Below are 57,671 nucleotides of genomic sequence, written 5' to 3' on the forward strand. Positions count from 1 at the left end.
AGGTACCAAAGCGGGTGATCCAATGGACGACAGCTCAGATATCGGTCCATTAGCACGTGCAGATTTGCGTGAGCAGCTACACGAGCAAGTAGAACAGAGTGTGGCTAAAGGTGCAACGATTGCTGTTGGCGGTAAGGTACCTGAAGGTAAAGGTAGCTTCTATCCAGCAACTATCCTAGAGAACGTTGAAAAAGGTCAGCCTGCATACGATGACGAACTATTTGGCCCCGTCGCTTCACTAATTCGTGCAAAAGATGAAGACGACGCAATGCGCATCGCTAACGACAGTCGTTATGGTCTAGGTGGCGCGATTTTCTCAAAAGATGAAGAGAAAGCTGTTCGTTTAGCACGTGAGCAATTCGATACAGGTATGGTCTATATCAATGGTTATGGTCTTGCCAATCCTGCACTACCATTTGGTGGCGTGAAAAACTCAGGCTATGGCCGTGAGCATGGCGGCTTCGGTATCAAAGAGTTTGTCAACATTAAAGCAGTTCATGTATTTTAAGAATGAATTGATTAGACGAATTAGCTAAATAGATAACTATTTACGATTTTAAATGATAGTAAATAATAAATAGTTATCAAATAAAAAAGCCCAGTTACTCATTACGAGTAGCTGGGCTTTTTATTGAGCTATATAAAGCATTATTAAAAGCAGCTTAATAGGCCAGAATTCTTATCCGTCTATAAGCAATTGCAAAGGCAACTTAGGTAAATAAGTTTGTGTTTGCGATGATGTATTATTTGCTTCAAGTGACAATACATTTTTTGCTAGTAGTAAAATAGTCCAAGGTAGTAGCTGATGTTCAAGTTTCTGTACCCGTGACTGTAAGCTCTCTGCGGTGTCGTTGATATCGACATCTAATACAGCTTGAGTCAATACCTGACCCGCATCGAGCTCCGCGGTCACTTTATGAATACTACAACCGTGACGACGTTCACCCGCTTGTATGACTCGTTTATGAGTATCTAAACCCTTATAAACTGGAAGTAGAGAAGGGTGAAGATTAATCATGGGCACTGGTGCATTATCGATAAATGAGCCACTTAGTACACGCATAAACCCAGCCAAGACGATCAAATCAGGTTGCCACGCTATTAGCTGCTCGTTGGCATGGGTTTCAAATGTTTTGATGCCCATACGTTTACCACTAGCAACGTGTGACAATACTGCAACTGGAATATTGGCATCTTTAGCACGTGTCAATGCATAAGCATCTTCACGGTTACTAATGACACCAACGATTTCAATCGGTAGCGCACCTGCTTGCATTGCATTAATTAATACTTGCAGGTTGCTACCACTTCCTGAGACTAGAATAGCAATACGTAATGGTTTGATAGGCTGACTTGCGTTATCAATTGACATTAACGGTACACCACTGCATCCGCCTGATCATCAGTGCTGCGTTTGACCATTTCACCTAGTTGCCAAGCTGTCTCGCCTGCATCAGTTAAAGTCTGAATAGCAGCTTCTGCTTTGTCTTTTGGCATAACGATGACAAAACCAACGCCGCAGTTAAAGGTACGGTACATCTCGCTCTGCGCGATATTACCTTGGGTCTGTAGCCAAGTGAATAGCTCTGAGAACTGCCAGCTATTGGTATCGATGCTAGCCGCTAGATTGTCAGGTAGTACACGTGGCAAGTTATCCGTTAGACCACCACCTGTGATATGTGACATCGCATGTAAAGCTGAGCTACCAAGCGTGTCTTGTAATGCTTTGATGGCTTTTACATAGATACGGGTAGGAGCCATTAGAGCGTCTTGAATAGGCTGACCGTCTAGTTGCTCATCGCTACTCGTAACATCCACACCGCTAACTTCGATGACTTTACGAACCAATGAGTAGCCGTTTGAGTGCGCGCCACTTGAGGCAAGGGCAATCAATACATCGCCTTCTGCGACATTTTCACCAGTGACGACTTCTGCTTCTTCAACCACGCCTACACAGAATCCAGCTAGATCGTAATCGTCGTCTTGATACATGCCTGGCATTTCAGCAGTTTCACCACCGATAAGTGCACAGTTAGCAAGTTTACAACCATCACCAATACCAGTCACGACAGTCGCCGCAACATCAACATCTAGCTTACCAGTTGCATAATAATCTAAGAAAAATAATGGCTCTGCACCGCAAACCAATAGATCATTGACGCACATCGCGACCAAATCAATACCAATCGTGTCATGACGGTTCAGCTGTAGAGCTAATTTTAGTTTGGTGCCGACGCCATCAGTTCCAGAAACCAATAGTGGCGAAGTATAACCTGTTGGGATGCGGCATAACGCACCAAAACCGCCAAGTCCACCCACGACTTCAGGACGAGTAGTGGCTTTTGCAACGGACTTGATTCGCTGAACCAAAGCATCGCCTGCATCGATATCAACACCGGCATCTTTGTAGCTTAAAGAAGGCTTGTCACTCATAGTCATCTCACAGTTGGGGATAGATAATTGGGGTTAGAAGGTAAAGTAATTGAGCACGCAAAAATCAGCGTTATAAAGTTCAAAAGCAAAGTTTAAAGACAGTGCGCGCATTATACCCAAAAACAGACCGTACTCGCAAAGCAACTTGCCAATATTTGACTAAGATTTGCATTAAGTGGCAAATAAGCGGTTAAGAAACAAAAAATGACTGATTTTTTGTTGTACTCTGCGATAATAGAACGCTAAATTTATTGTCAATAATGGTCTTAATACAAGTCCAAATGTGATTGACAGAATAAAAACTAATAAACATAAATTTATCAAAAATTAGATTTTTTAGGAACTTTGATACGTCTCAGTTTAGCTAGCTAAAACTAATGAGAAAAGAAAGTAATTTGCCTAGTGACACATCGTGATGACTATAGTTATATCATTTAGAAATCGCTATCACTGACTTCCTGTCACTTTTTCAAACCTGTCACTTTTTTAACCTCGTCCAACTATAGGATTACTTGCCATGATGAACCAACCAATAGATCCTTTTTTTCGGCGTTTATTTATTGTCGTGGCGTTAGTGGTGGCTGTATTTCTCTTGTATTTGATGATGCCCGTCATCGTACCTTTCGTTTTTGCCTTTATGTTGGCTTACCTATTTAATCCTCTAGTCAAGCGCCTATCAAAATATATCAAGCGCTGGGTCGCGATTATTATTGTTTACTCGACAATTACTTTGGGGATGGCATTATTATTGTGGTGGTTGGTACCGACATTGTGGCATCAGCTGCAAGCGGCTTGGGATTATTTACCTAAGATATTTAATTGGTACAACCAAGTAGTACGAGAGTGGTTCAATAGTAATACTCGTATCAAACTGCCCCAGTTAGAGTCGAAAGAGTTTTCCGATACTCTCGTCGATTATATGCAAACGAACTATAAGTTCGCTGATGCTAGCACCATGATGAGCCAAATACTGACCTCAAGTATGAACTTCATCAATAACGCAGGTCTTATTGTATTAGTGCCTATTTTGACCTTTTACTTCCTATTTAATTGGGATCAGCGTTTGCATAACTGGAAGATGGCGATACCAGGTGCTTACTGTCAAAAAGTGACTGAAATAGCTAAAGAGTGTGATCTGGCATTGATGGCATTTATCAAAGGTCAATTGCTGGTGATGGTGTTGCTAGGCGCTATTTATGCTGTACAGTTACAGCTCATTGGGCTGGAACTTGGGCTTATCATTGGTATGGTAGCAGGCATTGCCAGTTTTGTGCCGTACTTAGGATTCGGCATTGGTTTTATCGCAGCTATTATCGCATGCTTATTTCAGTTCGGATTGGACTGGACGTATTTGTCATTGGTCGTAGGTGCGTTCTTGATTGGACAAGCTGCAGAAGGCTATATCCTACAACCATTGCTGTTAGGTGATAAGATTGGCCTATCGCCATTGTGGGTCATATTTGCCGTATTGGCAGGTGCCAGTTTACTAGGCTTTGTCGGTATGTTAATCGCCTTACCAGTGTCCGCTGTCTTAAACGTCCTGTTCCGCCATTTATACAACTATTATCGGACCACTGACTTTTATAAAGGTCGTAAACAACTGGCATTGTTTGAAAAAAGATAATTATCTTATTATTGAACATACTAGATAAAGATTGCTATGTAATATCAAGATATGAACGCAATGATTGATAAGGCTTAATGGGTAAAAGACTTGTCAGTCATTTTGTAAATATGTTATATATAGGCGCAGTGTTGATAGTATCAACCGTTTTGGTACCAATTTTGCTAACGTTGTTTTCAACAAAGTGACTGACCTATTTTTGCAAATACTATAGGGCCATTACTTACAGTTGTAGCGGCTAGTATTGATAGTAATGAATACAGCTCAAAGTAACCTATCTTTTCTATTATATTTTTCCATTGCACTACGCAACACGAGTTGATGATTCATGGCAGAAGCACAGCTAAGTCTCAATCTGGACATTAAGCATGATGCAAGTCTCAGCGACTTTGCCGGTCCCGGTTGGATGTCGATTATTGATGCAGTACGGCAGTTACATGTCGGCCTGATCGGTCAACTATATCTGTTTGGTAGCCCTGCCACAGGTAAGTCTCATTTGCTGTCCGCTATTTGTGAGTCATTTATCGAGATGGACAAATCGGCTATCTGTTTGTCCCTTAATGAGCTGATTCATACAGATGTCCACGTACTATCATCGTTAGAAAACTTTGATCTGATTGCCATCGATGATTTGGAAGTGCTTGAGCAGAGCAGTCAGTGGCAAGAAGCTTTATTTCACCTGATCAATCGTAGCCGAGAAGGGCAACGCCAGTTATTATTTGCCGCTAATAAACCAGCCGACGACTTACCATTTCAGTTAAGAGATTTAATGACGCGTTTGGCACAAGCGCCTACCTTTAAAGTGCCTACTGGTCATGATTTGGCAGACAGACAAGCATTACTACAGTCTATTTTGCGTCGGCGTGGGTGGCAGTTTGACGATCGAATTATTGATCACTTACTGACTGATGGACCGCATCGTATCGGTGCGATGATGGAAGTACTTAATTATATTCAACCAATGTTTTCCAACCTTGGTCGCAGTAATATCTCAAAAGCGGTCATAAGTGACGCTCTGCGTACCATCGATGAGCAAACGCTTGCCGCGGAGTTGGCGGATATCGCTCAAGAGACGCAAGTAGATAACGACACTCCTGATCAAGACCAACATACGATGCCACTTGATTTTTAGCAGCAAAACTCTTAGTAGTAAGACCTTTAGCAGCAAAAAATGAATAACCGTTAGAATACAAATACTTTGTCCAACTCGCTTTTACTATTAATGGAATAACTTATGAAATCGAATACTTTTTTGCTAAAGAAATTAACGATAGGCACGTTGTTGGTGGGGGCTGCCTCGGTTTCTATGTTGTCACAGGCAGCGGTTACTCTACAGGTTGATGACCATATCAAAGTAACTGCTATTAATGGGCAGGAAATTCAGCAGAGCGCTTTTCAGCCGCTACAAAAAACATTTACGTTACAGCCTGGACAACATGCTATTACTGCTAAGTATGACCGTTTATATAACTTGCGTCGTGATGAGCATGATTATTTGCGTTCAGGTAATGTCAGTGTGACGGCACAATTAGCCGACAATCAAACATATCGTTTGACTATGCCTAATCAACCAGAAGATTATGAAGCTGCTAGAGAATATGCCAAGCAGCCTACGCTCGCTGTGCAACAGAACAATACTGTCATTGCTAGCCAGCAAAGTATGGCCGGTAACCAAGGCGGTCTATTTTCAGGCCTTGGTAAAGCGCTAGGCGGCGTGTTCGGCGGTGCAGGTGATGCAGAGCTACAGAATCAACGTGCTATTGCCTCTTTAGATCAACCAGTAGTAAATTCTACTAGCAACGTCAACACTAGCACGACTACTGTTAAGCAAACTACTAGCGTAAATACTTCTACCAGTACGCTAGATACGTTTATGCAAGTATGGCTACAAGCCACGCCTGCTGAACGTGAAAAAATGCGTCAATGGATCGAAAAATAAAACAGTCTTTTCTAAAAGATAGACAATAAAAAAGCACCTAATTAGGTGCTTTTTTATTATTTAGAACTTGATGATCATTATGCTTATTAAAATTTATCCTAGTAAAATCTAATGATTCTTAACCCAAGAATGCGTTGTACATCCATACGAGTTTTTCTTGCTCTTGTACGTAAGCATCGACTAAGTCAGCTGAACCTTGGTCTTCGCTCTCTTCTGCTAGGGCTGATACTTGACGTTGTTCTGCAATTAACGCTTGTAAGCCAGTGACCACACCTTTGACACAGCTTGTGCCATCTTTGACGTTTTTGTCTTCACTGATGCTAGTATGCTGCGCAAAATCGCTATAAGCGTGAAGTGGTGTACCACCCAAAGTTAAGATACGCTCAGCAATTTCATCGATTTGAAGTTGTAGTGATGTATACAGCTCTTCAAATTGCGGATGCAAAGTAAAGAAATGCTCACCTTTTACATTCCAGTGATAGCCACGTACGTTTAAATAAAACACGTGATATGTTGATAGTAGATTGTTTAACTTGGCGATGACTTCGCTCATGTCTGCTTTTTCTAGACCGATCTGGTTAGTAGCATTATTAGAATTACTCATAGTATTGTCCTTATAGTGTGAGTGTAGTTATACGATAATAAGTAAAGAAGGATAAAGGCTCTAATAAATTAACATACAGCGAAAAATACTTTAGTTTTCATCTGTAACTATTAATATAGATCTTATCTTTTCCTTTGATGCTTATAATAATAACAAACTATTATTAATAAGTTAAATTTAATAAATACAATTTTACGATTGGTTTTATAAAACTGAAACCAAGTCTCTCTACTGTTTTTCTAAACGATAGAGAGACCTTTTTACATTTACGCTGGTGGCTGCAAGTTTTCAGGATTTAAGCCTTTCACGGGCACCACTTCTTGTAAATGTTGACGTATCGTATCAATAGGAAACTTCTGTGCTTGCAAGCGTTTTGGTACGATTTGGCTACCTTGTTGACCTTTTAGCTCAAACATCATAAAGATATAGTCATCAGTCTCATCCCAGCTCTTGATAGAGGTCCAAGGAATAACTGCTTGCTGAGTCGCACCTGCACGCATTTGCATACCGCGCATTTGCGAGTTTTTCATCATATCAGGCTGGTTGCTTGGCATCGCCATGACTAGACCATGCTTTTGCACACCTAACTTCATCTGGCGCATTTCATCTGGCATCTCTTGGTCGGCAACTTGTTTGTCAAATTCTCTTTTCACGTACCATTTAAAACCTAAAGTACGTGCCAATAAATAAATCACCACACCAACCAGCATTAACCAAAATATAATGGTTGAATAGCCTGTCACAAAGATAAGTCCTGCAATAGCGAGTACCACAACCACTGCCATGATGATCCACTCTTTGGTCTTAAAGCTTGATAAACCAAAAGACGGGCTGGCACTGGCAAACAGTTCATACTGTGCTTGGTGAAATTCAGCCTCAGTTAGGTTTAAGGCGACAGGTTGGAGCGTGTAGGGGTACAGGGCCATAAAGGTTTCTCAAATACTTATATTAAAAGCGTTGGATTAAAACTGCCAAAGCGAAGCAGCGATGCTGTACTTGGCTAGAAGTGAATAAAGGTATGCACTTATCTTACCGAAAAGTACTCCTAAATGAAACATATAAGCAAGACTGTTCACGGATAGATGTCATATTAATGACGTAGTTCACGCTCTATACTCAGCTTATTAAGACTAGACGAAAGCGAAAGTCAGAAATTAAAAACAGAATAACTTGCTATAAGCGATTAGCATAATGAACAAAACCTAGAGAAAGTCAGCCAAAAACAGCGAAAAGCAGCCAAAGATATCCAAAACATGGTCAAATCTGCCGTGTCTTGGTATTATAGCGACTACAAGATATGTTGATATAAAACATAACGTCATAGCCAGTTATCACAAAGACCGTGATAGCGATACGCTAGGCAATTACCCTATTAATAATACTTTTAAACCTTTTACTCACCTTTAGTGTTACAGGCAACTACTATGATTGATCCGAAACTCTTACGCGGCGATTTAAGCGACCTACAGCAGCAACTAGCCACCCGTGGTTATGAGCTTGATATGGAGTTCTGGCAGACGATTGAAAACGAGCGTAAGTCTCTACAAATCAAAACCGAAGAGTTGCAATCGCGCCGTAATGCTGGTGCTAAGCAAGTAGGTGCCCTAAAAAAATCAGGTGAAGATGCCAGTGAGCTATTGGCTGAGATGCAGAGCGTTAGCGGTGAGATTAAAGCTGCGGAAGACGAGCTACGTACGCTACAAGAGCGCATCACTCAAGCGGCTTTGCAAATTCCGAATATTCCGGCGGCGGATGTAACAGTCGGTACGTCAGAAGACGATAACGTAGAAGTGCGTAAATGGGGCACGCCGCGTACGTTTGACTTTGAAATTCAAGATCATACTCATATCGGTGAGACACTTGGTATGCTGGACTTTGAAGCAGCGACTAAGTTGACTGGTAGCCGTTTTAACGTGCTTAAAGGACAATTGGCGCAATTGCATCGTGCACTAATTCAATTTATGTTGAACACGCACACGATGAAGTACGGCTATCTTGAGACTTATGTGCCTTATATCGTTAATAGCGATAGCTTAAAAGGTACGGGTCAGCTGCCTAAGTTTGAAGATGATTTGTTTAAGCTAAGCAATCACACCAATAACGATGAGATGGATTTTTACCTTATTCCAACCGCTGAAGTGCCAATGACCAATTTGGTACGCGGCGAGCGTTTGGATATTAAAGAGCTTCCATTAAAATTCACGGCGCATACACCATGTTTCCGTAGTGAAGCTGGTTCGCACGGGCGTGATACTCGCGGCTTGATTCGTCAGCATCAGTTTGAAAAAGTTGAAATGGTCAATGTTGGCACTAGCGATCAGTCCGATGACTTGCTAGAGGCGATGACAGGGCAGGCTGAATATATCTTGCAGCAGCTTGAGTTGCCATACCGCACGGTACAGCTATGTACTGGCGACATGGGTTTTGCCGCACAAAAAACCTATGACATCGAAGTATGGCTACCGAGCCAAGATACCTACCGCGAAATTTCTAGCTGCTCTAACTGTGGTGATTTCCAAGCGCGCCGCATGGGTACACGTGTCAAAGATGGCAAGCAAACCAGCTTAGCTCATACCTTAAACGGTTCAGGTTTGGCGGTTGGTCGTACGCTACTCGCCGTTATGGAAAATCATCAAAACGCCGATGGTAGCATCACGATTCCAGAAGTGCTGCGTCCGTTTATGGGTGGTGCTGAGACTATTTTAGTTTAACAAATTGACTATCAGTAATGAGCTGCTTGACACTTATGTCACTCGCAGCTTGTTACTGATAACTTAAATTAAAACCTATAACTACTTATCGTTTAACAAAACTGATGTGAGTCATTGCTAAATATAAACGGTCTTGTTACCGCATTTTTGGCTAGGCTCATAGCAAATATGTTAATATTGCATCTTTATTTTATAGCCTATCCATTGAAGACGCCTGCCGCGTTTTTGATGGATTATCCTCTGAGTAAACTCTCCTCTTATCTTTATACGACTCATTCGAATATTAGGACACTCTATGCCAGCTCCAATTAGCGAACGTAAACTAGCCAATGCCATCCGTGTACTGTCGTTTGACGCGGTTCAAAAAGCCAACTCTGGACATCCGGGTGCGCCAATGGGTATGGCTGATATTGCCGAAGTTTTGTGGCGCAAATTTTTGAAGCACAATCCAGCAGATCCTAATTGGCACAACCGTGATCGCTTTGTACTGTCAAACGGTCATGGCTCGATGCTTATTTATTCATTGCTACATTTATCAGGTTACGATGTGAGCGTTGATGACCTTAAAGGTTTCCGTCAGCTGCATTCAAAAACCCCAGGGCATCCTGAACTTGGTTACACACCTGGTGTAGAAACGACGACTGGTCCACTAGGACAAGGTATTGCTAATGCCGTTGGTTTTGCAATTGCAGAAAAAACCCTAGCCGCACAGTTCAACCGCGACGGTCATAACGTCGTCGATCATCATACTTATGCGTTCTTGGGCGATGGCTGCTTGATGGAAGGTATCAGTCATGAAGTTTGCTCATTGGCTGGCACACTAGCTCTTGGCAAATTGGTATTCTTCTACGATGATAATGGTATCTCAATCGACGGTAATGTCGAAGGCTGGTTCACTGATGATACTGAAGCGCGTTTTGAGTCTTACGGCTGGCAAGTTATCAAAGTCGATGGTCATGATACTGATGCAATCACGCAAGCAACTGAGCAAGCGATTGCAGAGACTACTAAGCCAAGTCTAATTATTTGTAAAACCACGATCGGTGCTGGTAGCCCGAACAAACAAGGTCTAGCCGCCAGTCATGGTGCACCACTTGGTGATGATGAAATTGCCTTGACTCGTGATGCGCTGTCTTGGAAACATGCCCCATTTGAATTAGATGACGAAATCTATGAAGCGTGGGATGCTAAAGCAAAAGGTGATGTCCAGCAAAAGAACTGGGATGCAGACTTTGAAGCGTATAAGAAAGCCTATCCAGAGCTTGCAGCAGAACTATCACGCCGTCTAAATGGCGAGTTGCCTGCTGACTTTGCTAGCCAAGCACAGGCCTATATTCAGCAAACGCAAGAAGCGGGCGGCGATGTTGCTAGTCGTAAAGCCAGTCAAAATGCTATCAACAGCTTGCAGCCACTATTGCCAGAACTATTGGGCGGTTCAGCCGACCTAGCTGGCTCAAACCTCACGCTATTTAAAGGCGCTAAAGGCATCGAGAAAGACGCTGACGGCAACTATATCTATTATGGCGTACGTGAGTTTGGTATGACCGCGATTGCCAATGGTATCGCATTGCACGGCGGCTTTATCCCTTATGTTGCGACCTTTCTGATGTTTATGGAATACGCACGTAACGCAGTACGTATGGGCGCACTCATGAAGCAGCGCGTCATCCATGTCTATACGCATGACTCTATCGGTCTGGGTGAAGATGGCCCAACGCATCAGCCAGTTGAGCAATTGACTAGCCTACGTACTACGCCAAACCTACGTACATGGCGTCCGTGTGATGCGACTGAATCTGCAAGCGCTTGGGTAGAAGCGATCAAATCAGAAAACAACCCATCAGCATTGATCTTTAGCCGTCAGAGCTTGCCACATCAAGCACGTGATAGCGAGCAAGTAGCGAATATCACTAAAGGTGGTTATGTACTGGCAAAAGAGCAAGGCGAGCTACAAGCGATCATCATCGCTACTGGTTCAGAAGTTGGCCTAGCGATGGAAGCGTATGAAGCGTTAAGTGCAAATGGTGTTGGCGTTCGTGTGGTCTCTATGCCATGTGCTGAGATTTTCGTTGAGCAAGATGCTAGCTATCGTGAAGCGGTATTGCCTGCCAATATTCGTGCTCGCGTCGCAGTAGAAGCCGCGCATGTAGATTACTGGTATAAGTTCGTTGGTCTAGATGGCAAAGTCATCGGTATGACCACTTATGGCGAATCTGCTCCTGCTAGCGACTTGTATAAAGAGTTTGGTATCACGACTGATGCTGTGATTGAAGCGGTAAATAGTTTGGTGTAATAAACCTAACTTAGTTAGTATTTAAAAAAAGAGCTACTAGAGAAATCTAGTGGCTTTTTTTATGGCTTAATCTTTGGCTTTTCTTTTGGTCTGCTTTCATCAATATGGCTATCGATGAAATAACTGCTGCAATCAGTACTAAATTCTGTACCTCAACATAATGATTTAGTGGTAAATTAGAATAGATTGATTGCTCACAAAGCTATATTTTACTTCTTGTGCAGCTCTCATATAAAAATAAATTATACGACTATAGAACTGGAAAAATTAGATGGATAGTATCGAACTGGCAAATGCTATTACATGGCTAAAACAGATTGAACTAAGTGAAGGCTTGATAGCAGCCTGCATAATCGGAATATTTGGACTGTGCGGTATTCTCATTACTCAGAGAGCTGAACGCAAAAAGGAGTATGAAGCCTTTTTGAGAATAAAGTTTGAGGAAGTGGTTTTTAGACTGGTTGATTTTGCAGCCATTATTCAGGAAGTTCAATCCAAAAGTTTTTCAAGCAATTGCGATGAAACTTTGGACGTTGATGAATTTTATAGAGAAGGTGGCAAGATAGAAATATTAATAGCTTTATATTTTCCAGAGCTTGAGAAAAAATATGAGTTGTTTTTAAATGCAGGGGGAAACCTGATAAATGCACAGCATGAACATGAAGTTAATCCTAGCGATAGTACTTTAGATGTACTTAAACAGCTTGATGAAGAGTATGATCGGGTTTATAAAAGCTTTTATAAACATATCAAATCATGTTCTTCTGCTTATGCCAAGCCTTTAAAGCATCGTAAGAGAGTGCTGATTAATTAAATGTAAAGAGTTTTGTTATTACGCCTAGTACATTCTATAACCATTCTAAAGATCGCTACCATGTCCCTAAAATCCTCCTTCAAAGGTTTCCTAGGTGAGACCGTCATCAACGTCGCCATGTGGCTCAAGCTTGAAAAAGACGTCTATCACCGATTAAACAGTATTACCTTACCACGAGCCAATGGTGGCAGTACTCAAATAGATCATATTATCGTCTCTGTATACGGCATCTTTGTGATCGAAACCAAAAATTATAAAGGCTGGATATATGGTAGCGAGAACCAAAAGCAGTGGACGCAATCATTCCCAAATGGAAGTAAATTCAAATTCCAAAACCCACTGCGCCAAAATTATCTGCATATCAAGACGCTCGCAAATTTATTAGGCTTGGAGCTGAGCTACTTTCATTCGATGATTGCTTTCATCGGTGAGTGCGAACTGAAAACCCGTGATGAGTTACCCGAGCACGTATTGACGAGTGGTATGGTCTCGTATGTGAAGAAAAAGCAAGATAAGATACTCACTGAAGATGAGGTTGTATCTATCGTTGAGCAGATTAATAGCAATAGATTTAGTAAGTCTTGGCATACCAATAGAGAGCATAAAGCCTATCTAAAAGACAAGCATAGCAATCCAAGCCAGAATACAAACAAACAGCCTAGCGGTAACGCTAATGATAAACCAGTTGCTGCTGCTAAAGTGGCTAATAAGCCTACACCAGAGCTGATAATAAAAGAAACCGCTAAACGAGCTATTCTAAAAAGTAGGGAAGTGCATCGATGGTCTGGACAGACTGAAGTTGAATCTAGCGAGTTACCAATTGATAGTATGGACACTCAGCAGGCAGTCCCTCAGCATACCATTACATCGCACGATATTGCTGATAAGGTTTTTCTTACGCCGTTTGAGGTTGTAGAGCCTGAATTAGCAGCGAGTTCCTCTGCGACAGTTGAGGTGATAGACCATACAGCTGATTTAATTCAAACACCAACCTGCCCGAGATGTAACGGTGAGATGATAAAGCGTGTGGCAAAAAAAGGCCTGAATCAAGGGCAGACCTTTTTTGGTTGTAGCCAATTTCCCAAATGTCGCGGTGTGGTGAATATTGATTAATCGTTAATCATCTTAACCTTAATCATTTTAACCTTAGTCACCTTAACCATATATTTCTTCTAAACGTAAACAAGCAACCAATCGACCGTCCCATTCTCGCAGTTGCGGCTCTATTTCGCTGCATTGCTGCTTGGCATATGGGCAGCGTTTGTGTAGGGCACAGCCACTTGGTGGGTTGAGCGGACTTGGTAGCTCACCTTGTAGCGTCAAATCATTTTTATGGCCATTTACCGTTGGTGCAGCAGCCAATAGGGCGATGGTATATGGATGTTTTGGCGCATTATAAATCGCTTCTTTCGGCCCGTGCTCGACAGCCTGACCTAAATACATGACCATCACATCATCAGCGACGTGGCGTACGACCGACAAGTTATGCGAGATAAAAACGTAAGCGGTACGATATTCATCCTGCAAATCCATAAATAGATTTAGTACTTGCGCCTGAATGGATACATCGAGTGCGGAAGTCGGCTCATCAGCGACGACGATTTTAGGATTGAGCATCATCGCACGGGCGAGGGCAATCCGTTGGCGCTGACCACCCGAAAACATATGCGGATAACGACCAGCATGTTCGGGACGTAGACCAACATTTCTCATCATTTCGTTGATTTTGTCACGCTTTTCTTCTTTGGACAGTTTGGTATGGATATCCAATGGTTCAGTCAACTGATAGCCAATAGTATGGCGCGGATTTAAGCTGCCATAAGGGTTTTGGAAGACCATTTGAATTTCGGTACGCAGCTCTTTGAGCGCTTTTCTACTATAGCCAGTGGTGCCTTCATCATTGATAAATAGTTCACCATGTGTAGGCGCTTCAATCAGCGTCAGCTGGCGGGCAAGGGTTGATTTACCGCAGCCTGACTCACCAACGACTGCCAATGTCTTGCCAGCTTCAAGCTCGAACGAGATACCATTGAGGGCTTTCACGTACGCTTTTGCTTTGCCCAGACCTTGTGATACTGGGTAGTGCTTGTGTAGGTTGTCTGCTTTTAAGACCACTTTGTTACTCATACTTGGGACTCCAAAGTAGCAGCGTGAGAGGGGCGAGAAGTAATATTAGAATCAATACAACGCACCTTGCCAGTAGGCGTATCTAAAATAGGTGGTGGTACTTCACAAGTGGGCTCCTTGTATGTACAACGAGGAGACAGTAAGCAACCACTTGGACGATCGTATTGACTTGGAACGACCCCTGGTAAACTGTTCAATCTATCTTGACCGATAGCCAACTCAGGGATAGCTTGCAGTAATGCTTCAGTATAAGGGTGAGCAGGATGTTGAAAAATCTCTGGCACAGTACTGGTTTCAACCACTTGTCCGGCATACATGACCGCGACATCACGTGAGTTCTGTGCGACCAGTCCCAAGTCATGAGTGATCAATACCATCGCCATTTGCTTTTCGCGTTGCAATCGGCTCAGCAAGTCCATGATTTGCGCTTGGACGGTGACATCCAGAGCCGTAGTCGGTTCATCGGCGATCAGTAGTTTTGGCTCACAAGCAATCGCCATCGCAATCATAACCCGTTGGCTCATACCACCTGATAGCTGATGCGGATAGACCTTGAGACGATTCTTGGCATCGGGCATTTCGACCAATTCTAGCAGCTCTAGGATGCGCGTCTGTACGGCTGCGCCTCGCAAACCAAGATGTTTGCGTAGCACTTCGCCCAACTGCATCTCAACGGTGAAACTTGGATTTAGGCAAGACATGGCATTTTGAAAAATCATAGAGATGTCTTTGCCAATGATGCCGCGCTTCTCTTTGGCTGGCATGCTAAGCATGTCTTTGTTATCAAAGACCACTCGCTGTGCGCGGACTGTCGCAGAGGGTGGCAACAGTCCCATTAGCGCCATCATAGTGACGGACTTGCCTGAGCCAGATTCACCCACGACAGCGATGACTTCACCTTGTGTAATCTTTAACGACACATCATCGACTGCGCGAAATGCACGTATCCCTTGACCGAAAGTAACCGATAGGTTCTCGATATCTAATAACAAGGGTGATTCTTTTTTTGATGCGCCATTCATAGAGGTATGGTTGATAGGCGTTTTAATTAATGGATCAGTCATGTTAGGTCACCTGCTTTAATTTGGGATCTAGTGCATCGCGTAAGCCATCACCAGTCAAGTTAATCGACAGGGCAGCCAAGAAAATAGCGACACCCGGCCAAATAGCGAGCCAAACATTACTTTGAATGTATTGACGTGCCGTACCTAACATGGCGCCCCATTCGGCATCTGGTGGCTGTACGCCAAAGCCTAAGAAACCAATCGCGCCTGCTTCCAAAATAGCAGAAGAAAAAATCATCGTCGCCTGTACAATAAGCGGTGCCATGCAGTTGGGTAAAATGGTGATAAACAATAAGCGCAGCACGCCAGCGCCCATTACCTGCGAGGCAATAAAATACTCACGTTGTAGCTCTACCATCGCAGTGGCACGAGTCAGCCGAATAAAAGGTGGTGTACAGACCAGTGCGATCGTAATAATCGTATTGGTCATAGAAGGCCCTAAGATAGCGGCAATGATGATGGCCAATAGTAAGCTCGGGTAAGACATCAAAATGTCATTGACTAGCATGACGGCCTTGCCCCAGACCTTTGGCCAAAACGCAGCACTTAGCCCAAGTGAAATACCAACCAACATCGCAAGAGTCGTGGCGCTCAGACCAATAAACAGTGAATAACGCGCACCATACATCACCCGAGATAGCGTATCTCGACCCGCATCATCAGTGCCGAGCCAAAACATCGTATTGCCGCCATCCAGAAAGGCAGGTGGCAATTGTTCTTGACCGGTGAATAATTCATAAGGATCATGAGGCGCAATAGTAGGGGCGAGTATGGCAACTAGGACCATCAATGCCAGTACAATAAAACCAATCACGGCACCTTTGTTTCGGCAGAACGTCGATAAAAATAGTTGCCAAGATGACGGCGGTGTGGCTGCCATCAGATTGACATCAGAGGGGAGAACAGAAGGCTTCATGAGCATTTCCTATAGTGGCTAGCGCATTGGATTCGTTTGGGCTTCCTTTCCTGACAATCATTAGAAATTTGCCAAAACCTTTGTAACCATGTAAGCGCTAATCATCACTATTTATAATGTGAGTATTTATCAATGTTGAATTAAGAAGTATGGCGAATACGTGGATTGATCAGACCATACAAAATATCAATAAATAAACTAACCAAAATCAAAGCGGTGGCGACCAATAAGATACCATTTTGTACAATAGGGTAGTCACGAGTGAAAAACCCATCGAGTAGCCAATTACCAACGCCTGGCCAACTAAAGATAGTCTCGGTAATAATGGCGCCTGCGAGCAATGTCGCCATCTGTAGGCCAACGACGGTAACCACCGTAATCAAGGCATTACGCATTACGTGGACTAGTATCACTCGGCGTGGAGATAAGCCTTTGGCCCGTGCTGTACGCACATAATCCTCATCTAACACCTCTAGCATCGCAGAGCGTGTCATTCGCGCAATCATTGCTAACGGAATGGTCGACAAGGCAATAGAGGGCAATATAAAGTGTTTGACCACGTTCCAAAACGCGTCAGGCTCTCCTGAGCTTAGTGAGCCGAGTAACCATGACCCATACAGTGGTTGCACATCTAAAAACTGTGCGACAGATATCACCCCAGCGACGGGCAGGAGACCTAAATAATGAGCGAAGATACCAGTCAGGATGGGGCCTAATAAATAGATGGGCATAGAGTAGCCTGCCAACGCGCCTGACATTAGGGTGTAATCAATCCATGTACCACGGCGCAGGGCAGCAAAGATGCCTAAGCTGACACCAATGACACTAGCGATAACAATAGCGCATAACGCCAATTCTAGAGTAGGAACAAAGTGGGCAAAAAAGTCTTGCAATACGGGCGTACGAGTACGAAAGGACTGACCAAAATCACCCGTTAGGATGCCAGTCAAATAATCCCAATACTGGGCAACGAGTGGTTTGTCTAATCCTAGCCTTTCTAGGGCACGGGCATGTAGCTCGGGATCGACCATACGCTCGCCCATCATAATCTCGACCGCATCTCCAGGGACGAGACGAATTAGAGTAAAGGTCGATAGCGTTAGGCCAAGATAGACGGGTATTAAAATGGCAATACGACGCAGAATATAAAGTAGCATGGGCTGCTCAATAGTTGTGGTTCAATGATTAGAGTATTAGCGATGATGAAGAGATCCGTGACAAAGCGCTTAGTTCATATTGTTCATATCATTCATATCAATTCGGCTGGAGCAGAGTATCTGACCCAGCCGCACTTATATGAATGAATAAAATGAATAAATTGCTTATGTTGTAATGGATTAATCAGTCAAGGTTATTCAACTTTTACACCATCGAAGCGTATTGAGCCGAGTGGGCTGATTTTATAATCGACCACGTTCGGTGCGGTGAATACGGTTACTACCGAATGCGCCATCGTCGTCCAAGGAAGCTGCTCTTTGAATATCTGCTGAGCTTGCTCATATTCACTGACACGCTCATCTTGATTGTTAATCTGACGGGCATTGGTCACCAAATTATCGAAGTCTTTGTTACACCAGCGCGAGTAGTTGTTACCACCGACCGCGTCACAAGACAATAACGAACCAAGCCAGTTGTCTGGATCACCATTATCGCCAGTCCAACCTGCTAGAATGACATCAGGCTCGCCTTTAGCAGCGCGTTTTAGGTACTCGCCCCACTCATAAGTCACAAGCTTGGTATCGACGCCAATCTTCGCCCAATCTGCTTGTAGCATTTCAGCCATTAGCTTGGCATTTGGGTTGTACGGACGCTGAACTGGCATATACCATAGATTGATAGAAAGGTTATCCGCGCCAGCTTCTTTGATCAGCGCTTTTGCTTTCTCAACATCGTAAGGCGCATCTTTAAGTGACTCATCATAGCCCCACTGCGTTGGCGGCATTGGGTTGGTTGCTTTGAGGCCTTCGCTTTGATAAACCGCATTGATAATAGCGTCTTTGTTGATCGCCATATCTAATGCTTGACGCACTTTAAGATCGCTTAATTGAGGTTTTTCTACGTTGTAACCGACATAGCCAACGTTGAAGCCAGGCTGATCCAGAACGGTGGCTTTACCTGATTTTTTAACAGATTCGATTTCGGCAGGTTTTGGATAAGCGGACACGTGACATTCGCCAGCTTGCACTTTTTGAGCACGAACAGCTGAGTCTTTAGTGATGACAAACACTAAGTTGTCGATATAGATGTCGTCTTTATTCCAATAGTCTGGATTTTTGGTATAACGAATTTGCGCGTCTTTCTGGTATGAGGTAAAGACAAAAGGTCCAGTACCGACGGGCTTAGTATTGATATCAGCAGCATTGCCAGAGGCTAGTAATTGATCTGCGTACTCAGCAGAACCAATATAAGCAAAAGGCATCGCTAGGTTCTGTAGGAACGGCGCATTGGTTTCGCTAAGGGTGATTTTTACCGTATAGTCGTCGACCTTTTCGATATTAGAGATAATATCAGGTAGTCCCATGCCGACTGAATATGGGAATTCAGCAGGATAAGCTTTGTTAAATTCAAAGTCGGGGTCAGTGATACGTTCTAGCGTAAAGACAATGTCATCCGCGTTGAAATCGCGTGTCGGAGTAAAGTAGTCGGTTGTACCGAACTTAACCCCTTTACGTAGATTAAAGGTATAAGTCTTGCCGTCTTCGCTAATATCCCAGCTTTCAGCAAGTCCTGGTTGAATCTCAGTCTCCGCTCTTTTGAATTCTACCAAGCCATTGTAAATAGGGAAGGCACTCGCATCAAAATCCGTACCTGAAGTATATTGCGCTGGATCAAATCCGGCAGGGCTACCTTCTGAGCAATAGAGCAATGTTTTGGCGGCTTTGGCATCTGAACTAGCAGCAGAGTCATCCGTAGTTTTGTTGTCTCCACTACAGGCGCTGATACCTAAGACAAACGTCGCCAACATCGTAAGTTTGAAGAGTGATTTTTGCATTATTACATCCTATGTAATGGTAGGTAGGTACTCATGTATCCATATGTTCGTACTCGATCATGAATACGGTGAGAAAGCGTTTAGTGACCTCTAAAGTATCTATCTATGCAGTATTTTATATATACAAAATAAAACATATTAAAGGTTGTTATAACTTTAAATTATATGGATAGAAACTAAAAATATAAACAAGTCGTTCGAATATACTCTCTTAATCTGTGGTAATGCAAGTGATAAATAGACTAATTTTGATAAAAAATGCACGGTTTTACCGTATTTAGCATCAAGAAGATATTAAATACTAAATTCTATGGCTTTATGTTTATTCGCTCTAAGTAGCAAAGAGACACACTTTTAAATTTCTAACTAGTTACAATTTTACTAAGTGTAAACAATTAGAAATAATAAAGTTATGTCTCTTTAAAGCAATTAGCTATAAGCAGTTTGCCCAATACAGCATCAAATAGGGCCATGATTTGCCTTAATGAGATCGGCTATTTTTTCGGCAATCATAATAGTTGGCGCATTGGTATTGGCGCTAATAAGCGTTGGCATCACTGATGCATCGATGACTCGTAATCCACTCACACCTCGTACCTTTAATTCCAAATCAACTACAGAGCTGTCATCTGAGCCCATGCGGCAAGTACCTACCGGATGATAGATGGTATCTGACTTATTTCGGATATAGCCGAGCATGCCGTCTTTTTCGAGGTAAGGGGCGGGGTAGTCTTCAGTGATGTACTTAGCAAGTGCAGACTCTTGCATGATGGCGCGAGTACGCTCGGCACCGGCTACCATATACTCTACGTCTTTTGGATGCGACAGATAGTTTGGATCGATCAAGACAGCATCGGATGGGTCGGCTGAGCCCAATCTGACAGTACCTCGACTTTCAGGTCGTAAGTAGCAACTGTGACAGGAGACAGCGAAGCCGCGTCTGAGATCGCGACCGTGCTCGATCACGCGTGAGATGACAAAGTGCAGCTGTGTATTTGGCCACTCTTTTGGGTCATCACCGACGCTAAAGAACGCACCTGCTTCTGCATAGTTGGTAGACAGTAACCCTGTACCGTCTTTTCTCCACTGCCGAATGCTTTTGGTCAATGTCGAAATCGATGCCATGCCAATACCGATGACATCAGTCGTATTGACCTCGTAATCAAAGACGACGTCTAAATGATCCTGCAAATTACCACCGACTTCAGGTGCATCTACCACCACATCGATACCATGAGACTGCAAATGCTCTGCAGGACCAATACCTGAGAGCATTAGGACTTTGGGTGAACCAAATGCGCCACCTGATAGAAGGACTTCATGACGCGCCGTGACAGTATGTTCGACACCGTCTTTTTCGTAGACGACACCTGTCGCTTGATTGTCTTTGATAATGACGCGGTTAGCCTGCGCATGAGTGATAACAGTTAGGTTGGTACGGTTTTGTACAGGATGTAGATAGGCGGCCGCGGCAGAGCAGCGTTGGCCTTGTTTTTCACCATGGAAATGAGTGACTTGATACAACCCTGTACCGTCTTGCCTTTCGCTATTAAAGTCGGTGTTATGATCTAGGCCATTGGCAATCGCAGCTTCTACGAATGCCTTAGAGATGTCTCGTGGACTGAGTAGGTCGCTAACATGCAGCGGCCCGCTATCGCCATGTAGGTCATCGCTACCACGAACGTTGTTTTCAGCTTTGATAAAGTAAGGCAATACATCGTCAAATCCCCAGCCAGTACAACCTTGCTCTACCCAGCGCTCATAATCTAGCTTACTACCGCGCGTATAGATCATGGCATTGATAGCTGATGAGCCGCCCAAACATTGTCCACGCGGCTGAAAACCTTTACGGTTATTAAGGTGCTCTTGCGGAGTGGTGTGAAAGCACCAATTGTTCAATTTCAGCGGTTTACCAGGAACCATCAGAATCAGTCCAGCAGGCACGCGTACTGCTAGATCTTTGCCATCACCGCCGTACTCTAATAAACAGACACTGATATCTGGGTTTTCAGTGAGACGGCTGGCGAGCACGCAACCTGCTGATCCACCACCGACGATGACATAGTCAAATGTTGTGTCAAATTCCATTTCATATTCCTTATAGCATCCATGCTAATTAAAATAGGGTACGCTTTACAGTAACTATTATTTTGCTGAAATAATAAAATAAAAATGACTCTGCGGTATCTGTTTGCGCCAATATCATAGGACAAGCTAAGACTGTTATATTCGGTACATTATTTAAGATTAATGCTACCTAGTTTTGCACCAAACGACCTTATATCGCACAGATTTCTGAGCGTACGATAAAGCGTTTGCCTTCAGGGATTTCTAATGAAAAGCTCGCACCGCGCCCATTGACGACATCAATGGTGAGATCGGTATGCTGCCATAAATTGTACTGTGCCTTGCCCATATAAAATGGGCAGCCAGCAAGTTCACCAACCAGCACATCCTGACCACCTACTTTGAACTCTCCTAATGGATAGCACATGGGCGAGCTACCATCGCAGCAGCCACCTGATTGGTGAAACATCAGCTCACCGTGCTTGGATTTCAATAGCTCAATTAACGCTTTACAAGATTCTGTTGCTGCAATTTTCATACTCAACTCCTATGTTATCAGTGTCGAAAAACCATATCGTTATGAAAAGCTATTATTCAAAACATGGCTTTTTACGACTTCTTAAAGTGAAAATGCAACCTATCTTGCGACAGATTGCATTTGTTTTCTAAGTACTGTCATGCGTTCACAGATTAGATTAGAAGAAACCCATTTTTTTAGGACTGTACGAGACCAGCATGTTTTTGGTTTGTTGATAATGATCGAGCATCATCAGATGGTTTTCGCGGCCGATACCTGATTGCTTATAGCCACCGAATGCCGCGTGTGATGGATATAGATGATAGCAGTTGGTCCATACGCGGCCCGCTTGAATACCACGTCCGAAACGATAGGCCTTATGTACGCTACGTGTCCAAACGCCAGCGCCTAGACCATATAGGGTGTCGTTGGCAATTTGCATAGCTTCTTCGTCGTCTTTAAAGGTAGTGACAGCGAGCACAGGTCCAAAAATTTCTTCTTGGAACACGCGCATGTCGTTGGTACCTTCAAAGATAGTTGGCTTAACATAATAGCCGTCTGCTAGGTCGCCATCGTGTTTGGCTTGATCGCCACCGACTAGGACTTTTGCGCCTTCTTTTTTACCGATATCAAGATAAGATAGAATCTTTTCTAACTGATCTGAGCTGGCTTGCGCACCAATCATAGTCTCAGTATCTAGAGGATTGCCCATTTTGATGGCTTCGACACGAGCGATACAGCGTTTGATAAATTCGTCATAGATGCTTTCGTGTACGAGCGCACGTGATGGGCACGTACAAACCTCACCTTGGTTTAGGGCAAACATGACTAAGCCTTCAACCGCTTTGTCCAAGAAGTCATCGTCTTCGTCCATGACATCAGCAAAGAAGATATTTGGGCTTTTGCCGCCAAGCTCTAGCGTCACTGGAATGATGTTTTCGCTGGCGTACTGCATGATGAGGCGACCCGTTGTGGTCTCACCAGTGAAGGCAACTTTGTTGATACGTGGGTTTGAGGCAAGTGGTTTACCAGCTTCGACACCAAAGCCATTGACGATGTTTAACACGCCTTTAGGTAAGATATCAGCGATACCGATCGCTTCTAACATATATAGTATAGAGGCAGGCGTTTGCTCAGCAGGCTTCATGACGATACAGTTACCAGCGGCTAGAGCCGGGGCGATTTTCCATACTGCCATTAGAATAGGGAAGTTCCATGGGATAATCTGCCCGACAACGCCTAGCGGCTCATGGAAATGATAAGCAACGGTGTCTTCATCAATTTGACTGATACCGCCTTCTTGGGCGCGGATGGCACTGGCGAAATAACGGAATTGATCGATGGCTAGTGGAATATCTGCCATCAAGGTCTCGCGTACAGGCTTGCCGTTTTCGTAGCATTCAGCAATAGCGATCGCTTCTATATTGGCTTCCATGCTATCTGCGATTTTTAATAATAAATTGGCACGTTCAGCGACGCTGGTTTTGCCCCAAGCGTCTTTGGCAGCATGCGCGGCATCTAGGGCTTTTTCGATATCTGCTTCTTTTGAACGGGCGACTTGGCAAATGGTTTTACCATCGATAGGACTTGGGTTGTCAAAGTACTCTCCATCGACAGGAGGGGTCCACTCACCATTAATAAAGTTATCGTATTTTTCGCGGAATTGGACGGGACTGTTTTCAGTATTGGGATAAGCGTATAACATTAACCACTCCTTGTTGTGTATTATGGTTATTTAAAATATGGTTACTTAGGTGTGACCATTTAAAAATACATTCTTGGTCTTCCTAACCAAGTTATCATCCTATCGTACTGAGCTTTTTAGCAGAACGATAATGACTTTTTATAATGATATATTTTGTATCGCATAACTTTAAGTTATGTGATATGAGTCGGTTAAAATGGTTCGCAAACGGTATGCAGCTGTTATAATTGTGAGCATCTACTTTGGCTAGCTATGGTTATGGAGTTAATCATGGCGGCTTTCTTTTTGTACTATTTCTTCTTAATAATATTGGTTGGTTTGGATCTATGCGTCAATCTTCTGCTCTTGATATCCTAAAAACAGGTCAAAACGTCTTTTTGACTGGCTCAGCAGGTTCAGGTAAGACCTATACTCTCAATCAATACATCGATTATCTACGCGCCCGCCGTGTCCCTGTTGCGGTGACAGCCAGTACGGGTATTGCCGCCACGCATATGAATGGCACGACGATTCATAGTTGGTCAGGCATCGGTATCAAAGATGAGCTCACTGATCGAGATTTATCTACTTTGTCACGCAAGCAGTTTTTAGCAGACAGATTGAAAGATACTGCGGTATTGGTCATTGACGAGATATCAATGCTACATGCCAAGCAGCTTAACTTGGTCAGCCAAGTGCTCAAGCACATTCGCAAAAATGACAAAGCGTTTGGCGGTATTCAGGTCGTAGTCGCAGGAGACTTTTTCCAGTTACCGCCGATTGGCAGTAAAGGTGAGACGAATCGTGAAAAGTTTGCCTTTATGTCCGAAGCGTGGCTCGATGCCAAGTTCCATATTTGCTACTTGTCTGAGCAGCATCGTCAAGTCAGCGATGCAGCCAATGGCGGTCTGGATTTGGATGACATTCTTAACCAAATCCGCCGTCAGGAAGTAACCTTTGAGGCGATTGCTGCTTTAGAAGCGACGTATGACCAAAGTGTCGATATCAAGCGTACTCGGCTGTATACCCATAACCTCAACGTCAATAAAATCAATGACAAAGAACTGGCGTCTCTAGATGGCGAGATGATGCGTTTTGAGGCGACGGCGACAGGCGATAGTAAGCTGGTTGAGACGCTAAAAAAGACCGTGCGTACCCAAGACGAGCTGATTCTCAAAGTCGGCGCCAAGGTCATGTTTATCAAAAACAATGCTGAGCTTGGTGTCTCTAACGGAACGATGGGCGAGTTGATAGGGTTTGCTGCTGTCAAAATAGACGATAAAGACAGTAATGATGCGTTAATTGAAGACGATAGCAGTGATGACGCTGATGAGGATGCTGCTGGCGAAAAAACGACAAAAGGTAAAAAGCCCGCTGCTAAAAAAGACAAAGAAAAACCGAAGTCAAAGAAACCAACGACCCAGAAAATGCCTGTCGTGCGGCTTAATTCAGGACGAGAAGTCATCGCTGAGCCTGAAGAATGGATTATCGAAGACGAAACGGGTGATGTGCTGGCAAGTTACTTACAAGTGCCGCTCTGTCTGGCATGGGCGATTACCATCCATAAATCGCAGGGCATGACCCTCGATGCGGCTGAAATTGATTTGTCGCGTACCTTTGAGTTGGGACAAGGCTATGTAGCATTATCACGCCTCAAATCGCTATCAGGTCTACAGCTGCTGGGTATGAACGACATGAGCTTGCAACTTGATCCATTGGCTCGCGGCGCAGACAAGCGGTTTCTAGTACTGTCTGAAGAAGCGGATGCCAACTATGCGATGCTAGATGAAGAAAGCATGCAGCAAGCACATGAAAAATTCGTGCTGAAGTCAGGTGGGACATTGAGCAAGTCGGTAATCGATGCTTACGCCACCCTACAAAAGAAGCGCCGCGAACAACAGCAAGCGAAAATCGATAAAAAACAGAAGTTAGGCAATCAGGTCTCTGACAAATCAGACAGTACTCTACTTGCGACCAGAGTGTTGTTAGAAGAGAGTTTGACCATTGCGGAGATATCACAAGCGCGTCAGTTGTCACAGTCGACCATCATGCGTCACATTGCTGACCTAAAATCGCAAGACCCAAGCCTTGCCTGCGATCATTTGCGTCCAGATGATGAGGTAATGACAGCCGTTGGTAACGCCTATGTCGCTATTAAAGTCGCCAATAATCCAAATGACTTCAATGATGATGGTAGCATCAAACTCCGTCCGATATATGATCATCTTAAGCAGAGCATTGACTACAATACCATTCGCCTCGCATTGATTTTTATCACTCCATAGTTTTGCTGCTTATAATTTTATTGCCTATAACTTTGTCACCTTTATTTTTATAGGCTTTATTTTTGCTATTTCTTAGTATTTAGCAGTCATTAGCGGACCTAACGTGATAACGCTCAGTTTTTACACCCATTTATAGCGATACCCTTTATGTCCGATGTTATGCCTGATTTTTCGAGCGCTACTTATCAATTGACCTCTGACCCGATAGCGGCGACGTTCCGTACTACTGGTGAGCACACACAGCCACTGAGAGTCGCTATCAATGGCTTTGGTCGTATAGGGCGCAATGTACTTCGTGCTTTGCTAGAGCGCTTCGAAGTGTTGGGCCGTGCGATTCATGTAGTGGCAATTAATGATTTAGCGCCAGCGGATATCTTGTTGCATTTACTCAAGTTTGACAGCACCCATGGTCGCCTCAGTCGATTAGGGGTAAATGCTGAGATTGTAGAAAGTGAGTCAGGTGATATGAGCAAGACTGAGCTCTGTCTGACCAAAAACAATCTGACTTACTGCATCAATATGCTATCAGAGCCTGATCCTCAAAATTTACCTTGGCAGGCGCTGGGTGTCGATGTAGTACTAGAGTGTACTGGGCATTTTCGCTCGTATGAACAAGCGATGCTACATATTGATGCTGGCGCGCAGCAAGTAATTATCGGTGCCGCGCCATTTGACGATGTGGATGCCTGTATCGTGATGGGTGTGAATACCGATGCGCTCACGCTTGAGCTACCGATTATTTCTAGTGTTTCTTGCACCACGCAGGCATTGGTACCGTTGATTGATACGCTAGATAAGGCGTTCGGTGTGCAGTCCGCCATGATGACAGAGATTCATGCAGTCACTGCTGATCAGACAGTGCTCGATCAAGCACATCGAGATCCAAGACGGGCGCGCGCTTCTGGCTATAACATTATCCCAACGACATCCAGTAGTATCGCTGCGACAGAACGAGTGCTACCAGCCATGGTCGGCAAGATAAATGGACATTCGATACGGGTGCCCACTATCGACGTAGCTGCGATTGATGTCACCTTTGTATTTGATACGCCAGATGTCGATGTTGAGACAGTGCGAGAAGTACTCAAGTCTGCCAGTCAGGCGCATTTGCATGACATCATGGCTTATACCGATGAGCCACTGGTATCTAGTGACTTTATCCATCAGACTGAGTCGCTTATCATTGATGGGCAACAGCTTATGCAAGTAGGCGGTCAATATAAGGTTTTTGCATGGTACGATAATGAATGGGGCTATGCTAATAGGTTGCTCGATATGTGCTTACATCTGGCCTCAAGCAAGCGATAATGCATCAATTTACAAGTATTCGAAAATTAATTGGATTTTTTTAGTTTAGGGGCTTGCATTATAAAATGATATCTATATAATGATGCACCAATGGAGACGTGGCAGAGCGGTTGAATGCACCGGTCTTGAAAACCGACAAGGGTTAATAGCCCTTCGAGAGTTCGAATCTCTCCGTCTCCGCCAAATTCAAAAAAGCCCCAATCAGCAATGATTGGGGCTTTTTTTTATGGTATTGATAAAAGTATTAATTAGTACCTTCTATAAGATCCTCAATAGTAGGTTATACAGCTACTTCACCAGTGAGTTTTCAAATTCGATTGTCTGATCATCTATTAAGGTAAGCGTGCCTTTATTAATCTCAATAGTGATGCCACTAGCATTTTTGATAGCGCGCATGACATTGATATCCTCAATACTGCTTTCAATAATGATCTTGCCAGACTGCTCTGGTGCGATAGGTGGATCAAACGTTGTCAAAGGCACATTAAAGTTTTTGCCCTTTGTCAGATTGGCATCCTTCATGGTTAGCGTCCCTTTAAAACTTTTTATCGCGCTTTTGCCATGATTGGATAGCATAAACTGCATTTTGACTTGATTTAAGCTATCGCTATCACTGGTTTTTACAGGTAGTAGGGCGACAGGATACATCTGTGCGGTAGCATTAGTCGCCTGACCTTTGACAATTGGGCTTTTCTTACCCGTTGGGTTGTTTGGATGCAGACGTTCATATTCACGCTGTTGTATTAGCGCTTGCTTGATAGTGGTGCGCGGCATGGCTCCTGATTCATAAGCGTCGCTCAATTTCATACGCAGCATATATCGGCTGAGTACTTGTTGATCGGCCTCAGACAACTGCTCAAAAGTTTGCCCTAACTTTTTTTGCCATTGGTCAGAATCTGTCGGTATGGTTGTCTTACTTGGATCAGTCTGCGGCGATGAGCAGCCAGTCGCAATCACTAGCATTGCTACCATCATGGTTGAAAACAAAGTTTTGTTGAAACGCTGATGTAAGTCCGTCATCGTACCCCTCCTTACAGATCTTTATTATGTTGAAACCTTATAAATAGTCGCGACTATATGCTTAATATACCTTGTTTAAACATCTGTTGTGTTTAATTATGGCTAACTAAAATCGCAAATATCGCAGAGTACTTAAAAACATATGTACTATGAATCAGGTGCAAGAAGGACATAACAAGAAGAGAGTTAGAGAAGAATCAGTAATGCTTTAACTTTTATAGCAGCCACAAAAAAGACCAAGCTCGCGTTAGCAAACTTGGTCTTTTTTATTTTAATACTATTTAGCAGCGATACTATTAATTGTTTAATCGTTGTCTTGTAACTCAGATAGCGGATGAGTGATGTTGTTATTATGCGTCACTACAATCGCTTCATCGATAATATGTTGGCTGACACCGCGCTTACGTAGCGTTTCGATGAATACTTCATCATGGGCAAGCGTATAATCCTGATGGTCACGATCCAAGCCCTGACGAATATAAAGACGAATAAGCCCTTGAATGCGCTTAAAGCCCAAGTCTGATGACGTCGTTTCTAATAGACCAATCATTTCTTCAGACAAACGAATACTAATCGGGCGCATGATTTTTTGCGGATGATCAGAAAACTTATTTTTTATACGTACAGGTATCATAATAAACCATTACTTTTAGTGAGTAAGAGCGAAGCACTCAAACAAAAACGAACCCAATCAAAACTAATCTTACCATACAACAAAAATGTCTAAAAGAACACCACAGCCGTGCTAATATTATTAGAAGTAAATATAAAAGACGCAGCAATAAAAAAACCTCCATCAAATTATGATGAAGGTTTTTAGTATATGGCTCTCCAACCTGGGCTCGAACCAGGGACACACGGATTAACAGTCCGTTGCTCTACCAACTGAGCTATTGGAGAATAGCTGGTCATAACAGCAAGTTATTGACGCTTTATATTAAAGCAGTTAATTAGCTTGTTTGCGTTATGTGGGGCACATTTTAGCCAAGTCACTACAGGCTGTCAACCTTATTATGCGTTTAATTATAAATATTATCGCAATTATTGAAAATTAACGCCAATCCCTTATCAGATAGGCTATTTCAAGGCAGCACTTAGTAGGAAATGACGACAAATGTGTTTTAAAAATAAAATGTGCTTTAGAAATAAAAATTATTTTCAGAAAATTTTATATGGCACATAGGACAAACGATAAAAATATAGAACCAGACATCAATTCGGCAAAGTAAAACTGGATTTAATGCTTTGTATTTTTGAATGTAAAGGTGATGCGATACCGTTTGACACAATAAAGTTGCAAGACAGCCCTTCACATTGGCAGTAGAGTTCTATAAAATACCGACCATGTGGTTTCTTTGCTATGTTTTTTCATAGCATGCGTTGAACAAAGGCGGGTGTTCTAAAGATGAGTCCTACTACGATTGCTTACGGTTATCTGACTATTGCCATTATATGCGAAGTGGTGGGTACGACTTTTTTGGTAAAGTCAGAACAGTTTACCCGTTTGGTGCCAACCTTGATGATGGGCGCGCTCTATGCGGTTTCATTTTATTTATTGGCTCAGACGCTCAAGACCATACCGCTAGGCATTGCGTACGCGCTGTGGGGCGGGCTTGGAATTGTACTGACATCACTCGCTGGTGTGGTGCTATTCAAGCAAAATCTTGATACAGCAGCAGTGGTCGGTATCGCGATGATCGTCGGCGGTGTTGTTGTGATGAACTTATTGTCTAATTCTGTGGTGCATTGATATGGAAAATGCTTATAAGCGTAAAAAACAGCCAGAAGTTATTCGTCGTGCGTTGTTAGATCAGGCAGCACGTATCACGTTGGAGCAAGGCCTATCCAAAGTGACGTTTCAGGCAGTCGCTGATGCGGTTGGGGTGACAAAGGGTGGTGTAATGCATCATTTTTCTACCAAAAACGCACTCGTGCTAGAAGTCTTCAATGATGCAATGGCTAAATTTGAGGCAGAAGTAAACGCAGCAATGGCTGATGATCCTGTTAAGTACGGTTCATTCACCCGCGCTTATATAGATGCCACCATCAGTCTCGGTGAACAAGGGCAGGAAGAATACGATAATCAAGCGACCTTATATGTACTAATGCTAGGTGATAGTGAGCTGCGTGAGTTGTGGGCTAAATGGGCGAATGAGCAACTCAAAAAACATGCAGCAACGGATAATACCGAGACATTATGTATGGTTCGCCTTGTCGCTGACGGTATTTGGCTCTCAGACTTTTCAGGTATCGATATCGCAGACAAACAATCATTGCGCGATCGCTTGATAAAAATGACACAACAAGACTTTGATTTATAAAACGATGCTTATTTATAAAATAACTTTTATTTCACTATTTAAAGACTAAATTTCTTAAAGACTAAATTTCGAAACTTAACTAACGACGACATTATGTGATAAAAGCCTTTATATAGCGGCTTTTGTATATTGTCCCAAGGAGAATTTATGACTGATTTTAATAATTTGACAGATATTATCGATTTAGACCAAGTACAAACAGCTTATATCAACGGTCGCTATCTAGCGGTTGATGAGTCGCTAGCGACTTTTGAAGATATCAATCCAGCCACTGGTGAAGTATTGGCAACGATTCAGCAAACGAGCAATGAGCAGATTGATGAAGCCGTAAAAGCCGCACATAAAGGTCAAAAAGTTTGGGCGGCGATGACAGCGGTTGAGCGTGGCCGAATTTTATCAAAGGCTGTTGAGATATTGCGTACGCGCAATGATGTGTTGGCACTACTTGAGACCAAAGACACAGGTAAAGCCTACTCTGAGACGAAGTACGTCGATATCGTCACTGGTGCTGACGTCGTTGAATACTATGCAGGGCTGGCGCCTATGATTGAAGGACGTCAGATTCCATTGCGTGATACTAGTTTTGTATACACTCGCCGCGAGCCAATAGGCGTGGTCGCAGGTATTGGCGCGTGGAACTATCCTATTCAAATCGCGATGTGGAAAGCAGCACCTGCATTGGCTGCTGGTAATGCGATGATTTTTAAGCCATCAGAAGTGACACCGTTGACGGCATTAAAACTGGCAGAAATATTGACAGAAGCTGGATTGCCAGATGGTGTGTTCAACGTGGTACAAGGTAACTATGAAGTGGGTCAGGCGCTAACCGATCACCCAGATATTGCAAAAGTATCGTTCACGGGTGGCGTACCGACTGGCAAAAAAGTCATGTCGAGCGCAGCAAGCTCATCTCTAAAAGACGTAACTTTAGAGCTTGGCGGCAAATCACCATTGATCATATTTGATGACGCAGATATCGATACCGCTGCTGACATCGCTATGATGGCCAACTTCTATAGTACTGGTCAGGTATGTACCAACGGTACGCGCGTATTCGTCCCTAAAGCGCTACAAGCTAAGTTTGAGCAAGCCATCTTAACCCGTGTTGAGCGTATTAGACTGGGCGACCCTATGGATGAGAACATTAATATGGGTCCACTGGTTAGCTTCCCGCATATGGAACGCGTGCTTGGCTATATCGAGCAAGGTAAAAAAGGCGGCGCACGTCTGCTAACAGGTGGCGAGCGCGTTACAACAAACGAGCTTGCAAACGGCGCATTTGTTGCACCGACAGTATTCACTGATTGCACGGACGATATGACTATCGTACGCGAAGAAATCTTTGGCCCAGTAATGTCGATATTGACGTACGAGACCGAAGAAGAGGTCATTCGCCGTGCCAATGATACCGATTATGGCTTGGCCGCTGGGGTTGTGACTGCAGATCTAAAACGCGCACATCGAGTCATCGCTCAGATCGAAGCTGGCATCTGCTGGTTGAATACATGGGGCGAGTCGGCAGCACAAATGCCAGTAGGTGGTTACAAGCATTCTGGTATCGGCCGTGAAAACGGTATCGAAGCGCTCGAACACTATACTCAGAACAAATCTATCCAAGTAGAGTTGGGTGCGTTTGAATCTGTCTTTTAATCAATCTTATTGAGAAAAACCAAGCCAGTAAGGTTGCTTATCAGCTTTTATTTAGCCTTTTTAGGACACCTTACTGACCCTAAACGATTTATGTTTTTTCAATATTATGGAGTATGTTATGACATCAACCACACCTGAGTATGACTATATTATCGTCGGAGCAGGCTCAGCAGGAAATGTGCTGGCCACACGTCTGACCGAAGATGCCAATATTAAGGTACTGCTGTTAGAAGCAGGTCGTCCAGATTATCGTTTTGATTTCCGTACCCAAATGCCAGCTGCGCTTGCCATGCCGCTACAAGGGACGACTTATAACTGGGGTTACAAGACAGATCCTGAGCCCTATATGAATAACCGTGTCATGGACTGTGGCCGCGGTAAAGGGCTAGGTGGTTCATCACTGATTAACGGTATGTGCTACATCCGTGGTAATGCGCTAGATTTTGATGACTGGTCTAAGATAAAAGGCCTATCAGACTGGACGTATTCGGATTGCCTGCCGTACTTCAAAAAGCTGGAAAACTGTGACGCTGGCGAAAATGACTATCACGGTGTGGGTGGTCCTGTTGAAATGACTACCTCAAAGCCAGGGGTCAATCCACTGTTCCAAGCTATGATTGAAGCGGGCGTACAAGCGGGCTATCCACGTACCGAAGATCTAAACGGCTATCAGCAAGAAGGTTTTGGTCCGATGGATCGCTTTGTGACGCCTAACGGTCGCCGTGCTTCAACGGCTCGCGGCTATCTTGATCGTGCCAAACCGCGTAGCAATATTACGATTTTGACGGGTGCATTGACTGACGTAATTTTATTCGACGGCAAGCGCGCTGTCGGTGTCAAAGTCGAACACGAAGGCCAGACCAAAAACTTCCATGCCGCTCGCGAAGTGATTGTTTCATCTGGTGCGATTGCCTCACCGCAACTGCTGCAGCGTTCAGGTATCGGACCTGGTCAGTGGTTAAAAGACGCTGGCGTGACTGAAATATTGGATCTGCCAGGTGTCGGTAATAACTTACAAGACCATCTAGAGCTGTATATGCAGTATGAATGCAAACTGCCAGTGTCGATCGCGCCTGCCAATAAATGGTGGAATAAGCCTGCGATTGGTGCAGAATGGTTATTCAATGGCACAGGTCTTGGTGCGTCGAATCAATTCGAAGGTGGTGGTTTCATCCGTACGGATGAGAAGTTTACCCATCCAAACATTCAGTATCACTTCTTGCCATTAGCTGTACGCTACGATGGCCGCAGTGCTGTAAAATCACATAGCTTCCAAGCACACGTCGGCTCATTGCGCTCACCAAGCCGTGGCCGCGTCAAGCTAAAATCACGTGATCCAAAAGCACATCCAAGTATTTTATTTAACTACATGTCGCATGATCAAGACTGGCAAGAGTTCCGTGCTGCAATGCGTATTACACGTGAGATCATGCATCAGCCAGCGCTTGATCCTTATCGTGGTCGCGCGATCGCACCGACTGATGATCTGGTCACCGACGCCCAATTAGATGAATACGTACGCAATCATAGTGAGACGGCTTATCATCCATCTTGTACTTGTGCGATGGGTGAAGATAACGATTCGGTGGTAAACGGCGAAGGTCTGGTACATGGTATTGATGGCTTGCGAGTCGTCGATGCGTCTATCATGCCAAACATTATTAGTGGTAACCTCAATGCTACAACTATCATGTTGGCCGAAAAAATCGTCGACAAGATGAGAGGCGTACAGCTGCCACGTTCAACGGCAGATTATTACGTGGCCAATGGTGCACCGCTGCGCTCAGAGCCGATGCGTGATTATCTCTCGACAGTGTAGGCTGCGATATAAGCCTGCATACAGGATACTGACTAAATAACGATATGAGAAAATTTTAACCAAAAGGCCTTTCCAAGTAGAGGCCTTTTCTATCAGCGCTAACGTATTAGAATAATGAATACTGTTCAGGTTGAATTTGTTTATAATTTTATTAGCTTTTTATTTATTGGTACTGCTTTGTCCGTCATGCGGTTGGTTCCACGTTATACGGTTATAGATCATCAGTCTACTATTAGACGATGCCGGACAAAGCAATATCGGACCCTGTTTAATTTACTTATTGAGGTCTTTTATGTACAGTTCGCCATCACAAGATGTGACGAAACCTCTGACCCTAAACAAAACCGTGTTTATGGGCTCAGCTATTATTTCTATTTTATTGATAATCTGGACCATCGCTTTTCCAGATTATAGTGAGGCCTTGTTGAGCGCGAGCATGACTTGGGTATCAGACAAGTTTGGCTGGTATTATATGTTGGTGGTTGCCGCTTATAGTATCTTTGCGTTGTTTGTTGGTTTTTCTAAGTACGGCGATATCAAGCTCGGTCAAGACCACGAAAAAGCACAATTTCCGTTTTTAGCGTGGGCGGCTATGCTGTTCTCAGCGGGTATTGGTATTGACCTGTTGTTCTTTGGTGCCTCTGAGCCTTTGATGCATTATTTGACCCCGCATACAGGCCTAGAGCCTGCTAGTACTGAGGCCATGCGCGAAGCACTTGCTCAGACTTTTTTGCACTGGGGTCTACACGGTTGGGGGATTTATGCACTAATCGGTATGGCGCTGGCTTACTTTGCTTATCGCAAAAACATGCCACTCGCGCTACGCTCGCCGCTGACACCGATATTTGGTGAACGTTTAATCAAAGGCTGGTTGGGTGATGGTATTGATACCTTCGGCGTCGTCTGTACGTTGATGGGTATTGCGACCAGTTTGGGTATTGGGGTATTACAGGCCAATGCTGGTTTGACGCATGTGTTCGGTATCGAATCTAGCAAAATGGTTCAGGCACTGATCATTGTGGGCGTTGTCGCTGCTGCTGCTGTCTCTGCGATGACAGGTGTCGAAAAAGGTGTTCGTCGTCTATCTGAATTCAACATGTTGTCGTCAATACTGTTGTTGCTTGCCATATTGGTAATGGGCAATACGGTGTATCTATTAAATACCTTTACTCAAAATATCGGTCAATATTTCCAAACCATCGTTTATAAAACCTTTGATGTTTATGCTTATGACGGTGCTGCTGGTGCCGAGTGGAAATCTTGGTGGACGATATTTTTCTGGGCATGGTGGGTTGCTTGGGCACCATTTGTAGGTCTATTTATCGCACGTATTAGCCGTGGCCGTACATTGCGCGAGTTTGTATTTGGCGTAATGTTTATTCCGCTTGGGTTTATTTTTGCATGGTTCTCTATCTTTGGTAATTCAGCGATAGATTTGGTTGCCAATGGCGCAACAGAGCTTGGCGAAATCGCGGTCAATGATGCGGCAATGGGCATGTTTGCGCTTTTCGAGTACTTCCCTTACAGCGAAGTGTTGTCATTTGCTGGTGTGGTTATTGGTCTTATTTTCTTTGTGACTTCTGCTGACTCAGGCGCGTTAGTATTAGCGAACTTGAGCTCAAGAGGTATGACCAATGATACCGATGCTCCTGTTTGGTTACGTCTGTTTTGGGCAGCAGCGACTGGTCTTATTACGTTAGGACTGCTATTTGCAGGTGGTTTTGCCTCATTGCAATCTGTTTCTGTCATTGCAGGTTTGCCATTCTCTATCATTCTTGTGCTTTACATGATGTCTATGTGGAAGTCGCTAAAAGAAGAAGGCAACAAACGTAAAGCCAGTACAATCGGCACGGCAAATGTGTTGGACAGCGGGAAGAGCTGGAAAGCGCGCTTGCAACGTATTGTGAGCTTCCCAGGACATGCGCAGGTTGAAAAATTCTTGCATACGGTCGTGATGCCAGCGATGTCTGAGGTCGAAAAAGAGTTTAAAGCAGGTGGTCTCAAAACTTCTTTGGATACTAAAAACCTTGCTAGTATCGGTGAAGGTATCGATGCAGGTATGGATCAAGACAGTGGTCAGGTAGATGGTCTAAAACTGCGTGTCGGTCATGGCGATGAAGATGACTTTATTTATGAAGTCAATCTGATTAAAGCTCATCGCCCTAACTTTACATTGAGCACATCTACCAAGCACGCAGAGTATTACTACCGTGCGGAAGTGTTCTTAAGCGAAGGCTCGCAAGAGTATGATTTGGTTGGCTACTCAAAAGAGCAAGTATTGGTTGATATTTTAAATCAGTATGAGCGTCATTTGCAGTATTTGCATTTAGAGCGTTAATCAGACACACTTTTTAAGTAAAACTATTAGTAAAAATGCCCCCATAAGTTGAACGCAGCTTATGGGTTTTTTTTATGAATAACTATTTATAAATAACTGTCGTTTGAATTGAGGACATATCTCAAACAAGTGGCAAACAAGCGCCGCAAATATAAGGTAAAATTCATTAAGATTAAATTGATCGACTGATACGCTGCAACGTATTAGCAAAGGATACACTTGTGACCAAATTAAAGTACATAGCGCATTACTCAGAGCAGATTCAAACTCAAGCTGCTCAGCTTATAACTGATGGTAGGTTGGGCGAGTATCTGGAAAAAAAGTACCCGACTCAGCATCAAATCCAAAGCGACAAAGCGCTCTATCAATATATAAATGAGATAAAAACCCAATACATGCGTAAGATTGGTCAGCTATCAAATGTCAGCTATAGCAGTAAGCTCAAGGTTTTAAAACATGCACTGGGTATCCATACGACGCAATCACGTGTACAGGGCAGTAAGCTAAAATCGCACAATAGCATCACGGTAGCCAGCCTATTTAAAGACGCGCCGCCAGAGTTTTTGCGCATGATAGTGGTGCACGAGCTTGCCCATTTCAAAGAGCATGAGCATAACAAAGCGTTTTATCAATTATGCTGCCATATGGAGCCTGAGTATCATCAATTTGAGCTGGATACGCGACTGTGGTTACACTGGCGAGAGTTGTAGCCCTAATATAGTCAAGTCTAAGTCTATATAAATCCGCTACATCGTCATCCTCGCTAAGCATACTAATGTATAACTTGCACTCAGTTGCCTTGTACTACTTTTAAATTGAATCAACTATAGTATGAATAGTAATCTTGATAACTTTCATAGTAATCTTAATAACAGCCACATAAATATCGTACCTTCTTTTAAGGCAATCATCTGAGCCGCCAGAATTACGTTATAATCCTAACCACACACGATATAGTCCATAAAAGGTTGTAAACAATGATTAATACCAAAATATATAAAGCCATTTACACCTTAGCTGAAGAGTTATTAGAAGCGGATCGCAGAGGCAATCAAGAAAAATTTGATTCGCTGTATGCTGAACTAAATGCCATTTGTACCGATAATGAAGGTACTGACAAAGACCACCCAGAACAATGGGAAACGCTTGCTGACTTCACAGAAGATTTGGACGCAGCACTGGTGATTTATGACAAAGCATTGGCCAAGGCTACTGCCATTAACTCAAAAGATCATATGTCATCGATTGCTTTTTCTATGGCGGTGCTACAGCTTGAGACAGGCGAAAAAGAAGCTGCTATCCAAAGTCTGCAAAATGCCAAAATCACAGCCAATAAGATCGAAGACAAAGAGTTCAAGGTTGAGATTGATGAGATGCTTACTAAGCTATTGGCAGAGTAGTTTGATTTATAGTCAATCCTCTATAAATTGAGTACGGTGTCAGTCTCGCTTAGCTTACTACTTGTAGTACTTTCACTCGGCTTCCTTATATTCAAATGATATTGAACCGTCTATAAATAGGGTAATCCGATATGCAAGACATACCTGTGGTAATCGTTGGTGGTGGGTTAAGCGGATTATATGCTGCCTTCTTATTAGAGCAAAAGGGTATAGCGTATAGATTGCTAGAGGCGCGTGATACCTTGGGTGGTCGCATTGCAGTTGCTAAATATCCAGATGCGCATGCTACTAATAACAATACTGATATCGAACAAAAAGAATCAAGCGCCGCGTTTGATTTAGGGCCGTCATGGTTTTGGCCGGATTATCAAACGCAGTTAAGTACGCTTATTGAGTCGTTAGATTTATCACGTTTTACGCAGTTCGAAGAAGGCGATATGATGGTTGAGCGCGCTGCCAATCAGCCACCTGTACGTATGCAAGGTTATAAAAGCGCACCACCTTCTATGCGTCTAGTCGGTGGTATGGCCGCTTTGATTGATGCGCTATATGCTCGCTTAGATGCCAGTTGTATCATGACCGGTCAAGTTGTACAGCAATTAAATAAGACATCTCAATATATTGAAGTACAGAGCGAAGACAGCTCTGGGCATGTGACCGGACATGTGACGACGTTCCGCGCGCAGCATGTGCTACTTGCGTTACCGCCTCGATTGGTAGAAGGTCGGATAGTATTTCAGCCAGCACTACCGCAAGACTTAAGTGAACAGTGGCGCAAGACAGCCACTTGGATGGCGCCCCATGCCAAATACGTCGCTGTTTATGAATCACCATTTTGGCGAGATTCTGGTCTCTCGGGTGCTGCGCGCAGTGCGATAGGGCCGCTCACTGAGATACATGATGCCTCTACACTAGAGGGCAATGGGGCATTGTTTGGCTTCTTTGGCGTTCCTGCTCAAGTACGACAGAGCGTTTCTGATACGGTGCTAAAAGAACATTGCCGTGCGCAGTTAGTGCGACTATTTGGTACACAGGCAAGTACTCCAAAAGCTGAATATCTCAAAGACTGGGCAAAAGACCCATTAACAGCGATGCCTGCTGATGCCAACGGTAACGGTCAGCATGCAGTAGCACCGCCATCCAAGCCAAAGACAGGCGTGTGGCAAGACTGTCTAACAGGTTGTGGTAGTGAGTGGTCGGCGCAGTTCCCTGGCTATGTCGCTGGAGCAATTGATGCAGCAACCGTCGCTGTACAAAGATTACCTGCTGACATTTTATGCCAGTAGCTATGAGGGTGCTGTTGTAAGCTATCATAAAAGCCATTCAACATGACTCAAAAATTCATCATCCTATAGGATAGTCGATGAATGATTCGCTCAAGCAAGAGACCTCTCACAAAACCACTTGGCTAGTGCCTTTCGTTTGTCTACTGGCAGGCGGCGCACTCACTGGTATCTCAACTAATGTGGCAAAGTACGCTATCGATGTCGGTCTGACCCCATTAGGGTTTTTGTTTTGGTCGATTACTGGCGCTGCTGTTATTTTATTACTAGTAGCGCTCATCAGAAAAGAACTCCCTCCTCTTAATGCTCGTAGCTTAGAGTATTACTTTGTCGCGGCGCTGGTCAGTGTTGCGGCTGCCAATTTATTATTATTCTCTGCCATTCCTCATGTGGGCGCAGGTTTTGTCGCCTTAATCCTCTCATTACCGCCACTGTTAACGTATCTTGGTGCGCTGATACTACGTATAGAGCAATTTTATATTGTCCGTGCGCTTGGGGTCATCGCAGCACTCATCGGGGCAGGAACATTAGCCATACATAAATTCTCTGCGCCAGATTCTAGTGTGTTTTGGATTTTAGTCGCGCTTTGTGGACCAGTGCTACTCGCTATTGGCAATATATATCGGACATTACGCTGGCCTGATAATGCGTCTTCTGGCGTACTCGCTCCAGGTATGTTGATTGCGGCAGCGCTGTTGCTAGGCTTGTTTGGTATGATGTCAGACTTTTCTATCGCTGTATCTTTAGAGAGTTGGCTACCGCTAAGCATGATAGCTATACAAGCATGCGTATTCGCTGGACAGTTTTTACTATTATTCCTACTACAAAAGACAGGTGGGCCCGTGTTACTAAGTTTATTAGGTGCAGTAGGGGCTATTGTCGGCGTACCCGTCGCTATTTTCTTGCAAGGGGAGAGTCCACCAGAAGGTTTATTTTTAGGCGCTACTTTGATTGCTATTGGCGTGGCATTGGTGACATGGGGCGGCGTAAAAATAGCAAGAGTAAAAGAAGAAGTCTCATAAATGTGTATAGGCGATAGCATTAAACTATAGAGTTATTAAAACCGTTACTGCCTAATGGGTACTTCTTATCTCACTCTCGTTATCAGTATCTAGCTTATCAATAGCTGCTATGACTCAATAATTGGTTACGATTAACTTCAATCACTTTTTGTGGATACGACAAAAAAGGAGTATAAGTATCGTGGTTATTGTTGTCATGGACTCAGGCTATGAATGCAGCCACGCGTTATCGATTATTAAATAATTTTACGATTCTCATTAGTGTCATCGGGGTAGCGATTGCCTTGTTAGATAGTGGTTTTACACTACCGACGTGGCTCCAACAAGTATTCCATATTTTCTATTTGGTCATTATCTTTCTTAGTTTTATGGTGACCGCTGGGCGTTACATCTATACCAAAAAGCCATTAACCTTCAATAAAGTCGCCGTCTTTGACGCACTGACTAGCATTGCCATTATCATTTTATTGACCGCGCATTTTACGGACTTAGTACGTTCGGGCCTATCTGCTGCCGTTGATGGCTTTGTCGCGATAAAGATAGCGGTGTTTGTCACCTTCGTCCGCGAACTCTCCGATCATAATTTTAATCTCAATCGTACCTTTCTACATCCTGCGCAGTTTTTTATTCTAAGCTTTTTAGTCGTGGTGCTGGTTGGTACCTTGCTATTGATGATGCCCAATGCGACGACGCAGCCACTGTCTTTTGTTGATGCGCTTTTTACTGCGACTAGCGCGGTTTGTGTGACAGGGCTTATCGTAGTGGATACTGCCACCTATTTTACGACTTTTGGCCAAGTCATTATTATGGGTCTGATACAAATTGGTGGTTTGGGTATTTTGACCTTTGTGACCTATTTTAGCTATTTTTTTAAGGGCGGTGTCAGTTATGAGACACAAGCCAGCATCAGCGAGATGTCTTACATGCGCGGTATGGGTGATGTAGTGTCGACACTCAAGTCTATCTTATACGTTACATTTGCTGTCGAGGCGGTAGCGGCTGCGCTGATTTATATCAGTATTTATGATATACCCAATATGGATTGGTCTGAGCAGCTATTCTTTTCAGTCTTTCATGCGATTTCTGCTTTCTGTAATGCTGGATTTTCGACATTTAGTGCTGGCTTGTACGATGATTCGCTACGTTTTAATTATTCACTACAGCTGATTCTGGCAATGACATTTATCTTCGGTGGTATGGGTTTTACCATCGTGGTCAATGTGCTTAGGTATTTACGTTATCGTGCTCAGCGGCTGATCAATCGTCATGACCAACGCTATATTTATCAGCCTTGGTTACTTAATATTAATAGCCGCATTACTCTGATTACCACAGGTGCATTATTGCTAGTCGGTCTGATTGGGGTGATGATATTTGAATACAATAATGTGCTCGCTGACCACACTAGCTTCCTCGGCAAGCTAGTGACAGGGTTTTTTACGGCTGCCACGCCGCGAACCGCAGGGTTCAATGTCATTGATATGGGTGAGCTGACTTTTCCAACGGTTATGCTGACGATATTTCTGATGTGGATTGGGGCGTCACCCAACTCGACAGGTGGTGGTATTAAGACTAGTACCTTTGCGATTGCGCTATTGAATACATTAAGCCTAGCTCGTGGTCAGACCAAGATAGAGGTCTTTAAACGAGAGATTGCTGAGATTTCAGTTCGCCGCGCATTTTCTATTATGTGGTTGTCGTTACTGGTCATCGGTACGGGCGTGACGCTCATCAGTTATGATCAGCCAGAGCTCGATTTGATTAAAGTGGTGTTTGAGTGCTTCTCAGCTTATAGCACGGTGGGGCTAAGTTTAAACCTGACAGCAGACTTATCAGATTTTAGTAAAATAGTGGTTTCGGTCATTATGTTCGTTGGCCGCGTTAGTATGCTGACGATATTTATCGCACTGCTTAAAAATATGCGCCAACGTAATTATCGCTATCCTACTGAAGAGATTACGATTAACTAATCCGTCGCAATCAGACTGAGTCGTTCTTAATAAATAGCAAAAAAATATTAACAAAGGTTGTATAAATTATGAAGTACATCATCGTAGGACTAGGGAATTTTGGGGCATCATTGGGCTCGGCATTGACCAGTCAAGGGCATGAAGTGATTGCTATTGATAGTAGTATGCAACGGGTTGAAGCTTACAAAGAAGTGATCTCTCATACGTTGTGTATGGATGCCACGGACGAGTATACGGTTAGCGGATTACCAATCGTTGATACTGATATTGTCATTGTGGCAATTGGCGAAGATCAAGGAGCCAATGTCATGGCAACGGCGCTATTTAAGACGTTAAAAGCCAAGCGTTTAATCAGCCGTAGTATCAATCCGCTACACGAAAAAGTCCTACAAGCCATCGGCGTGGATGATTTGATTCACCCTGAAAAAGAAGCGGCCAATCGCTGGGCCAAGCGTCTGTCACTACGCTATTTCGTTGATTCGTTTGAGTTGAGCGATAACTTCAGCATGGTAGAGATTAAGATTCCACATGTGCTGATTGGTAAGACTGTCGACGACTTACAGTTAGAGCAAAAGTTCAATATCCGATTGCTTAGTACGTTGCGCTATGAGTATTATGAAGACAGTTTTGGTCGTACGCAGAGCAAGCCTAGCATTCAAGGTTTGGCGACGCCTGAGCAAGTATTGCAAGAGCGCGATGTACTGGTGATCTATGGTGCCAACAAACACATCAATCAGTTCTTGCGTAGTGTGGGTGTGAAAATAAAATAGCAGCTTGCCATCGCAGTGATACCAGAAGGTATAGGGAAATGATTATGAATAAGCGAAGTATATCTGTCCTACTGATCGCCATAATGACACTACTGTCAGGTTGTGATCAATCAGCGCAAGACCCGAACGTTCTTTTGTCTGAGCATCAAAAAGACCCGATTAAAGAGTTGGCGATTACCTCAGACGTGGATCACAGTCAGTTTGGTTATAAGCAAACCTTTTATGTGCCGATTTATTCTGATATCTATACCGATAGAGACGCTCGAAAAGTGCTGCTATCGGCGACGCTGAGTGTACGTAACACCACGCTCAAAAAGTCACTGTATATCAACAAAATTGATTATTATGATACAGATGGAGCATTGGTCAAGTCATATTTAGATAAGCCTATCGAGCTACCAGCGATGGCCACGCTCAACTATATTGTCGAAAAAGAAGAGGATAAAGGCGGATCTGGCGCTAACTTTATCATCGAAGTCGAAGGTGTAGATGAGACAGTCAGACCAGTGATAGAAGCGGTCATGATTGGTAATTTTAGCAATAAAGGATTTGCCTTTAGTACAGAAGGCACGCCCGTGATACATTGATATATGTATAGTCGGTGCGTAGTTTAGAATATTAAAGGCGCGCAGTAGCATAGGCGGAAGTAGTTTCTACTTTGCTAACTAGCGATGATCGTATACATGTATTAAACGAATCAGCATGGGCAGTTCAATTCAAGGAAGAGTTATGTCTGCAACCAAAGAAGAAATCAGCGCCTTTATGGCATTGGAGTTTCCACAAACCAAATGTGTCGTCGAGGCGGTCAGCGAAAAAGGCGCGACCTTATCGCACGAGATTGGTATAAATGAGCTTCGTCCCGGTGGCACAGTCTCGGGACCTGTCATGATGGCCGTTGCTGATGTAGCCATCTATGTGGCGATACTCGGAAGAATCGGTATCGTTCCATTAACGGTGACGACGAGTTTGACCATCAACTTTTTGCGCAAGCCATCAGCAAATGCGCATATTATCGCCGAATGTGCCTTAATGAAAGTAGGGCGCACGTTGATAGTAGGCGAGGTATCTCTTTATTCAGAAGGCTCTGATGACATCGTGGCTCACGTAGTTGGTACGTATTCGGTGCCGCCTAAGCGTATTGAAGGTTAGCTAGTTTGTAGCGTATTTTACTCACTCACTAGGGTCTGATCCTGGTGGAAACTCATGGCGTAGCTGCGCGACATTAGCAGTAGTCACTGTATCTGTGAAATTATTTAGATCGCTATGCACGTATTGGGTGACAACTGCTATTTGCTCATCGCTCATCATGCGGTGGAATGATGGCATGCCGCGTAGACCATTGATTAATACACTAATAATATAGTACTTCGATTGCATCTTGCTGTTATTGGCTAGCGGTGGATAGTAGCCTGCGCCTTGCGCGCCTTCACCTTTTTGCATATGACAACCAGCACAAGAGTCATCGTAGAGCTTTTTGCCATTAGTGGCAAAGAACCCCGTTTTACCTTGTGTGCTGCCTTCAAATTTTGCGAGCCATTTTTGCAGGTTGGTATCTTCACTCATGTTTGGTATTGAGCGCACATCGACAATATTGCTGGTGGGTTCAGCCAATTCTTCTTTAGCCATATATACGCCGCCCCATGCGCCCTGATTGCGACTGGCCTGATTGTCAAAATTGTTGTCAAATACCATGGGTGCGGTCTGCGGGTTGGCGATAGTAACTGCGTTTTTTGCCTTATACTGACTACAGCCTGGCAACGTTGTTAACGCTAACGACCCACCAACCATGAACATCATCATTGCTTTGCCTGAGCTGAGTGGGCTAAATGGTTTGATTAAGTTTGATGTCACCATGTTCATGATTGTTCCTAATGTGCTTAGTCTCATTGTTATCATCCTTGCTTGAACGGCAGCCTGGTTATTCAAAGCTCATTACTCAAAAGCTGGCTATCCAAGTTTCTTGGTCTTTTGATGTAAGCGTTTGGCAGCATCCATACCGGATAATATCGCGCCTTCTTGCCATGCAGGAATATGTGAGCAATGCTCTCCTGCTAACACAATACGATGATCTATCTCGCATAATGTGTGATAGTACTGCTCACGACTTGACTCGCTCCAGATACCGTAGCAGCCAAGCGACCAAGGGATACGATGCCATGCGACGGATGTGCCTGAGCGGAACTCTTTGGTATATTGCGGATGAATCTGTTTGCCATAGGCGAGCGCGGCATTGATACGCTCTTTGGGAGTCAACGAGTTAAACTTGTATGAGGCTTCCCCAAATCCATAAGCACCAAGCAACACACCTGAGCCTGAGCTAAACATATCTTGTGACGGGTAGGAGATTTGCGAGATGGGCATATCGGTATAAGTGATGCCGCCATAGATCCATTCATCCTCTTCCCAAAACCGTCGTTTAAACTCCAAACCCACTTTGTAAGAGCTATCATAAGGAACGGCTGCCATTGCTTTCTTCATCGGAGCGGAGACGTTGATATCAATCTGAGTCAATATGGACAAAGGAATAGTACAAATGCACCAATCTGCTCGCACGGTTTTGGTGGCACCGTCAGGGCTGTTGCTATCGACATAGTCAACGGTAACCCCAGTTTCGTCTTGATTGATTTTAGTGACTTTGGCATTGAAGGTAATCATATCGCGGCACTCGCGCGTGAACGCATCACCGATTTTTCCCATACCGCCGACAGGCTGAAACATCGTTGGTTGATGCACATGCACGGTATAGTTGCTATAAATGTCCGACCACATGCCTGAGTCTAGTAGCTTATCCATCGGTATTGGCGTTGATGGCTTGGCATCTGGCATAAGACCACCACCGGGATACACACTATAGCCGCGATGCTTGCCGGTTTCATGGCTTTTGACGTAACGATAGTTATTATCAAGGACGCCCCAGCCTTTTAGTCCTTCGAGGAGTTTTTCTTTATCCTCTTTATTGACCGTACTATCGAGACTACCTTTATTGACGGCCTTGGACAATAACTCTGATACATAACCGCGAATATCGCTTTGTACTTCGCCCAAGCGCTGCGGCGCACCATCGAAGTGATTGGTACGATGCAGATAAGCGCGATCATTGGTCTGGATAAAAGGCTGCAATGCCACACCGAACTTTTTGCAGTAATGAAAGACCGCGTAGTGGTGGATGGGCAGTCGCCATGGTCCGCCATTGAAGTAATTGCCTTTTTCGAAGTCGCAAGTGACCTCAGCACCGCCAAGCTCAGTATATTTGTCACCACTGTTCAGTGTCCAGCTGCGGCCACCGCCACGGTTTTGGTACTCAAGCACGGTCACTTTGTAGCCTGCTTTGCGTAGCTCATAGGCGGCAGTCAGACCGCCCAACCCTGCACCCAATATCACGATACTAGCACCAGCTGGTGCGCCTTTGAGATTCATTTCTTCTTTAAAGCTTGACTCGGATGCAAACCCCAACGTGGTCATCGCTTGATACATCGCGGTTGCGCCTGCCGTCTTGCCGATCATGGAGAGCAGTTGCCGCCGCGTGGGAGATTGGAGCAGGTCATTCATAGGATTATCCTTATCGTGCTGGTCTTTGCGGTATTATCAAAAATAGTAATTGAGGCATATTCTTTATAGCTAACTTTTCTCTTTTATCACGCGCGTGACATCCGCCGCGCTGACATCACTATTTAATAGACCACCAAAGGTGAATCGTACATAGTTAGTAATACTAGCGATTTGCATAGGGCTTAAATCTTCTGAAAAGCCGGGCATCTTTGGTGCTGTATTGAACGCACCTTTTGCCCCAAAGGCAATGACGCCAATGAGTGCATCAGGTTTTACGCGGCGAATACTACTCAAACCAACGATGGAGGCGTAGCGTGCATCGGGCTGGGCGTAACCATCGACCCCATGACAACTGGCGCAATGGATGAGATATAAGTCTTTTGGCGCGTTGCTGTTCAGACCGTTATTGTTGGCGCTGTTACCATTAGCATGACTAACAGTATTCGCTTTAGCCTGCGCTAGATAGTCTTTTTGCTCCAGTAAGTCATAAATAATGGAGTTGCTGACTGGCTGCGGTAGGCGAGAGACATTGACAGGTAGCAAATAATCATCGGTCTTAATGGCTGGAACGACTTTTAAATAGTCAGCCATCGCTATAAGGTCTTCGTCAGTGAGATAGCGCGTACTATGTGCCACGGCTTCTGCCATTGGTCCGCCCGCATAAGCGCGCTTATCAAGCGTTCCTGTACGCAGATAAGTTACGATGTCCATTTCGCTCCAAAGGCCGATACCTGTGTCGTTGTCAGGGGTGATATTTGGGGCAAACCATTTGCCGAGTGGCGCCCCAGATAAGTAGCGGTCTTTATCGAGGCCTTGGGTTAAGTTGCGCGGGGTATGGCAGGTGCCGCAGTGTTCTAAGTTATTGACCAGATATTCACCGCGTTGCTGGGTTGTCGTCAGCCCTGAGCGATTTTCAGTAGAGGGCACATTGATGAAATTCCATGCCAGCATTAAGCTACGAATATTTAACGGGAAAGGCAAATGAGTGGTTTTTTCAGGTGGTTTGTCTACGATAGGTACGGTCTGGAAATAAGCAAATAAGGCGCTGATATCCTCATCTGTCATGCCATGATAGGACGGGTAAGGCATCGCAGGATAAAGCTGATGATTGGGTGCACGACCTTTTTGCAAAGCCTTTTTGAAATCGGCTTCAGTATAGTTGCCGATGCCATAGCGCGTCGATGGTGTGATATTGGTTGAATAGATATTGCCAATGGGTGTCTCAATTGGTACGCCGCCACTATAGTCATCACGGTGGCAAGCCATACAGTCAGCGGTACGCGCCACGTAAGCGCCGCGATTGGCAAGCGCACTATTAGCAGGGCTAACATTTGGTAGGGTTATTCGACTGGGCAAAGTATCTCTTGGCAAACTGACAGTATCTGCAATTACTATGGTAGAGATTGAGCTGAGCCCTAGTGTTAACGTCAGTGTTATTATCGAAGAAAATGACAATGCTGGCACGATGGCAGAAAGTGGCTTCGCAATGCTCTTATAATATCGATGAATCATGTCTAATTCCTTTTTAAGCTTCCTGCAAATCACTACCAGTATCTATTAAGCCAGTGGCGAAACACTAAAAACACTATTGTCTGGCGGCTTCGACCTTGATACTTAAGTCAAGGTTTTTGGTCAGTCCAAACCAAGCGAATTTATTGATATTCCATTTTGTACGGTTAATCGTAGTAGTGAACTCGCCACCGCAAACATCCTTTCTGATGCTCGTGTTTAGATAACAATCAAACTTAGTTGCGGTTAGGCTAATTGGGTGGGTCTCGCCATGCAGAGTCAGTTGTCCATCTACCCGAGTGACCTGAGGGCTTTTTTTATCTTGATTAAAATGCCATTTTGTCGATTCAAACTGCGCTAAAGGAAATCTCTGCATATCAAAAAATTCAGGCCCAGTTAGACTATTATTAAAAGAAGGGTTGCCTGTATTTAAGGAGTTTATCGGTATGATTAATGAAATATCACCTGATTTTAAGTTTGGATCGTATTGCAACTGGCCTTTGATATTATAAAAACCACCAGTCGTGGCTGAACTCTTAAAGCGTTCAATAGCAAATCGAATATGAGTGCTGGCAGGATTAATAGCGTAACTGGCAGCTTGACTGCTATTTGCAGCGCCTACGAGCAGCAGTGGAATGGTCAAAAAAGAATAGATATGCGATGGTTTTGGCCTAATAGACAACAAGCGCATAGCTATATTCCTTTACAGGCTATTAATATAGAGGAGCTTATTCACAAGCGCTATCCTTGCGTTTGCTTAACAATAAGCCAGTGATTGTTTATTATTTATACAGGGTTTTTCAAATACTTAGTAGTGCTATTTTAGTAAAGAGATAACGAACGACTCTGTTATGCCCGAACGTCAATTCCAAATATTGATGCATAAGTATTGATACCTAATTATTGAAGCTAAGTACTGATGCATAAGTACTGAATCTAAGTGCTGACTTTAAGTATTAGAGTGCTCAATACTAGACAAGCTAAGACCAGTACATCCTTTATCATCGTTGGTGCTGTGTGCCTTACTCTTAATCGATTGTTTGAAAAATAGGGCTGCGAGCGCACAGGCTATGGTTAATGACAGTAGCATTGAGACCAATGTATGGCTAAAGAAATGATCGCCAAACAGCATCTTATACAGTCCCATTGTCCAGCCCAAAATAGTTACTGATATGACTATCTGGTAGCGGTGTTTTCTTAGTGTCGGTAAAAAAGCCAGTCCATATAAAGAAAACCCAGCGCTGGCATGAGCCGCTGGGAAGCATCTGGCAGGCGTTGCTGCTACGATGTTTTGCCAAAGATTGAAGTAGGGCAAATCCCCATTAAAAATAACTAAGTCATTTGGGCAGCTGACATGGGTGACGCCTTTGAGCGTGGCAATGGTAGCAGGTACAATCGCTAATATAATCAGTAGGTAGCTAATCTCGCGCATAGGTAAAGGAAGCAGAAATTTATCAAACTTGTTACGGTTTAAGGTAGTAGCATTAAGCCTTGACTGTCTATACTTGATGATTAAAACAACTAACAAATATACAGCCAATAGAATCAATAATGCTTTGGGCAAATCATAAAAGATAAATGCATAAGGCTGCGCGCCTTTTTCAAGTAGCCAGTGACCATTATTATAAAAAAGCTCACTGATGCGTATATCTAACTGACTGTGCTCAAAAATTAAGGTGGCCATGATGGTCACGCACAGTAGTTTTAGCCAGTCCCAAGTCATTGCGTTGTTTTCTGAAGTCATGACTACACCTAATACCGTATATGCGATGTTGATAGTTCTTAATACGACCTTCGTTTTATTGTTTAAGATAGTGCTAGCAGCTCAGCGTGCTTATATGCGAGTGCTCGTCATCCTTTAATAAAGTAGAGCAGATAATGCCATTACCCATAAAACCATTAACAAACTTAACGCTAAGAACTGCGCCGCAGAGCCGACATCTTTTGCGATTTTTGCGAGTGGGTGTTTGGCGGTTGAAGTATGGTCAACGCAAGCTTCGAGTCCTGTGTTGATTAGCTCAACAATCAAAGATAAAAAAGAAGCGACTACCAGTATCATTTTTATACCAAGCGCAAAGGGCATAACGATGACAGCAGCTAGTAGTACAAGATTGAGCCACACAACTTGTCTAAAAGCCGCTTCAAATTTATACGCGGCTTTAAAGCCATCTATAGAGTAACCAGTGGCTTTTATAATGCGGAGGATTCCCGTTTTACCTTTGGTATGACTTGCAAAGCTATAAGCCGCGAGTGCATTATCATGTGCTGTTTTGTTGACAGAGCTATGCTCGACTGATGGGGCTACAAGGTTGGTATGAGTGATTTGCTTCATAGGGCATTCTTAATGGTCTATTAAAATTAAGATAGCCTGAGTATAAGACGGGAGAGGTTAAGAAAACGTTAAGAGGAGATGGATGGATGAGAATAAAGCGTAATGGTTGTTTAAATTTGTCGTTTCCCAATCAGCAATTATTATTAGGAAATGAATATGTCTTTGAGCTATCACGAGGTTATTTATAATAAATACTAAAGGTACTGCCACCTGAGCGATTGGCTTGGTGAGTGAGCTGCCAGCCCATATGCGACATGATACGCTGGATGATACTGAGTCCTAGACCTGAGCCTTCAACCTTATATTTTGTATCATGCTCTGACAACAGAATTGTTTGTTCGTCTTTATACTGAGACTCTAGTCGCTCAAACCGTTCATAGAGTAAAGGCATCATTGCCTCAGGAATACCTAAGCCAGTATCAGTCACCGTGATTTTTTCGTCATCGATAGTAATGGCTACTTCACCATCATCGGTATATTGAAATGCATTTTTTATGAGGTTGCCTAGTGCCATTTTTAGGAGTTCGGGGCGTACGTAAGCGCTATATTCCTGCTCAGCAATGATCTGACAAGTAACAGACTTATACCGCAGCAAGTATTTTAGGCGCTGCATTTCCGCTAAGGCGATACTGTTAATAGAGGTTTGCGGTGCGTCTAACTTTTCAGGCGCGCGCGATAGTAGGAGCAGGGCGGTGATAATCTCAGAAGTTTCTTTGGCCGTGGTACTAATACGATTGGTAAACTCATTTAAGTGGCTGTCAGCGTCTAGTTGCGAGGCCAACACTTCAGAAGCCCCCATGATAATAGTTAACGGTGTGCGTAACTCGTGACTGACATCACCAGTAAACAGTTGCTCACGCTTGAGATATTGCTCTAACTTATGGTTTTTCTCATCGATAGCCCGTGCCAAAACACCGACCTCAGATGGCAAATGTGTCAAATCGCTTAAGTTATGATGGTCAGTCTCGACGGCTCGTTTCAAATCTAATAAAGGCTTTATGATTTGTTTGGAAGATAACTGAGAGAAGATAGCGGCAATAAGTAAGCTTAAAATAACGGCTACTTTTAGCGTATCTGCAAATATGTCTTCTAGGTGCTCAAATATCGCCAAGACTGGATAATTTTCCATTACCATTTCTGTGTTTTCTAGGTAAGTCAAAATATAAGCTTGACCATCTTGAGTATAGGCAAAAAGATGCAGGTTGGCATGACCTGCTCCAGAGGCTTTATTAACAGTGACAGAAGTCTCTTGTACCGTGTCATTGGCTATCGCTTGCAAACTAGCAGGTGCTTTGTCATAGCGATAAATTTTGATACCTGGGTCAGCGACATAAATAGGCTGGTCACCGTATTTTTCTTGACTAAGCTCTAGCTGCTGCAACAGGCGAGCCTTGACCAAATCTTGCTCTATTCGGCTCTCCGCGTATAAAAAAATACTGACAAAAGCTGCGCACAGTAATAACGCGAATATGAAGTAAGACAGTCTGAATTTATTGGCTATCGAGTCTATATTGAGCATGGCATGAGACAACTTAATAGAAAAAGGCGATATATAACAGGGCTATATATAATAGAGCGATAAATACGATATGGTAAGTCGGTTAGTAAGTCACATGAGGTTTATTTAATTCATGCTGCAATCACGACTACGCGCTTGCTGATTTATTAGGGTCAACAACTTGGTAACCTACGCCAGGTACTGTGACTATCATGGGTGTGTCAAATGGCTTATCAACCTGTGCACGCACGCTGTGCATATGGGTGCGCAGTGCATCACTACTCGGTACGTCTAGTCCCCATACTTTTTCTTCAATCTCAGTTTTACTGACGACTCTAGGCGCTGCACTCATGAGGATGTGCAATATTTTAAAGCCAGTTGGGGTAAGCTTCAGTGATTGTCCCTCACGCATAATAGTATGCTCACTATTGTTTAAGGATAGTGCTCCGACGGCAATACTGTGGGCAAAATGATCGTCTTCATGGCGACGTATGAGCGCTTTGATACGGCACTCCAACTCAACCAACGAAAACGGCTTGACCAAATAATCGTCAGCGCCGCTATCAAACCCAGCGACTTTATCCAAGATTGTATCGCGAGCTGTGAGCATTAATACGGGAGTCTTGTCATGTAACTCTTCTCTGAGTTTTTTGCACAGCTGCGTGCCATCCATACCTGGTAGCATCACATCTAGCAATATCACATCATAACGATTGTTTGAGGCAAGTGTTAGCCCGCTATAGCCATTATGTGCGTTGTCCAGCTCAAAGCCTTTTGGTTCAAAGAAGGCATAAATATTGGCCACGATATCGGGGTTGTCTTCAATAACGAGTATCTTGTACATGATGCTGACCTAAAAAATAGTGGTTACCTAAAAGGACTGAGTAATATAAAAACGTAGGTAGAGAGCTGTTTTAATAAATTATCTGGAATAACTCACTTTTAACCAATCAATTAGAATGGGACAGTTTGAAAAAAGTTGCTTCACCTTTGACTTCATCGGTCGTAATACCAAAAAAGCTAAGCAATGTCGGCGTAATAAAATCGTGTGACACTGGCTGATTGACCATACTAGAAAGACTTTCAGTATCGATACTATTGCTATTAGGCGACCAAACTATCGTAGGCACGTGTTTTTGGGTATCTGGTGCAAATTTATAGGGTAAGCCGTGAAGGTAGATATTATTTTCACCCAAACTCTCCCCATGATCACTAATATATACCATTACCACATCATAATCTTGCTCATAAGGCTTTAACGTATCAATCACATTATTCAAAAAATAATCGGTATAACGAATCGCATTATCGTAGCCATTTATCACAGACTGAGCATCACATTTAGATAGCTCATTGGTCATGCAGACAGGGTTATACTCTTCAAACGCTTTGGGATAGCGCTGGTAATAAGCGGGGCCATGATTGCCCATTTGATGCAGCAGAATAAGTGTGTCTTTCGGCATCTCTTTCTGTGAGCTGCCTGATTTAACCAGTTCATCAAAACCATCGAGCATACCGATATCTCGGCATTCGACATCGCAGTTGGGGTTTGTGTCAGCTGTTTTGTAGTCTTCAAAAGTAACGCGATCGGCCACACCTTTTGAGCTAGAGTTATTGTCGCGCCAAACGACATTGACCCCTTGCTTGCTTAGTGTATCTAGTACGTTTTCATTGTACTTGGCGGTATCGATATCGTAGTTTTCTCGATTTGCATAGCTGAACATGCAGGGTACGGAGTAGGCCGTAGAGGTTCCGCAGGAGACAGAGTCCTGAAAGCTATAGAGGTCTGACTGCTTTGAGAGCAGCGGTGTGGTATTACGTGTATAGCCGTTCAAGCCGAAGTGATCGGCGCGAGCCGTTTCGCCAACCACAAACACCATTAGTTTTGGTTTGCCGCTGCCATCCACACTATTAGCAGGTGCCACGCGTTTCGCGTCTGTCGCATGTAGCGTGAAAGTATCAGGACGGCGTAGCTCATCAACATAGTTTTCGCCAAGTTTGATCGTAGAGTAAATAGGCGTGATCGGGTTGGCATAAGAGCGAACTTGTTTATGCTGACGAAAGAAGCTGGCGTACTGATCACCAAACGGCAAAATACAAACGGCAATTAGCGCGATAGACAATATCAACGTGGCTGTTTTTTGTAGTATGCCTCGCTGCCACGTAGAGCGTTTCAGACGAATTTTGCTAATGATAAATGCTGGCAACACGCCTAATATCAGCACCCGAATGACCATGCTAGGGGCAAACAATCCCATCGCCTCTGCTTGATCGGTCTCTAGACTATTGATCAGCATATTGGTGTCAAATATCGTCCCGTAAGCATCGGTAAAATAACCGCAGATGGCGGCAGTGATCAGTAGCGCAATCAATACTGGTTTGGCAATCGGACGATAGCAAAGCAGCTGTAATACCAACCACATCAGTCCAAACAACAAGCCAGTAATAGACAGGATAAATCCGACGTTTTTGCTAAATGGATAGACATTTAGCACCTGCTCAAAAAAGCCAATATTGGCAGTCGCTACCAAATATAAAGCCACAATGAAAATAATATAACTGAGATTCATCTCACGATCATAGAGCTTACTAAGATAGCTAGTCTTTGTATTGGCGTTGGGTGCTTTGATTTTTAGCACATTGGTCTTGATGACTTGAGGTATGGACATACAGATACTTCTCAGCAGATGGTAGGAAACGTCATTCCTTACCATAGCAAGTGGTCTGTTAAGAACATGTTAAAGCGATTGATGCTAACTATCATAAGTTAGAGGTTGGGGTGTTTTCTGAGATAATTTTATATATTTAAGTCAGACAGGATTCATCATTATCATTAACTGAGTTTTGTCTTTTATAGTAATAAAGCCATAATGCATATCGATAAGGTTCTGCTTTTGCCACGATTGGATGATTTTATTGATGGTTTGTCTGGTAGTGCCTAGCATAAAGCCAAGCTCTTCTTGCGATAAGCGCAGATCTATCTTGATATCATCTCCTATTTGCTGTCCATAAGTGTCGATCAGTCCAATCAGCATGCTAGCCAGTCGCGCCGAGGTATTGAGTGAGGTAGCATCGTCAATCCAATCAAATGCTCGGCGGATTCGCTCGCAGGTTATAAGCGCGAGGTGCTTGTATAAAATCGGATGCAACTGCGCTGTTTGAATGACTAGATTTCTTGGGATTGAGATAAGCGTTACTTTGTTAATCGTCCACGCATCATGGGTGCGAGGATTGTCATCTATGATAGATATTTCACCAAACCACTCACCACTAGATAGATGTGCCAGTGTCATGGCATGTCCACTAGCGCTTACATTACAGACTCTAATCGTACCCGACACAACAAAGTGTAGCGCCGCATCATCATTGTCACCGATGGCATGAATCATTTGGCCTTTTTGGTATACCTTTAGCACAGCATCGCCTGCCAGTAGCGGCTGCACAATGGCTGGTAATTGACTAAACCATGGGTCGTTATTTAAATAATGATTGATATTCATAAGTGTAATGTTTTTGACAGATTTGGTTTTATAAAATGGTATAAAGTAATCATTCAGGATATCTAACACAGTAAAGGAATACACCATGCAAACAACTATGCAAACCGCGACATCGACCGATTCAACCTCGAGTGTACACCATAACATGAGCGAACAAGAGTGGCAGATGCGCGTAAATCTTGCCGCCTGTTATCGAATGATTGCCTCTTATGGTTGGGATGATTTGGTATTCACTCATATCTCTGCGCGCGTACCAGGTACTGAGGATGAGTTTTTAATCAACCCGTACGGGATGTTATTTGAAGAAATTACCGCCTCTAGTCTGGTCAAGGTCGATAAAGCAGGCGAAAAAGTAGCGCCGTCAGAGTTTGAGGTAAATCCAGCAGGATTCATCATTCATAGTGCTGTGCACGAAGCTCGCGACGATGCGCACTGCGTCATCCATCTACACACAAATGATGGGGTTGCTGTCTCAGCGCAAGAAAAAGGCCTACTACCTATCTCGCAACAGTCATTATTTCCGCTATCTAACTTGGCATACCACGACTACGAAGGTGTCGCATTAAACCCTGAAGAAAAAGTACGCTTGGTTGCTGATTTAGGCGATGCTCACTTTATGATTTTGCGTAACCATGGTCTGCTCACCTGTGCCGATACGGTTGCCAATGCGTTTTTGTACATGTATATCATGCAAAGAGCGTGTGAAATTCAAATCAAAGCGCAGAGCGGGGGCGGTGCCTTGACACCAATACCAGCACAGATATTGGCTGGTATCCAAGCTGCATCAGAGCAAGTGACCCGTGGCGCAAATGGCGACATCGCATGGCCTGCGTTACTAAGAAAACTGCGCCGCACCGACCCATCATTTGAGGAGTAAGTCTCTAATGATAACTCTTGATGAGTGGCAACGGCAGGGGCAGTATGAATCCATTCATGGGCATCAAATCTTTACTCGGTATTCAGGGGATAAGAGTGCGCCTGCATTGCTATTGATTCATGGTTATCCTAGTGCTAGCTGGGACTGGGAGGGTATGTGGGATGCGCTAACCGAGCATTATTATGTTATTACCCTCGATATGCTGGGGTTTGGGTTGTCAGATAAACCCAAAAACGCGCGCTATCTAATCAGTGAACAGGCCGATATTTATCAAGCTGTTTTGCAAAAACTGGGCTGCAGTGATTATCATATATTAGCGCATGACTATGGTGATACGGTGGCTCAGGAGTTACTAGCAAGACAAGTCGAAGGGAGCGCTGAGCGACACATCGCTAGCGTATGCTTCTTAAACGGTGGTCTGTTCCCTGAGACGCACAAACCTATCTTGGTACAGAAGCTATTGCTATCGCCATTGGGCCCTCTGGTATCAAAGCTGATTAATAAGCAGAAATTTGCGGGCAGTCTACAGCGGATATTTGGCCCCGACACGCAGCCCACAGTAGAGGTGATAGATACGCTATGGCAGCTATTAAGTTACAATGATGGGTTGGGCGTGATGCATAAGCTAATTAACTATATGCCACAGCGTCAGCAGTATCGTGAGCGATGGGTAGGTGCGATTATCAACAGTACTGTACCGATGAAATTGATCGCAGGTGCCAAAGATCCCATCTCAGGTCAGCATATGATTGATCGTTATCGCCAGCTGATACCCAATGCTGATATAACCAATATGCCTATGCTAGGTCACTATCCGCAGGTAGAAGACTCAGCCGCGATCACAGCAGCCTATCTACAATTTAGACGCAGTATTCTGTAAATACAGTTAAATCTAACAAACGCAGGGCATCAAACGATGTCCTGCTTTTTTTATGCATGGTGAGTGCTGATTGTCTCACTGTCTCTTAGTAAGTATTTGTACGGCTATAGCTGGTCAGTACATAACATCTATGTGCTACACCTATCTGGTGTGTCCTCACTCAACTTGATCTTTTCATCATGTCACAAGCTGCTTTGCTAGCCTCATCATTTGTATTAGCTATCTTTACTTATGCGATTAAATTCCCAATAACTTTCTATTTTTAATTCCGTTTATTTCATTAAAAATAAAATGCGAACAAATATATTTGTTTGGCTGGATATATTTGTTTGGCTGGATATATTTGTTTGGCTGGATATATTTGTTTGGCTGGATATATTCAATTAAAAGAATATAAACAGGGTAAACATTAGTCTTTTGCAATATTATTGAGTCTAATTTTCATATTAATGTTCTATATGTCTTTATTAATAATGATTATTTAAAGCATAAAAATTGTAGAAAAAATGTATCTTGGAAACTAAGTTTCTTTATTAGTTTATGCCTTACAAATAA

At 43.7% G+C, this 57,671-nt stretch carries 49 protein-coding genes and 2 tRNA genes (1 of these 51 cut by a window edge); 26 read left to right on the forward strand and 25 right to left on the reverse strand.

The genetic code is table 11. The annotated features are described in order from the left end of the window. Nucleotides 1–508: the end of an NAD-dependent succinate-semialdehyde dehydrogenase gene (locus tag ABFV72_RS07545; protein WP_114700474.1), read on the forward strand. Its footprint begins 866 nt before the window's first position; the window shows 508 of its 1,374 coding nt (coding positions 867–1,374); its start codon lies off the left edge, out of view; its stop codon occupies nt 506–508. A gap of 171 nt (nt 509–679) precedes the next feature. On the opposite strand, the gene purN is transcribed toward ABFV72_RS07545, so the two are convergent. Continuing rightward, on the reverse strand, nt 680–1,372 hold the full coding sequence (purN, locus tag ABFV72_RS07550) for a phosphoribosylglycinamide formyltransferase (RefSeq protein ID WP_347163021.1): 693 nt from the start codon (nt 1,370–1,372) through the stop codon (nt 680–682). Continuing rightward, on the reverse strand, nt 1,372–2,433 hold the full coding sequence (purM, locus tag ABFV72_RS07555) for a phosphoribosylformylglycinamidine cyclo-ligase (RefSeq protein ID WP_101206312.1): 1,062 nt from the start codon (nt 2,431–2,433) through the stop codon (nt 1,372–1,374). Before purM ends, purN begins: the two co-directional genes overlap by 1 nt. 517 nt (nt 2,434–2,950) lie before the next feature. Here purM and ABFV72_RS07560 point away from each other — a divergent pair. The 3 genes from ABFV72_RS07560 (at nt 2,951) to ABFV72_RS07570 (ending at nt 5,996) form a co-directional block, all read left to right on the forward strand. Continuing rightward, nucleotides 2,951–4,057, forward strand: coding sequence for an AI-2E family transporter (locus ABFV72_RS07560; RefSeq protein ID WP_057761151.1), 1,107 nt, complete (start codon nt 2,951–2,953; stop codon nt 4,055–4,057). Nucleotides 4,058–4,385: 328 nt separating this feature from the next. Next, nucleotides 4,386–5,189 carry a DnaA regulatory inactivator Hda gene (gene hda, locus ABFV72_RS07565; protein ID WP_102093670.1) on the forward strand — a complete coding sequence of 268 codons (804 nt, stop codon included), beginning with the start codon at nt 4,386–4,388 and terminating at the stop codon, nt 5,187–5,189. A gap of 102 nt (nt 5,190–5,291) precedes the next feature. Beyond that, nucleotides 5,292–5,996, forward strand: coding sequence for a DUF2057 family protein (locus tag ABFV72_RS07570; protein WP_347163022.1), 705 nt, complete (start codon nt 5,292–5,294; stop codon nt 5,994–5,996). A gap of 118 nt (nt 5,997–6,114) precedes the next feature. On the opposite strand, the gene ABFV72_RS07575 is transcribed toward ABFV72_RS07570, so the two are convergent. Continuing rightward, nucleotides 6,115–6,600 carry a Dps family protein gene (locus tag ABFV72_RS07575; RefSeq protein WP_347163023.1) on the reverse strand — a complete coding sequence of 162 codons (486 nt, stop codon included), beginning with the start codon at nt 6,598–6,600 and terminating at the stop codon, nt 6,115–6,117. A gap of 266 nt (nt 6,601–6,866) precedes the next feature. Beyond that, nucleotides 6,867–7,526 (reverse strand): YcxB family protein, encoded by a 660-nt coding sequence (locus ABFV72_RS07580; protein WP_101206317.1) that lies wholly within the window; start codon nt 7,524–7,526, stop codon nt 6,867–6,869. Nucleotides 7,527–8,024: 498 nt separating this feature from the next. Here ABFV72_RS07580 and serS point away from each other — a divergent pair, with 498 nt between their 5' ends. From serS to ABFV72_RS07600, 4 genes are all read left to right on the forward strand, one after another. Continuing rightward, nucleotides 8,025–9,311 (forward strand): serine--tRNA ligase, encoded by a 1,287-nt coding sequence (gene serS, locus ABFV72_RS07585; protein ID WP_347163024.1) that lies wholly within the window; start codon nt 8,025–8,027, stop codon nt 9,309–9,311. 295 nt (nt 9,312–9,606) lie between these two features. Next, nucleotides 9,607–11,604, forward strand: coding sequence for a transketolase (gene tkt, locus ABFV72_RS07590; RefSeq protein WP_347163025.1), 1,998 nt, complete (start codon nt 9,607–9,609; stop codon nt 11,602–11,604). A 271-nt stretch (nt 11,605–11,875) separates the two neighbouring features. Continuing rightward, nucleotides 11,876–12,418, forward strand: a complete 543-nt coding sequence (locus ABFV72_RS07595; RefSeq protein WP_347163026.1) for a hypothetical protein — start codon at nt 11,876–11,878, stop codon at nt 12,416–12,418. A gap of 60 nt (nt 12,419–12,478) precedes the next feature. Further along, nucleotides 12,479–13,531, forward strand: coding sequence for an NERD domain-containing protein (locus ABFV72_RS07600; RefSeq protein WP_347163027.1), 1,053 nt, complete (start codon nt 12,479–12,481; stop codon nt 13,529–13,531). 42 nt (nt 13,532–13,573) lie between these two features. Here the strand turns inward: ABFV72_RS07600 and ABFV72_RS07605 are convergent, their stop codons facing one another. The 8 genes from ABFV72_RS07605 to exaC form a co-directional block, all read right to left on the reverse strand. Further along, a complete protein-coding gene (locus ABFV72_RS07605) occupies nt 13,574–14,545 on the reverse strand; it encodes a peptide ABC transporter ATP-binding protein (protein ID WP_194364900.1) in 972 nt (323 codons plus the stop codon). Beyond that, entirely contained in the window at nt 14,542–15,609 is a 1,068-nt protein-coding gene (locus tag ABFV72_RS07610) for an ABC transporter ATP-binding protein (RefSeq protein WP_347163028.1), read from the reverse strand. The genes ABFV72_RS07605 and ABFV72_RS07610 overlap by 4 nt, the downstream gene beginning before the upstream one ends. A 1-nt stretch (nt 15,610) precedes the next feature. Next, nucleotides 15,611–16,525, reverse strand: a complete 915-nt coding sequence (locus tag ABFV72_RS07615; protein WP_347163029.1) for an ABC transporter permease — start codon at nt 16,523–16,525, stop codon at nt 15,611–15,613. A 140-nt stretch (nt 16,526–16,665) separates the two neighbouring features. Next, nucleotides 16,666–17,682: an ABC transporter permease gene (locus ABFV72_RS07620; protein ID WP_347163030.1), complete on the reverse strand. Its 1,017-nt coding sequence runs from the start codon at nt 17,680–17,682 to the stop codon at nt 16,666–16,668. A gap of 194 nt (nt 17,683–17,876) precedes the next feature. Next, nucleotides 17,877–19,517: an ABC transporter substrate-binding protein gene (locus tag ABFV72_RS07625; RefSeq protein WP_201548897.1), complete on the reverse strand. Its 1,641-nt coding sequence runs from the start codon at nt 19,515–19,517 to the stop codon at nt 17,877–17,879. Nucleotides 19,518–19,976: 459 nt separating this feature from the next. Continuing rightward, entirely contained in the window at nt 19,977–21,605 is a 1,629-nt protein-coding gene (locus tag ABFV72_RS07630) for a GMC family oxidoreductase (protein WP_347163031.1), read from the reverse strand. Between the two features lie 190 nt (nt 21,606–21,795). Further along, entirely contained in the window at nt 21,796–22,122 is a 327-nt protein-coding gene (locus ABFV72_RS07635; protein WP_057761120.1) for a DUF779 domain-containing protein, read from the reverse strand. Nucleotides 22,123–22,279: 157 nt separating this feature from the next. After that, nucleotides 22,280–23,806, reverse strand: coding sequence for an acetaldehyde dehydrogenase ExaC (exaC, locus tag ABFV72_RS07640; RefSeq protein WP_347163032.1), 1,527 nt, complete (start codon nt 23,804–23,806; stop codon nt 22,280–22,282). Between the two features lie 326 nt (nt 23,807–24,132). Between exaC and ABFV72_RS07645 the strand changes: the two genes are divergently transcribed. The 3 genes from ABFV72_RS07645 to ABFV72_RS07655 all read left to right on the forward strand — a co-directional run bounded on the left by ABFV72_RS07645 (nt 24,133) and on the right by ABFV72_RS07655 (nt 27,561). Beyond that, nucleotides 24,133–26,070 (forward strand): AAA family ATPase, encoded by a 1,938-nt coding sequence (locus ABFV72_RS07645; protein ID WP_347163033.1) that lies wholly within the window; start codon nt 24,133–24,135, stop codon nt 26,068–26,070. Between the two features lie 159 nt (nt 26,071–26,229). Further along, nucleotides 26,230–27,378, forward strand: a complete 1,149-nt coding sequence (locus tag ABFV72_RS07650; RefSeq protein WP_347163068.1) for a type I glyceraldehyde-3-phosphate dehydrogenase — start codon at nt 26,230–26,232, stop codon at nt 27,376–27,378. Between the two features lie 92 nt (nt 27,379–27,470). Continuing rightward, nucleotides 27,471–27,561, forward strand: a tRNA-Ser gene (locus tag ABFV72_RS07655). A gap of 105 nt (nt 27,562–27,666) precedes the next feature. Here the strand turns inward: ABFV72_RS07655 and ABFV72_RS07660 are convergent. The 3 genes from ABFV72_RS07660 to ABFV72_RS07670 form a co-directional block, all read right to left on the reverse strand. Then, entirely contained in the window at nt 27,667–28,398 is a 732-nt protein-coding gene (locus ABFV72_RS07660; RefSeq protein ID WP_347163034.1) for a hypothetical protein, read from the reverse strand. 304 nt (nt 28,399–28,702) lie between these two features. Next, a complete protein-coding gene (locus tag ABFV72_RS07665; protein WP_057761113.1) occupies nt 28,703–29,032 on the reverse strand; it encodes a hypothetical protein in 330 nt (109 codons plus the stop codon). Between the two features lie 190 nt (nt 29,033–29,222). Next, nucleotides 29,223–29,298 (reverse strand) — tRNA-Asn (locus ABFV72_RS07670). Between the two features lie 505 nt (nt 29,299–29,803). Between ABFV72_RS07670 and ABFV72_RS07675 the strand changes: the two genes are divergently transcribed. The 13 genes from ABFV72_RS07675 to ABFV72_RS07735 all read left to right on the forward strand — a co-directional run bounded on the left by ABFV72_RS07675 (nt 29,804) and on the right by ABFV72_RS07735 (nt 44,120). Next, on the forward strand, nt 29,804–30,148 hold the full coding sequence (locus ABFV72_RS07675) for a DMT family transporter (protein WP_057761111.1): 345 nt from the start codon (nt 29,804–29,806) through the stop codon (nt 30,146–30,148). 1 nt (nt 30,149) lies between these two features. Continuing rightward, on the forward strand, nt 30,150–30,719 hold the full coding sequence (locus tag ABFV72_RS07680; RefSeq protein WP_218870191.1) for a TetR/AcrR family transcriptional regulator: 570 nt from the start codon (nt 30,150–30,152) through the stop codon (nt 30,717–30,719). Between the two features lie 147 nt (nt 30,720–30,866). Continuing rightward, nucleotides 30,867–32,369 carry a betaine-aldehyde dehydrogenase gene (betB, locus tag ABFV72_RS07685; protein WP_347163035.1) on the forward strand — a complete coding sequence of 501 codons (1,503 nt, stop codon included), beginning with the start codon at nt 30,867–30,869 and terminating at the stop codon, nt 32,367–32,369. A gap of 118 nt (nt 32,370–32,487) precedes the next feature. Further along, nucleotides 32,488–34,188, forward strand: coding sequence for a choline dehydrogenase (betA, locus tag ABFV72_RS07690; RefSeq protein ID WP_347163036.1), 1,701 nt, complete (start codon nt 32,488–32,490; stop codon nt 34,186–34,188). 292 nt (nt 34,189–34,480) lie between these two features. After that, the gene (betT, locus tag ABFV72_RS07695) at nt 34,481–36,526 is read left to right on the forward strand and encodes a choline BCCT transporter BetT (RefSeq protein WP_347163037.1); all 2,046 of its coding nucleotides are present in this window, start codon (nt 34,481–34,483) and stop codon (nt 36,524–36,526) included. Between the two features lie 221 nt (nt 36,527–36,747). Further along, the gene (locus ABFV72_RS07700) at nt 36,748–37,236 is read left to right on the forward strand and encodes a M48 metallopeptidase family protein (RefSeq protein ID WP_201568888.1); all 489 of its coding nucleotides are present in this window, start codon (nt 36,748–36,750) and stop codon (nt 37,234–37,236) included. A gap of 267 nt (nt 37,237–37,503) precedes the next feature. After that, the gene (locus ABFV72_RS07705; protein WP_238051768.1) at nt 37,504–37,926 is read left to right on the forward strand and encodes a tetratricopeptide repeat protein; all 423 of its coding nucleotides are present in this window, start codon (nt 37,504–37,506) and stop codon (nt 37,924–37,926) included. 131 nt (nt 37,927–38,057) lie between these two features. Continuing rightward, entirely contained in the window at nt 38,058–39,212 is a 1,155-nt protein-coding gene (locus ABFV72_RS07710; RefSeq protein WP_347163038.1) for a flavin monoamine oxidase family protein, read from the forward strand. Between the two features lie 77 nt (nt 39,213–39,289). Further along, nucleotides 39,290–40,231 (forward strand): DMT family transporter, encoded by a 942-nt coding sequence (locus ABFV72_RS07715; protein ID WP_347163039.1) that lies wholly within the window; start codon nt 39,290–39,292, stop codon nt 40,229–40,231. Between the two features lie 209 nt (nt 40,232–40,440). Further along, nucleotides 40,441–42,201, forward strand: a complete 1,761-nt coding sequence (locus ABFV72_RS07720) for a TrkH family potassium uptake protein (protein ID WP_347163040.1) — start codon at nt 40,441–40,443, stop codon at nt 42,199–42,201. Between the two features lie 68 nt (nt 42,202–42,269). After that, nucleotides 42,270–42,971 carry a potassium channel family protein gene (locus ABFV72_RS07725; RefSeq protein WP_347163041.1) on the forward strand — a complete coding sequence of 234 codons (702 nt, stop codon included), beginning with the start codon at nt 42,270–42,272 and terminating at the stop codon, nt 42,969–42,971. A 44-nt stretch (nt 42,972–43,015) separates the two neighbouring features. Continuing rightward, the gene (locus ABFV72_RS07730) at nt 43,016–43,558 is read left to right on the forward strand and encodes a DUF3124 domain-containing protein (RefSeq protein WP_347163042.1); all 543 of its coding nucleotides are present in this window, start codon (nt 43,016–43,018) and stop codon (nt 43,556–43,558) included. A gap of 142 nt (nt 43,559–43,700) precedes the next feature. Beyond that, nucleotides 43,701–44,120, forward strand: a complete 420-nt coding sequence (locus ABFV72_RS07735; protein ID WP_347163043.1) for a PaaI family thioesterase — start codon at nt 43,701–43,703, stop codon at nt 44,118–44,120. 21 nt (nt 44,121–44,141) lie between these two features. On the opposite strand, the gene ABFV72_RS07740 is transcribed toward ABFV72_RS07735, so the two are convergent. From ABFV72_RS07740 to ABFV72_RS07785, 10 genes are all read right to left on the reverse strand, one after another. Then, entirely contained in the window at nt 44,142–44,831 is a 690-nt protein-coding gene (locus ABFV72_RS07740; RefSeq protein ID WP_431192085.1) for a c-type cytochrome, read from the reverse strand. An 87-nt stretch (nt 44,832–44,918) separates the two neighbouring features. Further along, nucleotides 44,919–46,520: a flavin monoamine oxidase family protein gene (locus tag ABFV72_RS07745; RefSeq protein WP_347163044.1), complete on the reverse strand. Its 1,602-nt coding sequence runs from the start codon at nt 46,518–46,520 to the stop codon at nt 44,919–44,921. A 69-nt stretch (nt 46,521–46,589) separates the two neighbouring features. Continuing rightward, on the reverse strand, nt 46,590–48,032 hold the full coding sequence (locus tag ABFV72_RS07750; protein ID WP_347163045.1) for a cytochrome c: 1,443 nt from the start codon (nt 48,030–48,032) through the stop codon (nt 46,590–46,592). Between the two features lie 73 nt (nt 48,033–48,105). Beyond that, entirely contained in the window at nt 48,106–48,720 is a 615-nt protein-coding gene (locus ABFV72_RS07755) for a YceI family protein (protein WP_347163046.1), read from the reverse strand. A gap of 258 nt (nt 48,721–48,978) precedes the next feature. Further along, the gene (locus ABFV72_RS07760; RefSeq protein ID WP_347163047.1) at nt 48,979–49,773 is read right to left on the reverse strand and encodes a PAP2 family lipid A phosphatase; all 795 of its coding nucleotides are present in this window, start codon (nt 49,771–49,773) and stop codon (nt 48,979–48,981) included. Nucleotides 49,774–49,887: 114 nt separating this feature from the next. Next, nucleotides 49,888–50,361, reverse strand: a complete 474-nt coding sequence (locus tag ABFV72_RS07765; RefSeq protein ID WP_347163048.1) for a diacylglycerol kinase — start codon at nt 50,359–50,361, stop codon at nt 49,888–49,890. Nucleotides 50,362–50,539: 178 nt separating this feature from the next. Further along, nucleotides 50,540–51,880 carry a sensor histidine kinase gene (locus tag ABFV72_RS07770; protein ID WP_347163049.1) on the reverse strand — a complete coding sequence of 447 codons (1,341 nt, stop codon included), beginning with the start codon at nt 51,878–51,880 and terminating at the stop codon, nt 50,540–50,542. 127 nt (nt 51,881–52,007) lie between these two features. Further along, nucleotides 52,008–52,703: a response regulator transcription factor gene (locus tag ABFV72_RS07775; RefSeq protein WP_298809497.1), complete on the reverse strand. Its 696-nt coding sequence runs from the start codon at nt 52,701–52,703 to the stop codon at nt 52,008–52,010. Between the two features lie 106 nt (nt 52,704–52,809). Further along, nucleotides 52,810–54,528, reverse strand: coding sequence for a phosphoethanolamine transferase (locus ABFV72_RS07780; RefSeq protein ID WP_347163050.1), 1,719 nt, complete (start codon nt 54,526–54,528; stop codon nt 52,810–52,812). 141 nt (nt 54,529–54,669) lie between these two features. Beyond that, complete coding sequence (locus ABFV72_RS07785) at nt 54,670–55,359, reverse strand: Crp/Fnr family transcriptional regulator (protein WP_347163051.1); 690 nt, start codon at nt 55,357–55,359, stop codon at nt 54,670–54,672. An 85-nt stretch (nt 55,360–55,444) separates the two neighbouring features. Here ABFV72_RS07785 and ABFV72_RS07790 point away from each other — a divergent pair, with 85 nt between their 5' ends. Together ABFV72_RS07790 and ABFV72_RS07795 are read left to right on the forward strand one after the other, a co-directional pair. After that, the gene (locus ABFV72_RS07790; protein ID WP_347163052.1) at nt 55,445–56,236 is read left to right on the forward strand and encodes a class II aldolase/adducin family protein; all 792 of its coding nucleotides are present in this window, start codon (nt 55,445–55,447) and stop codon (nt 56,234–56,236) included. Nucleotides 56,237–56,243: 7 nt separating this feature from the next. After that, on the forward strand, nt 56,244–57,116 hold the full coding sequence (locus ABFV72_RS07795; protein ID WP_347163053.1) for an alpha/beta fold hydrolase: 873 nt from the start codon (nt 56,244–56,246) through the stop codon (nt 57,114–57,116). Nucleotides 57,117–57,671: the final 555 nt, after the last annotated feature.

Origin of the sequence: Psychrobacter proteolyticus (assembly GCF_039762275.1) — a bacterium.
Classification (GTDB): domain Bacteria; phylum Pseudomonadota; class Gammaproteobacteria; order Pseudomonadales; family Moraxellaceae; genus Psychrobacter; species Psychrobacter proteolyticus_C.

Excerpts from the sequence above, each read along its gene's own strand:
- betT (WP_347163037.1), top strand. The coding sequence starts at position 34,481 with ATGTACAGTTCGCCATCACAAGATGTGACGAAACCTCTGACCCTAAAC.
- ABFV72_RS07675 (WP_057761111.1), top strand. The coding sequence starts at position 29,804 with ATGAGTCCTACTACGATTGCTTACGGTTATCTGACTATTGCCATTATA.
- ABFV72_RS07560 (WP_057761151.1), top strand. The coding sequence starts at position 2,951 with ATGATGAACCAACCAATAGATCCTTTTTTTCGGCGTTTATTTATTGTC.
- ABFV72_RS07725 (WP_347163041.1), top strand. The coding sequence starts at position 42,270 with ATGAAGTACATCATCGTAGGACTAGGGAATTTTGGGGCATCATTGGGC.
- serS (WP_347163024.1), top strand. The coding sequence starts at position 8,025 with ATGATTGATCCGAAACTCTTACGCGGCGATTTAAGCGACCTACAGCAG.
- ABFV72_RS07615 (WP_347163029.1), bottom strand. The coding sequence starts at position 16,525 with ATGAAGCCTTCTGTTCTCCCCTCTGATGTCAATCTGATGGCAGCCACA.
- ABFV72_RS07715 (WP_347163039.1), top strand. The coding sequence starts at position 39,290 with ATGAATGATTCGCTCAAGCAAGAGACCTCTCACAAAACCACTTGGCTA.
- ABFV72_RS07720 (WP_347163040.1), top strand. The coding sequence starts at position 40,441 with ATGAATGCAGCCACGCGTTATCGATTATTAAATAATTTTACGATTCTC.
- ABFV72_RS07650 (WP_347163068.1), top strand. The coding sequence starts at position 26,230 with ATGCCTGATTTTTCGAGCGCTACTTATCAATTGACCTCTGACCCGATA.
- ABFV72_RS07580 (WP_101206317.1), bottom strand. The coding sequence starts at position 7,526 with ATGGCCCTGTACCCCTACACGCTCCAACCTGTCGCCTTAAACCTAACT.
- ABFV72_RS07595 (WP_347163026.1), top strand. The coding sequence starts at position 11,876 with ATGGATAGTATCGAACTGGCAAATGCTATTACATGGCTAAAACAGATT.
- exaC (WP_347163032.1), bottom strand. The coding sequence starts at position 23,806 with ATGTTATACGCTTATCCCAATACTGAAAACAGTCCCGTCCAATTCCGC.
- ABFV72_RS07785 (WP_347163051.1), bottom strand. The coding sequence starts at position 55,359 with ATGAATATCAATCATTATTTAAATAACGACCCATGGTTTAGTCAATTA.
- ABFV72_RS07645 (WP_347163033.1), top strand. The coding sequence starts at position 24,133 with ATGCGTCAATCTTCTGCTCTTGATATCCTAAAAACAGGTCAAAACGTC.
- ABFV72_RS07795 (WP_347163053.1), top strand. The coding sequence starts at position 56,244 with ATGATAACTCTTGATGAGTGGCAACGGCAGGGGCAGTATGAATCCATT.
- ABFV72_RS07760 (WP_347163047.1), bottom strand. The coding sequence starts at position 49,773 with ATGACTTCAGAAAACAACGCAATGACTTGGGACTGGCTAAAACTACTG.
- ABFV72_RS07575 (WP_347163023.1), bottom strand. The coding sequence starts at position 6,600 with ATGAGTAATTCTAATAATGCTACTAACCAGATCGGTCTAGAAAAAGCA.
- ABFV72_RS07735 (WP_347163043.1), top strand. The coding sequence starts at position 43,701 with ATGTCTGCAACCAAAGAAGAAATCAGCGCCTTTATGGCATTGGAGTTT.
- ABFV72_RS07705 (WP_238051768.1), top strand. The coding sequence starts at position 37,504 with ATGATTAATACCAAAATATATAAAGCCATTTACACCTTAGCTGAAGAG.
- purM (WP_101206312.1), bottom strand. The coding sequence starts at position 2,433 with ATGAGTGACAAGCCTTCTTTAAGCTACAAAGATGCCGGTGTTGATATC.
- ABFV72_RS07740 (WP_431192085.1), bottom strand. The coding sequence starts at position 44,831 with ATGAACATGGTGACATCAAACTTAATCAAACCATTTAGCCCACTCAGC.
- purN (WP_347163021.1), bottom strand. The coding sequence starts at position 1,372 with ATGTCAATTGATAACGCAAGTCAGCCTATCAAACCATTACGTATTGCT.
- ABFV72_RS07730 (WP_347163042.1), top strand. The coding sequence starts at position 43,016 with ATGAATAAGCGAAGTATATCTGTCCTACTGATCGCCATAATGACACTA.
- ABFV72_RS07765 (WP_347163048.1), bottom strand. The coding sequence starts at position 50,361 with ATGAAGCAAATCACTCATACCAACCTTGTAGCCCCATCAGTCGAGCAT.
- ABFV72_RS07605 (WP_194364900.1), bottom strand. The coding sequence starts at position 14,545 with ATGAGTAACAAAGTGGTCTTAAAAGCAGACAACCTACACAAGCACTAC.
- ABFV72_RS07610 (WP_347163028.1), bottom strand. The coding sequence starts at position 15,609 with ATGACTGATCCATTAATTAAAACGCCTATCAACCATACCTCTATGAAT.
- hda (WP_102093670.1), top strand. The coding sequence starts at position 4,386 with ATGGCAGAAGCACAGCTAAGTCTCAATCTGGACATTAAGCATGATGCA.
- ABFV72_RS07790 (WP_347163052.1), top strand. The coding sequence starts at position 55,445 with ATGCAAACAACTATGCAAACCGCGACATCGACCGATTCAACCTCGAGT.
- ABFV72_RS07570 (WP_347163022.1), top strand. The coding sequence starts at position 5,292 with ATGAAATCGAATACTTTTTTGCTAAAGAAATTAACGATAGGCACGTTG.
- ABFV72_RS07600 (WP_347163027.1), top strand. The coding sequence starts at position 12,479 with ATGTCCCTAAAATCCTCCTTCAAAGGTTTCCTAGGTGAGACCGTCATC.
- ABFV72_RS07680 (WP_218870191.1), top strand. The coding sequence starts at position 30,150 with ATGGAAAATGCTTATAAGCGTAAAAAACAGCCAGAAGTTATTCGTCGT.
- ABFV72_RS07620 (WP_347163030.1), bottom strand. The coding sequence starts at position 17,682 with ATGCTACTTTATATTCTGCGTCGTATTGCCATTTTAATACCCGTCTAT.
- ABFV72_RS07710 (WP_347163038.1), top strand. The coding sequence starts at position 38,058 with ATGCAAGACATACCTGTGGTAATCGTTGGTGGTGGGTTAAGCGGATTA.
- ABFV72_RS07630 (WP_347163031.1), bottom strand. The coding sequence starts at position 21,605 with ATGGAATTTGACACAACATTTGACTATGTCATCGTCGGTGGTGGATCA.
- ABFV72_RS07750 (WP_347163045.1), bottom strand. The coding sequence starts at position 48,032 with ATGATTCATCGATATTATAAGAGCATTGCGAAGCCACTTTCTGCCATC.
- ABFV72_RS07780 (WP_347163050.1), bottom strand. The coding sequence starts at position 54,528 with ATGTCCATACCTCAAGTCATCAAGACCAATGTGCTAAAAATCAAAGCA.
- ABFV72_RS07635 (WP_057761120.1), bottom strand. The coding sequence starts at position 22,122 with ATGAAAATTGCAGCAACAGAATCTTGTAAAGCGTTAATTGAGCTATTG.
- ABFV72_RS07755 (WP_347163046.1), bottom strand. The coding sequence starts at position 48,720 with ATGCGCTTGTTGTCTATTAGGCCAAAACCATCGCATATCTATTCTTTT.
- ABFV72_RS07770 (WP_347163049.1), bottom strand. The coding sequence starts at position 51,880 with ATGCTCAATATAGACTCGATAGCCAATAAATTCAGACTGTCTTACTTC.
- betB (WP_347163035.1), top strand. The coding sequence starts at position 30,867 with ATGACTGATTTTAATAATTTGACAGATATTATCGATTTAGACCAAGTA.
- tkt (WP_347163025.1), top strand. The coding sequence starts at position 9,607 with ATGCCAGCTCCAATTAGCGAACGTAAACTAGCCAATGCCATCCGTGTA.
- ABFV72_RS07660 (WP_347163034.1), bottom strand. The coding sequence starts at position 28,398 with ATGACGGACTTACATCAGCGTTTCAACAAAACTTTGTTTTCAACCATG.
- ABFV72_RS07665 (WP_057761113.1), bottom strand. The coding sequence starts at position 29,032 with ATGATACCTGTACGTATAAAAAATAAGTTTTCTGATCATCCGCAAAAA.
- ABFV72_RS07745 (WP_347163044.1), bottom strand. The coding sequence starts at position 46,520 with ATGAATGACCTGCTCCAATCTCCCACGCGGCGGCAACTGCTCTCCATG.
- ABFV72_RS07625 (WP_201548897.1), bottom strand. The coding sequence starts at position 19,517 with ATGCAAAAATCACTCTTCAAACTTACGATGTTGGCGACGTTTGTCTTA.
- ABFV72_RS07775 (WP_298809497.1), bottom strand. The coding sequence starts at position 52,703 with ATGTACAAGATACTCGTTATTGAAGACAACCCCGATATCGTGGCCAAT.
- betA (WP_347163036.1), top strand. The coding sequence starts at position 32,488 with ATGACATCAACCACACCTGAGTATGACTATATTATCGTCGGAGCAGGC.